This window comes from Streptomyces fumanus (assembly GCF_014655295.1).
Taxonomy (GTDB): domain Bacteria; phylum Actinomycetota; class Actinomycetes; order Streptomycetales; family Streptomycetaceae; genus Streptomyces; species Streptomyces fumanus.
The window spans coordinates 283,613-341,283 of sequence record NZ_BNBI01000003.1; the positions used below are offsets into that span (position 1 = coordinate 283,613).

44 protein-coding genes and 1 pseudogene (1 of these 45 cut by a window edge) are annotated in these 57,671 nt (G+C 69.1%); 17 read left to right on the forward strand and 28 right to left on the reverse strand.

Annotation, left to right across the window (positions count from 1 at the left end; genetic code table 11):
- Positions 1-111: 111 nt before the first annotated feature.
- Together IE316_RS08415 and IE316_RS08420 are read left to right on the forward strand one after the other, a co-directional pair.
- Entirely contained in the window at positions 112-318 is a 207-nt protein-coding gene (locus IE316_RS08415; protein ID WP_190203524.1) for an MbtH family protein, read from the forward strand.
- The gene (locus tag IE316_RS08420; RefSeq protein ID WP_190203525.1) at positions 318-485 is read left to right on the forward strand and encodes a hypothetical protein; all 168 of its coding nucleotides are present in this window, start codon (positions 318-320) and stop codon (positions 483-485) included. Before IE316_RS08415 ends, IE316_RS08420 begins: the two co-directional genes overlap by 1 nt.
- Positions 486-788: 303 nt before the next feature.
- On the opposite strand, the gene IE316_RS08425 is transcribed toward IE316_RS08420, so the two are convergent.
- The 16 genes and pseudogenes from IE316_RS08425 to IE316_RS08495 form a co-directional block, all read right to left on the reverse strand.
- On the reverse strand, positions 789-1,709 hold the full coding sequence (locus IE316_RS08425) for a response regulator transcription factor (RefSeq protein ID WP_190203526.1): 921 nt from the start codon (positions 1,707-1,709) through the stop codon (positions 789-791).
- Positions 1,696-2,448, reverse strand: coding sequence for a phytanoyl-CoA dioxygenase family protein (locus tag IE316_RS08430; protein ID WP_190203527.1), 753 nt, complete (start codon positions 2,446-2,448; stop codon positions 1,696-1,698). Before IE316_RS08430 ends, IE316_RS08425 begins: the two co-directional genes overlap by 14 nt.
- A 156-nt stretch (positions 2,449-2,604) precedes the next feature.
- On the reverse strand, positions 2,605-4,578 hold the full coding sequence (locus IE316_RS08435) for an ABC transporter ATP-binding protein (protein WP_190203528.1): 1,974 nt from the start codon (positions 4,576-4,578) through the stop codon (positions 2,605-2,607).
- A gap of 54 nt (positions 4,579-4,632) precedes the next feature.
- The gene (locus IE316_RS08440) at positions 4,633-5,646 is read right to left on the reverse strand and encodes an MvdC/MvdD family ATP grasp protein (protein WP_190203529.1); all 1,014 of its coding nucleotides are present in this window, start codon (positions 5,644-5,646) and stop codon (positions 4,633-4,635) included.
- A 169-nt stretch (positions 5,647-5,815) separates the two neighbouring features.
- Positions 5,816-6,088, reverse strand: a complete 273-nt coding sequence (locus tag IE316_RS08445; protein WP_190203530.1) for a hypothetical protein — start codon at positions 6,086-6,088, stop codon at positions 5,816-5,818.
- 83 nt (positions 6,089-6,171) lie between these two features.
- Positions 6,172-6,459 (reverse strand): ubiquitin family protein, encoded by a 288-nt coding sequence (locus IE316_RS08450; RefSeq protein WP_190203531.1) that lies wholly within the window; start codon positions 6,457-6,459, stop codon positions 6,172-6,174.
- A gap of 42 nt (positions 6,460-6,501) precedes the next feature.
- Complete coding sequence (locus IE316_RS08455; RefSeq protein ID WP_190203532.1) at positions 6,502-7,620, reverse strand: YcaO-like family protein; 1,119 nt, start codon at positions 7,618-7,620, stop codon at positions 6,502-6,504.
- Positions 7,621-7,655: 35 nt separating this feature from the next.
- On the reverse strand, positions 7,656-8,975 hold the full coding sequence (locus tag IE316_RS08460; protein WP_229910276.1) for a TfuA-like protein: 1,320 nt from the start codon (positions 8,973-8,975) through the stop codon (positions 7,656-7,658).
- Between the two features lie 560 nt (positions 8,976-9,535).
- Positions 9,536-9,653 (reverse strand): annotated as a pseudogene (locus IE316_RS36380) (IS701 family transposase); the annotation flags it as partial.
- Between the two features lie 113 nt (positions 9,654-9,766).
- Complete coding sequence (locus IE316_RS08465) at positions 9,767-10,408, reverse strand: HAD family hydrolase (protein ID WP_190203534.1); 642 nt, start codon at positions 10,406-10,408, stop codon at positions 9,767-9,769.
- Complete coding sequence (locus IE316_RS08470) at positions 10,405-11,889, reverse strand: amidase (protein WP_190203535.1); 1,485 nt, start codon at positions 11,887-11,889, stop codon at positions 10,405-10,407. Before IE316_RS08470 ends, IE316_RS08465 begins: the two co-directional genes overlap by 4 nt.
- 10 nt (positions 11,890-11,899) lie before the next feature.
- Positions 11,900-13,177: an MFS transporter gene (locus IE316_RS08475; RefSeq protein ID WP_351055524.1), complete on the reverse strand. Its 1,278-nt coding sequence runs from the start codon at positions 13,175-13,177 to the stop codon at positions 11,900-11,902.
- Positions 13,178-13,492: 315 nt separating this feature from the next.
- Positions 13,493-15,670: an ATP-binding protein gene (locus IE316_RS08480; protein WP_229910293.1), complete on the reverse strand. Its 2,178-nt coding sequence runs from the start codon at positions 15,668-15,670 to the stop codon at positions 13,493-13,495.
- 270 nt (positions 15,671-15,940) lie between these two features.
- The gene (locus IE316_RS08485) at positions 15,941-17,326 is read right to left on the reverse strand and encodes a condensation domain-containing protein (RefSeq protein WP_190203538.1); all 1,386 of its coding nucleotides are present in this window, start codon (positions 17,324-17,326) and stop codon (positions 15,941-15,943) included.
- A gap of 152 nt (positions 17,327-17,478) precedes the next feature.
- Positions 17,479-19,305 carry a non-ribosomal peptide synthetase gene (locus tag IE316_RS08490; protein WP_190203539.1) on the reverse strand — a complete coding sequence of 609 codons (1,827 nt, stop codon included), beginning with the start codon at positions 19,303-19,305 and terminating at the stop codon, positions 17,479-17,481.
- A 1-nt stretch (position 19,306) separates the two neighbouring features.
- The gene (locus tag IE316_RS08495; protein WP_190203540.1) at positions 19,307-20,140 is read right to left on the reverse strand and encodes a thioesterase II family protein; all 834 of its coding nucleotides are present in this window, start codon (positions 20,138-20,140) and stop codon (positions 19,307-19,309) included.
- A gap of 221 nt (positions 20,141-20,361) precedes the next feature.
- Here IE316_RS08495 and IE316_RS08500 point away from each other — a divergent pair, with 221 nt between their 5' ends.
- The 6 genes from IE316_RS08500 (at position 20,362) to IE316_RS08525 (ending at position 32,228) form a co-directional block, all read left to right on the forward strand.
- Positions 20,362-22,398, forward strand: coding sequence for an AMP-binding protein (locus IE316_RS08500; protein ID WP_190203541.1), 2,037 nt, complete (start codon positions 20,362-20,364; stop codon positions 22,396-22,398).
- An 11-nt stretch (positions 22,399-22,409) separates the two neighbouring features.
- Positions 22,410-28,427: a type I polyketide synthase gene (locus tag IE316_RS08505; protein WP_268257634.1), complete on the forward strand. Its 6,018-nt coding sequence runs from the start codon at positions 22,410-22,412 to the stop codon at positions 28,425-28,427.
- Positions 28,428-30,206 carry a non-ribosomal peptide synthetase gene (locus tag IE316_RS08510; protein WP_190203543.1) on the forward strand — a complete coding sequence of 593 codons (1,779 nt, stop codon included), beginning with the start codon at positions 28,428-28,430 and terminating at the stop codon, positions 30,204-30,206.
- 117 nt (positions 30,207-30,323) lie between these two features.
- Complete coding sequence (locus IE316_RS08515; protein ID WP_190203544.1) at positions 30,324-31,307, forward strand: beta-ketoacyl-ACP synthase 3; 984 nt, start codon at positions 30,324-30,326, stop codon at positions 31,305-31,307.
- A gap of 16 nt (positions 31,308-31,323) precedes the next feature.
- Positions 31,324-31,560: an acyl carrier protein gene (locus IE316_RS08520; RefSeq protein WP_190203545.1), complete on the forward strand. Its 237-nt coding sequence runs from the start codon at positions 31,324-31,326 to the stop codon at positions 31,558-31,560.
- Positions 31,561-32,069: 509 nt separating this feature from the next.
- Positions 32,070-32,228: a hypothetical protein gene (locus IE316_RS08525; protein ID WP_190203546.1), complete on the forward strand. Its 159-nt coding sequence runs from the start codon at positions 32,070-32,072 to the stop codon at positions 32,226-32,228.
- Positions 32,229-32,407: 179 nt separating this feature from the next.
- Here IE316_RS08525 and IE316_RS35390 read toward each other — a convergent pair whose 3' ends face one another.
- From IE316_RS35390 to IE316_RS08545, 4 genes are all read right to left on the reverse strand, one after another.
- The gene (locus IE316_RS35390; RefSeq protein WP_229910277.1) at positions 32,408-33,271 is read right to left on the reverse strand and encodes a lasso peptide biosynthesis B2 protein; all 864 of its coding nucleotides are present in this window, start codon (positions 33,269-33,271) and stop codon (positions 32,408-32,410) included.
- On the reverse strand, positions 33,268-35,163 hold the full coding sequence (locus tag IE316_RS08535; RefSeq protein ID WP_190203547.1) for an albusnodin/ikarugamycin family macrolactam cyclase: 1,896 nt from the start codon (positions 35,161-35,163) through the stop codon (positions 33,268-33,270). The genes IE316_RS35390 and IE316_RS08535 overlap by 4 nt, the downstream gene beginning before the upstream one ends.
- 8 nt (positions 35,164-35,171) lie before the next feature.
- The gene (locus tag IE316_RS08540; protein ID WP_190203548.1) at positions 35,172-35,372 is read right to left on the reverse strand and encodes a lasso RiPP family leader peptide-containing protein; all 201 of its coding nucleotides are present in this window, start codon (positions 35,370-35,372) and stop codon (positions 35,172-35,174) included.
- 371 nt (positions 35,373-35,743) lie between these two features.
- Positions 35,744-36,946, reverse strand: coding sequence for an ROK family transcriptional regulator (locus IE316_RS08545; protein WP_190203549.1), 1,203 nt, complete (start codon positions 36,944-36,946; stop codon positions 35,744-35,746).
- A 373-nt stretch (positions 36,947-37,319) separates the two neighbouring features.
- On the opposite strand from IE316_RS08545, the gene IE316_RS08550 reads away from it, so the two are divergent.
- Complete coding sequence (locus IE316_RS08550) at positions 37,320-39,308, forward strand: ABC transporter ATP-binding protein (protein ID WP_190203550.1); 1,989 nt, start codon at positions 37,320-37,322, stop codon at positions 39,306-39,308.
- Positions 39,309-39,349: 41 nt separating this feature from the next.
- Here the strand turns inward: IE316_RS08550 and IE316_RS08555 are convergent, their stop codons facing one another.
- The gene (locus tag IE316_RS08555) at positions 39,350-40,321 is read right to left on the reverse strand and encodes a pirin family protein (protein ID WP_190203551.1); all 972 of its coding nucleotides are present in this window, start codon (positions 40,319-40,321) and stop codon (positions 39,350-39,352) included.
- 93 nt (positions 40,322-40,414) lie between these two features.
- Here IE316_RS08555 and IE316_RS08560 point away from each other — a divergent pair, with 93 nt between their 5' ends.
- Both IE316_RS08560 and IE316_RS08565 read left to right on the forward strand, forming a co-directional pair.
- Positions 40,415-40,912 carry a carboxymuconolactone decarboxylase family protein gene (locus IE316_RS08560; RefSeq protein WP_190203552.1) on the forward strand — a complete coding sequence of 166 codons (498 nt, stop codon included), beginning with the start codon at positions 40,415-40,417 and terminating at the stop codon, positions 40,910-40,912.
- A 60-nt stretch (positions 40,913-40,972) separates the two neighbouring features.
- Positions 40,973-42,223, forward strand: a complete 1,251-nt coding sequence (locus IE316_RS08565; RefSeq protein ID WP_190203553.1) for an acyltransferase family protein — start codon at positions 40,973-40,975, stop codon at positions 42,221-42,223.
- 36 nt (positions 42,224-42,259) lie between these two features.
- Here IE316_RS08565 and IE316_RS08570 read toward each other — a convergent pair whose 3' ends face one another.
- The 4 genes from IE316_RS08570 to rox all read right to left on the reverse strand — a co-directional run bounded on the left by IE316_RS08570 (position 42,260) and on the right by rox (position 46,471).
- Positions 42,260-43,297, reverse strand: coding sequence for an NADPH:quinone reductase (locus tag IE316_RS08570; RefSeq protein WP_308438904.1), 1,038 nt, complete (start codon positions 43,295-43,297; stop codon positions 42,260-42,262).
- Between the two features lie 115 nt (positions 43,298-43,412).
- Positions 43,413-44,306, reverse strand: coding sequence for an aldo/keto reductase (locus tag IE316_RS08575; RefSeq protein ID WP_190203554.1), 894 nt, complete (start codon positions 44,304-44,306; stop codon positions 43,413-43,415).
- Entirely contained in the window at positions 44,303-44,923 is a 621-nt protein-coding gene (locus tag IE316_RS08580; RefSeq protein ID WP_190203555.1) for a TetR/AcrR family transcriptional regulator, read from the reverse strand. The genes IE316_RS08575 and IE316_RS08580 overlap by 4 nt, the downstream gene beginning before the upstream one ends.
- A gap of 99 nt (positions 44,924-45,022) precedes the next feature.
- A complete protein-coding gene (gene rox, locus IE316_RS08585; protein ID WP_190203556.1) occupies positions 45,023-46,471 on the reverse strand; it encodes a rifampin monooxygenase in 1,449 nt (482 codons plus the stop codon).
- Positions 46,472-46,701: 230 nt separating this feature from the next.
- On the opposite strand from rox, the gene IE316_RS08590 reads away from it, so the two are divergent.
- The 4 genes from IE316_RS08590 (at position 46,702) to IE316_RS08605 (ending at position 51,670) form a co-directional block, all read left to right on the forward strand.
- Positions 46,702-47,499, forward strand: a complete 798-nt coding sequence (locus IE316_RS08590; protein ID WP_190203557.1) for a VOC family protein — start codon at positions 46,702-46,704, stop codon at positions 47,497-47,499.
- A gap of 192 nt (positions 47,500-47,691) precedes the next feature.
- A complete protein-coding gene (locus IE316_RS08595) occupies positions 47,692-48,204 on the forward strand; it encodes an SRPBCC family protein (protein WP_190203558.1) in 513 nt (170 codons plus the stop codon).
- 92 nt (positions 48,205-48,296) lie between these two features.
- A complete protein-coding gene (locus IE316_RS08600; protein ID WP_190203559.1) occupies positions 48,297-50,612 on the forward strand; it encodes an FdhF/YdeP family oxidoreductase in 2,316 nt (771 codons plus the stop codon).
- A 182-nt stretch (positions 50,613-50,794) separates the two neighbouring features.
- Entirely contained in the window at positions 50,795-51,670 is an 876-nt protein-coding gene (locus tag IE316_RS08605) for an endo alpha-1,4 polygalactosaminidase (protein ID WP_190203560.1), read from the forward strand.
- A gap of 104 nt (positions 51,671-51,774) precedes the next feature.
- On the opposite strand, the gene IE316_RS08610 is transcribed toward IE316_RS08605, so the two are convergent.
- Both IE316_RS08610 and IE316_RS08615 read right to left on the reverse strand, forming a co-directional pair.
- Entirely contained in the window at positions 51,775-52,740 is a 966-nt protein-coding gene (locus IE316_RS08610; protein WP_190203561.1) for a hypothetical protein, read from the reverse strand.
- A 93-nt stretch (positions 52,741-52,833) separates the two neighbouring features.
- Positions 52,834-53,994, reverse strand: a complete 1,161-nt coding sequence (locus IE316_RS08615; RefSeq protein ID WP_190203562.1) for a serine hydrolase domain-containing protein — start codon at positions 53,992-53,994, stop codon at positions 52,834-52,836.
- An 882-nt stretch (positions 53,995-54,876) separates the two neighbouring features.
- Between IE316_RS08615 and IE316_RS08620 the strand changes: the two genes are divergently transcribed.
- On the forward strand, positions 54,877-56,145 hold the full coding sequence (locus tag IE316_RS08620; RefSeq protein WP_190203563.1) for a cation:proton antiporter domain-containing protein: 1,269 nt from the start codon (positions 54,877-54,879) through the stop codon (positions 56,143-56,145).
- A gap of 103 nt (positions 56,146-56,248) precedes the next feature.
- Here the strand turns inward: IE316_RS08620 and IE316_RS08625 are convergent, their stop codons facing one another.
- Entirely contained in the window at positions 56,249-56,845 is a 597-nt protein-coding gene (locus IE316_RS08625; RefSeq protein ID WP_190203564.1) for an NADPH-dependent FMN reductase, read from the reverse strand.
- Between the two features lie 110 nt (positions 56,846-56,955).
- On the opposite strand from IE316_RS08625, the gene IE316_RS08630 reads away from it, so the two are divergent.
- Positions 56,956-57,671, forward strand: partial view of a helix-turn-helix domain-containing protein gene (locus IE316_RS08630; RefSeq protein WP_190203565.1) — the 5' portion only. Its footprint extends 121 nt past the window's final position; 716 of the gene's 837 nt are visible here — the first part of the coding sequence; it begins with the start codon at positions 56,956-56,958; its stop codon lies beyond the right edge, outside the window.

Below are 57,671 nucleotides of genomic sequence, written 5' to 3' on the forward strand. Positions count from 1 at the left end.
CGAGCGCGCGCCCCGATGTCCCGTAACGGCGGAGAACCCAGAGGAACCGGCATCGGGGCTGCGGCATGCTGATCACGGAATGGCCGACGCGGCGAGGCTGAGGAGACACACGTGAACCCTTTCGACGATCCGGACGGGGAGTTCCTCGTACTGGTCAATGACGAAGGCCAGCACTCCCTCTGGCCTTCCTTCGCCGACGTCCCGGACGGCTGGACGGTGGCGCACGACCGCGACACCCGGGACGCCTGCTTGGCCTACGTCGAACGGAACTGGACCGACATGCGCCCCAAGAGCCTGATCGAGGCGATGGAGGGCTGATGCCTGCGGCTGCCGGGCTGTCGCTGGTCTGTGTGCCGTTCGCGGGCAGCGGGGCCTCCCTGCCGCGAGCCGACATGGCGATACACGGCAACTGCGGCCCCACGTCCCGCCCGCCGCTGGACGTGATGGTCACCGCGCTGCGCGACGGCGAGGGTACACACTCCTGACAGCCGATCAGCGCGGGCTGTCGGACGTACACCGCGGGGCGTTCCGCTAGGCCGATCTGCCGAGCGCCCACCTGTAATGGCGCTTATCCGATGCGCTGGCTGGCCGGGGGGCCAGCACCCAATGAGCGAAGCATCTTTGGCGACGCACAGCCGCCGCTCAGGCATCACTCACCCTGCGACAGCTCGACCCGAAAACCCGGATGCCTGCCTGACGCTCCAGGGCCTGCCGAGGCGGGGGGCCTGCACCTGCAGGTTGGTTCAGGGCGACACGACCCTCACCCACACGCATCCGGCTCAACTGGCTCAGCCGAAATTCTTTCCGCGGTCTCCGTTACTCGCTTTTTCTGTTCGCAGGGAGTCTCTGACGCTGCGCGATTCACGCTCCGGGCTCGATATGAAGCCGAGGCGGTAGGCAAACAACGCCACCTCCACTCTGTTCCTCAAGCCGAGTTTGGTCATGATACGGGAAACGTAGGATTTTACCGTATTCTCGGACATGTCGAGTTTTCGGGAGATTTCTCGGTTCGAGAGACCGCTGCCGATATATGCGGTCACCTGCAACTCGCGCTCATTCAGCTCCGCGAGTTCTTCCGGCGGCGACGTGGGGTCATGGACGGGCAGAAAAGTGTACCTCTCGAAGAGCTGCCGTAAGAGCGCCGGGTCCAGGAAGGCATCGCCCTCAGCCGCAGCGGTAACGGCTGTCCTGAGCACCCATGCCTGTGAGTTCTTGAACACGCACCCCCGAGCGCCGGCCCGCATCGACTGGACGGCTGCATCTTCGGAGAATCCGTCCACCATGACGATCACTGCGCCGTGCTGTCCCCGTCCCGTGCGTGTCCGGCTGAGTGAAAGCAAGTCGCGCGTCAGGCTGCCGTAGTCGACGAGTGCAACATGCGGTTTCTCTTCCGTAACGGCATCCAGCAGTTCCTCACCGGTCTGAGCTTCAGCCACGATGCTGATGTGGTCCTCGCGCTCCAGGAGGGCCCTTATCCCGATCCGCGCGAATTCATGCGGATCGGCGATGACAACACGAATCGGACTGAGTGAATTCCATTCCATTGATCGCCGCTCAAGCATGTATAGAGGCAACTTTCTGGCGGTCGATGTCTCCATTGCTTTTTGTAACGGCAGCTCTTGATGGGCCACCGGAACTGGCCCACACAACGCGAGACGATCGCGTGCCGAGCCCTGACGCCGCGTGACAGTAATGTCAGGTGAACTCATGCAGCGGGTTTTTCAGTACGATGTCCGGATCCTTCTCGAGTGATTCGGTTACCACTCGGTAGTACATCGTCTTCCGCCAAGCCGTCTCTGGCGTTGCCGGAATGGCGCGCCCGGAAGTGTGAGCAAGAAGGTAGTGGGAGAACACTACGCTGCCTGCGGCTCCTCTTACCTCAACAGGCTCCCCCAGGGGCACATCCCGCGGATACGGTGCACTTCCAGCAGGATAGTTGTACACAGCCCGCACCCCATGCACTGCCAGGTGATCGCCGAGGATCAGATGGGATCCGGGCCACACGACCAGGTTGCCCATACCCGTACCTCTGAAGTCGGTCAACCAAATACCGACCTGAATTGAAAAGGGTACAGGCTTCGCCTCCCGATTAGGGTCGAGCCCGTCAATGTGCGGATAATGAGCAGGGACGTCCAAAGTGTGCGGTACGGTCGTAATGAGCTGTGGCGGCGGTGGAAAAAGGGAAAAGAACTCGGGGCCGAGGAGCTGATCCACCAGGCTCTTGATGCCCACAGCCCGATAGAACTCGATAAAGGCATCCCCCCGCCGCCCGCAGGGCGGATTGAAGCTGTGGCTTCCTATATAGGATTCCGGGACGGGATTCTCCCTCAGTTCGTCATCGAACAGTTCAATACCCCGCCGCAGATGTTCACCGGTTACGACATCAGGAACTACAACGAACCCGTTTGCCAGGAATGACTTCCTCATACTGTCGGTAATGTGCACCATGCGAAGGCTCTCCTGTTCCCGACCTGGACAGTACGTTTCGTTTCACGCTCAACAGTTCCGGCAGCCGATCCTTGCGAGTGGCGCCCATGGTGGGCCCCGCTGCACTTCCCTGCATCGTCAAGTCCGCCGCGGCTCGCGGCTGAAGGGCAGGTCACGTCAGTGACCGCGGGCTTCGAGCGGATCTGTGTCCGTCCTTCGCGTAGCGCCGGCCGCCCGGTCGAACTGGGCGGCCTGGATCTCGTACAGGCCCCGGAAGTACCCCTGAGGCCGACCCAGCAGCTCCCCTGGCGTGCCGGATTCGACCAGGCGGCCCTGGTCGAGCACGTGTACATGATCTGCGTGGCGCACTGACGCCATTCGATGAGTGATCAGGATGACGGTCTGTCCTCCCGCTGCCAGTTCTCGGATCTGGTCGAACACCCGTTGTTCTTCACGGGCGTCAAGGGCGGCGGTAGGTTCGTCGACGATGAGGACCGGTGCGTCCCGGTAGTGGGCTCGGGCGATGCCCAGGCGCTGCCACTGGCCGCCGCTCAGTTGGTGGCCTCCCTGATACCCGCGGGCCAGCAGAGTTTCCCAACCCTTGGGGAGACCCGCGATCACAGGGCTTGCCCCCGCCCGGTCGGCGGCAGCGTTGAGCCGGCTCTCGCCGCCGGAGACGCTTGCGTCGCCGATGACTACGTTGACGCGAGCGGTGAAGGGCCAGCGCTTGAAGTCCTGGGCCACCATCGCGATCCGGCTGAACACCTGCTGCCGATCGGCCCGGCAGGTGGGCACACTGTCCCAGAAGACGCTGCCTGTGTCCGGCAGGTAAAGCCCGGCAATCAGTTTCACCAGGGTGGACTTGCCTGAACCGTTCTCACCGACCAGGGCGGTGATCCGCCCTGTCGGGATAGTGAGGGACACGTCGTCAAGAGCCGGGCGTGCCTGCGGATCGGTCCCGGGATAGCGGAAGGTCACCTGGTCGAATCTGATGTGACGGGGGTGTTTCGGCACATCCAGGCCGCCGACCGGTATCGCCCAGTCGGCGGCGTGAACACGCAGGCGTTCGAGGTCGCCGACGAACAGGCTCTCGTCGTAGAGACTGTTGATCGACTGCACCATACGGCCGAGGCCGGCTGTGGTGGTGCGTAGGGCGAGCACGGCGGTGCCCACCACCGACAGTGCCATAGCGCCGAACCAAGCAAGGGCACCCAAGGTGACATAGGCGGTGGCGGAGGCCAGCCCGGTCAAAGCCGCCGCCCACAACCCGGTGCGCGCGTCCAGAGTGGCCAACCGGGTCTGTTCGGCCTCGGAGCTGGCGGACATGTTACGGAAGTGCTTGAGCAGGAAAGGCCCCACCTGGTGGACGCGAATCTCCGGCGCGGCTTCCACGGCAGTGAGTTCGGTGCTGAGAAGACGGCCGGCGCGCGTGTGCTGCACCCAGGTACGGAAGCTCTCGTACCGCCGGCGGGCGGTGATCAGCGTCCCCCACATGCGTGGCACGGCCATCAGAGCCAGCAACGGCAGCAGGACCGGGTGCAGCACAGTCAGTACGCTCGCGGCGGCGACCATGGAGAGCAGCGTGGTGATTGCACTCGTGCAGTGGCTCACCATCCGACGGGCGGCGTTCGCCCCGTACTGGGCGGTGTCGAGAAGCCGCCGGAACCCGTCGTCTTCGAGCGCGGCCAATTCCACCTGAGCGGCACACGCCAGATACTGCTCGGTGGCGACCCGTTCCACCTTGGGTTCGAGTCGCCCTGAGCCGTAGGTCGAGGCCGCGGCAAGCACAGCGCCCAGTACGGCGGTGACGGCGACCAGAATGAGTGGCGGAAGGGCCTGACGGAGGCGGTCGGTCACGTCGGCCTCGGCCAGTACAGATGCGAGAGAAGCGTTGACCGCGATCAGGCCGATGGCCTGCACGAGCCCGCGTCCGATCTCCGCTCCGGCGACTACCCGCACCGCTGCCCGGTCAGCTTCTCGCGCGAACCGGATGGTGGTGCGGACGATCGGAGGCAGGGATCGCACCACCGACCACAGGCCGAGCCGGGCGAAGGCGCCGCCGTGAGTGCTCGAACCGTCGACGTAGAGCAGAGGGCCGCCGAATAGAAAATACTCGGAAGAGGAAGTTCCGGGCTTTTTGTGGATCCGCACGGCTACCTCGTTGCGTCAGGTGGAGAGGTGAGTGAAGCAGCTAGGGGACCTCCATCAGGAGTTCCGCGCCATGATGTCGACGAAGCTCTGCATCAGGCGTAGTTGCGGCACCCATTCCTGGACGAACAACCACTGACCATTCGGGTTCACTTCGAGAAAAATGTGCTCGTCGTCGGGTGTGACGATGAAGTCGAATGCCCCGAAGCGCAGGCCGAAGTCATCCAGCATCTTGAGACACGCGTTCGCTATGGAATCGGGGAGTTCGCCCACGGTCGCGTGCGGCAACGAGTCCTGCCGGCGCCAGTCGAAGCGGGTGAGATCACTTTTCTGGGACTCGATTTTGCAGGTAAAAATCTGGTCCTCGAACACGGTGACTCGCAACTCGTGCTTCTTCTCTACGAACTCCTGGAACATGCAGGCACTCTCCCGCACGCTGTCGACGTGCTTCATGTCCTCGTCGGTGAACGGCCGGACGAGAGGCAGTCCGGGTACAAAAGTCTCGGGCGTGTACTCGTCCTCCACCTCGCCGGGCAGCAGGAATGGCCCAGTCATCGACTTGAATACGATCTTCTGGGAGCACTCGTCATAGAAGTTCCGCACGTCGTCGGGGTTGTTGGTGATGATGGTCTTCGGCGAAGTGAGCCCGAGATCGGCGCCCTTGACCATCTGCACCATCTTGTTGGCGGCTCGACGAATGTTGTGCGGGTTACTCATCCAATAGATGTCGGGATTACTGAGAAGCAACTCCCACATTCCCCGCATGGCGTACTCACTCTCCCGCCTGGCGTACGGGTACTGAACCCGGGAAAGTGACTTGGACGGGCGGGAGGTGTAGGGTTTCCGCCACCAAACGGCCTTGATGTCTTCGAGGTCGATCGTTCCGCCCTCGGTGTGCAGCCTGGTGGACCACTTTCCCTTACGGAACACCGACTCGATCTGCGCGCGCTGTGGAATGTCCTCAGGATAGAAGAAAACCGACTCCCGGCCCTTCCTGCGAAGGATTTCCGCCGCAGCGTAGGCTGTCGTGTCCCATCGGGCCGTGACGATCAGGATCGTTGCGTTTCCCATAGAATTTTCCTTATCTCTTCGTCGACATACATGGCTGCCGGAATGCGAATCGGGGCGAGCCGCCGGACGCTACGGAGACCCGCCCCGATTCAGTAGACCTCTAAATGCCGCACACGGCGGAATCACCGGGTGCACGAGGTCGCGTCAGGATGTGTCCCGGACGCCTACATCACTCGTCGTCCCACTGCCACTCGGTGTCGCTGTCCGTGTCAGGAATCGTGTTGGTGCTCGAAGGGCCCGTGCTCGTCCCCGTGTTGGTCTGGGTGGACATGCCGACCGTTACGAAGCTCTCCTTCGGCTCCGGGTCCACGAGGTACTCGATGAGCTGGTCGAGCTGGCGCCGCGCGTCCGGGTCTGCGAGGACGTCCATGGTGCCGTTGATCGGCTCTACTTCACTCAGCAGATGGCCGGCCATGACCTGCGGTGTGGTTGCGGTTGTCATGAGTCTCCTTCTTCGCTTCTATGCTCTTGGATTCGGGCACATGCATTCTGGCTGATCTCGTTAGGCAGTCCCTTCGTCGCACTTCAGCCACCAGCTACGGCGGCCAGGATCATTACCGTGCTACCGGGCGCAACAGCGGAGTCCACTCGACTCGGGCTGCATATGTCTTCGCCGCTGACGTAGACACGGACGAAAGGTAAGGGCTGAAACTTCTCATCGACGATGCGCCCAATGAGGAGGGGAAACATGTCGTGCATGTTTTCCAGCACCTGCCGTATCGTTCCTGCAGGTACCGAGAAATACCGTGCACCCCCAGTGAACTGCGCCAAAGACGAGGGTAGGGAGACATGGATTTCATCCACGTTGATCACCTCGTATATGTACGTGATGGACGTCGCGTGAACGTCGCCCGCTCAGGCTGAGACCTCGGAGGGAATCAATCTTGGAATACTGTTCCCATATTTGTAATCGAGACCGGGGCAAACCACCCTGACCACTGAGAAGACATCAGGCTCAGTGGACATGTCGGCCACGATCGGCGGCATTCCTGTGAGCCTCTCGACCCGTCCGGCGACCTCTTGCAGTTCTGTGTCGAGGTCGTCGTGGAATGCGCCGTACCCCTCGGTCACCTCGGAGAAGGGCAGCCCTGTGACCGCAGACAGTGCGGGGTCAAGAAGATGAGGCGGTTGGTAGTCGGACGGCAGATTGTCCCGAGTGGTGGCGATTCTGGTGAGACGCGTCTGGGCCGCCTCGGTAATCGCACGGCTCATCGCGACCGTGACGTCCATATGAGCACCGGAACCCGCCGCGACAAGCGGGTAGAGAGGGGACCAGATGAACGCTACAAAGACGGGAATCGACAGATCATTGCGGATCATGGCAACCTCGCACTGGGTGCCTGCACCCGCCAACTTGTCAAGCAGTGACACAAGGTGCGCATCGTGAACCGTGGACAGATCGATCGGTACCCGGGAGTCCACTCCGGTGGGGTTGAGGCCGGCTAACGCATGGCGTTCGACCACCTCGTAGATGCCGTGAAGGCACGCCTCCACGAAGGTGTTACCTGACGCGAGGCCGTTGGACGTTATCCTGAATATACGAGGTTCCCAGAAGCTGCTGCCAACGAACGACATGCGGAGCAACTGGACCGGAAGCGGCACTGGATCACCCCCCGTCACCGTTCGGCCGTGAGTCCAGCCGAGCCGCACGTGGTCGAGTGGCTGCTTGAAGGCCGGCACACTCAGGGCCCGCATGGGGTAGGGCAATGCGAGGTCGCGTGCAGTCGCTTCGAACTGAACAAAGTCAAAGTTCTCCGCATGCCATAGTTCAATCGATTCCATTGCTGCGGATATTCGGGCCAGGAGCGGGGTGGTTCCCTTTCCTTGGGAGGTGCCGTAAGTCTCCGACAGGGGACGAACCGCGACCATCACAGGAATACCGATATGATCCAAATGTGTCACGTCCGCGACACGGGTGATACCGAACCCCTTCAAAAGTGGTTCGATACGCGACCAGGTCTCTTCGGCCGTCATGGCGCGATGCGTACCACTGAGAACGATTTTCCTGGTCATACCGATTCCACTCGCAGATGCGTCTGCTCCTTGATGGCACCGATGACGAACGGCTGAAGGATCCGAACCGCCGTCGCAATGTTTGGAATACCACGACTCCGGTACTCGCGCGACAACGCGTCGGGCGGTATACCCCATATACTGCACAGTAGGATCTTACTGGCCTCTTTGGAGAGCACGCTCGGGTCCTTCTGGCGCACACTCCCCTGGCTCCTGCCGCTGAATTCGTTCATCTGGCGCAGGTGCCAGGCAACGGTCTCGATATCCGAAGATTTCTCCGAGCTCAGCAGTAACTCTACTTCGAACGGATCGCTCAGATCGGGCATCGGGCAAATGAAGTCGTACAGCCAGCTTTTTCCCTCACTTGCCCCCGAATCTGGGAATCCAGTCACACCGATTCGCTTGGCCAGGCAGTCCGAGAAACTGTGCGTAAGCATCTCGCTCGAACCCCCATGGTCACGTCGGTAGGTCTCCTCCAGGTACCGCTCCCAGACCCGCGCGTAGTGGGGATTGAAGATCTGCTGGTACGCGAGACGCTGACTCAGCGGCGGGTCCCCGGTCATTCCGACGAAGTGGTTGCTCCAGGAGCGAAGGAACAACGTCTTCCAGCCAGAGCCCCGCGCTCCCGTCACCCGTCCGACGGCTCCGGTGGCTTCGGCGGTGACCAGGCGATGCGCTAGCTCCACGGCAGCAAGACAGTCCCTGCGCTTCTGATCGAAAACGTGCGGATCTTCAGCCGTGCGTCGCTCGTACCATTCCGCCAGCTCGGGCCAGCCGGCCCGCAAGAGCTCAAGGACACGAGCCTGCGTTCGAGAAGCGTAGTACTCGGAACGAAGGACCGAGATGATGTCGCCGATGTCCGTCTCCCGCACGACTCCAGTTGTGCTGGCGACCTGTACCGCGGTGTACAGGTTCACGAGAGGAACGCTCAGGCTCGAGTACGGCGCTTCTTCTTCGTGGGCCACTGCCACCGCATCGTCGCCGTCGAACACACCGGAAAGATAGAGATCGTAGACGGCTCCGATGCCTCGCATCCCGAAGGCGCTCAGTTCCAAAGCTCGTAGAGCACCGATACTCGCCGCGCCGATCACGGTCACGCCTCGGTCCAGTGCGTATAAGTATTCTTTGTGTCGTAGGCCCAACTTGTGGTGGTAGAACCCGTCGACGACAACCGCCACATCTCCGGATTCGATGCTTGCCGAGAAAAAGTCTCCGTGGGCAACGGGTGGGTGTATCACCACGTCTGGACAGTGTCGAAGTATCTCGTCTCTCGGACACGTAGGGCCAACGTAGACATGAATCTTGCCGTCTGCCATCGGTCATCACTCTTTCAGCGTTACGCCGAGGCACCAGCCCTTATTGCTGACTGCTACCGTGAGAAAGGGCGAGGCTTACGGTAGAGAGTTTAACGAAAGCGGAACGAGAGAGTCTGCTCAAGATTGCGCGGTCCGTGCCCGATGTTGCGGTGCACCCCACGGCATCGGGGACAGCGCCTTCCCCCTACGGGCAGGAATCGCACTTCCGACGCTTCCTGCCGAGCCTCCTACGTGTCGCCGTCCCCGAGTCACAGCAGGTCAGGCCCCATCCGAGGTATGGCAGCGTCTGCCGGCGAGTCCGGGAGTCAGAGGCGAACGTTTCTGTGACTGGGCCCACCGCGGCATCAACAGGCCCGACGAGATCGCCTTTTGCCTTGCCTGCGCTCCACTGGGGTGCGGCCTGGACCAGTACGGGTCCGCCGCTGCGTGGGCTGTTTCCTCGCGGTGATCCCCGTGCAGAAGACATCCCCGCCCCCAGGCCATGGGGGCGGGGAGGCCGAGACGCACCGGACCATGTCGCGGACCAGTTCGCCCTCGGCGGCGAAGAGATGTGCTCATGCGGGGATACGGGTCGCTCGGCAGCGTTTCCGGTCCACGGTCCAGGACTCGGGGGTGAGGCTTGCGGTCGACCAGGGCGTGGCCGCGAGTGGCGGCCCGGGCGGCGAGGACGCCGATCTGGGGGCCGCCGGGATGTCACCCGGACGAAGCGGGCTCCGGTCCGCGGGAACAGTCCTCCCAGTACTGTCCAAGCCCCGCTACACTCCTCACCGCCCAGGACTCCGGCTGGACCATTACGCGGGGAACATCAGCGGCCAACTCACCTCGGTGAGGTCTGTCACCGTGTAATCGGCATGCAGCAGGGCCTGGGGCGGTTGAGAGGTAGCCACGCCGATGCAGCGTGCGCCGGCAGCTTTGGCCGCGGTAACTCCGGCCGGCGAGTCCTCGAATACGACCGCCTGGCTGGGTGGAACGTCCAACCGCCGACTGGCGGAGAGGTAGCCTTCCGGGTGCGGTTTGCCATGCCGCACATCCTCCGCTGCCACGATGAGTTCGAACATGTCGTGCATCGCCAGTTGGTGCAGGGTCGGCTCGATGTCCCGGCGACGCCCAGAAGAGACGACGGCCATCCGAACTCCTTCGCTGTGCAGGAGTCGGACCAGTTCCACGGCGCCTGGAACTGGGGCGATCGGTGGAAGGGCCGGGGAGGAGTAGTAACTCACGGCCTCGGCATACAGTTCCTCCACTGTCCCGCCCGGGAACAGGTGGAGATGTTCACCCAGGACCTCCTGACCTCTCCTACCGGAAAAGGTGAGGAGCAGCGACTCGTCGTAAGGGACGCCATGCGCCTCGAACAGCAGGGTCCAGGCTGCGCGGCTACGTGCCTCGGTGTCCACCAAGGTTCCGTCCATGTCAAACAGGGCCGCGTGCGTCATGACTGCGCCTCCTCGCCCCGGAGGCCGTCGAGAGCGAGATATTCATCGTGCCACGGGCGCTGCCGCTCAAAGGCCGCGCAAGCGGCGATGACGTCCACATCATGAAATCTCGGACCGACGATCTGCAGGCCGACCGGTACGCCGTTCCCGGAACGTCCGGCCGGGACGCTGGCGGCAGGGCTTCCTATCAGGTTGAACGGAACCGTGAGTGACCAGCCAACCACAGGGTCGACGGGCTGCCCGGCAACCTCTCGTGGCCCAACAGTAGTCCGGTTGCTCGCATTGGGTATTCCTGTCACGCCGTTCACCGGGCTGACGACGAGGTCGTAACTCTCGAACAAGTCTGTGAAGGCATCGAGGACTTGAGTGCGCATAATCTCTGTCATGCGGAGATCGAGGGCGGACAGTTTTCCTCCCGCCATCACACTCTCAATGTATCCGTCGTCCACCACCCCACGAAAGTCATCAACCATGTTCGTGCCCTGGCGGCGGGAGAACTCCGCGGACTCCGCATGACACACGGACAGGAACCTGCGCCACATCGCTGTGATCTCTCCGTGCGGGACCGGGAGCTGAAAGTCCGCCTCGACGACCTTGGCCCCTGCTTCGGCCAGCGCCGGAAGGGCGGCCCTGGCGACGCGCTCCACTTCGGGCTCGACGGGATACCCGCCCAGGTCGGGCACGTAGGCAATGCGCTTGCCGCTCAACGAGCGTGTCAACCCGCCGGTGAGTTCGTCCTGAGGCGTGAAGGAGTACGGGTCGCGTGGGTCGCCGCCTGACATGGCGTCCAGTGCCACGGCGCAGTCCGCCACGGAACGGCTCAGGACTCCGTGGCACACCTGAGGGCTGTACCTGCGGAAGGCGTTGGGCCGCGCCGGCACCGCGACCCTTCCGAACGTCGTCATCATGGTGAACACACCACAGAAGGCCGCGGGGATGCGAAGTGAACCACCTCCGTCCGAACCGTGGGCGAGCGGTACGAGCCCCTCGGCGACGGCAGCCGCGCTGCCTCCCGACGAACCGCCCGCGTTCATCGCCAGGTTGAAAGGCGTGGATGTCGGTCCGAACAACGTGTTGTCAGTGACGGCCTTGTAGCCGAACTCAGAGGTATTCGTCTTGCCGACCACGATCGCCCCGGCCCGCTGAAGCCGGGCGACACTCAGAACGGTGTCCTTCGCGATCCGGTCAGCGAAGACGCGGGAGCCGCGGGTGACCGGGATGCCGGCTACCGCATCGAGGTCCTTGACCCCGATGGGCACACCGTGGAGCGGGCCCGTGGTCTCACCGGCGAGAACAGCGCGTTCTGCCCGCTCAGCCGCCTCCAGCGCCTGGCCGGCGCAGACGGTCACGAAAGCGTTGACCGATTTGTTGCGCTGCTCGATGCGATCAAGTGAGTCACGGACCAACTCGACAGGAGAGAGTTCGCGAGCGCGGACCAGGCGGGCCATCTCTATCGCTGACAAGTTAGCGATCTCTTGCATGCTCTTCCTTTCACGGATGAGGACTGAGGAGGCTGGCCGCTTGGCTGGTGCGCCGGATGGCGAGGGCCGCGCCGAAGCAGGCGGCGCACAGCGATGCCAGAGTGAGAGCGATTGTCGCTGGTTGCCCTGGCTGCACGGCCACTCCAACGACGGCCGGAACTGCCGTATTTCCTGCCGTACAGGCAAGCATGAAGACGGAATTGGCGCGTTGCGGTACCGTGGTGATTCGAGTCAGCCAGGCGATTACTGTCGGAAATACGGGCCCAATGACCAGACCCGTGAGCGCATATGGCAAGAATCCTAGGCTCGGGACCGCTGCCATGGCAAGGAATACGAGGGCAGCTCCAAGATAGCACGGGAGTGTGTTCTGCGGAGCGCATCTGCGCGTCAGACTTGGCAGCACGAAGCGCCCGACGGTCATACCTGCCCAGAAACCCGAAGCGCCCAAAGCTGCATCCGATGGGCTCCAGCCCGACCAGTTCAACTGCGTCGTTACCCAGGCTCCGATGCTGGTCTCCAACCCGGCGTAGAGAAAACCTAGGAACAGGAATGTGGCGATGAGCGGGAATCCGAGGCCCAGACGTTTCTTCGCTCCTCCGTCAACCGCATGAGAGCGTGAAGTCGGCATCTCCAAAGCAGTGGCACAACGCAGCACTGATATGCAGGGCAGCGTCAGTAGCGCGGCGGACAGTGGAAGGGCTTGGATGTTCCACCTGCCGATTCCTCCGGCGATCAGCGGTCCACAGATCGTTCCCACTCCGAACACGGCGTTGAGGCGGCTCACCGCCACGACGCTTTCTGATCCGAACCCGCGGGCGAACGCGGTATTCAGCGACAAGGCCAAGCCGCCGTACCCGCATCCCGTGACGGCGGCGAAAGCGGAGAACGTCTCCCAAGAGGAGCTGAGAGCCATACCCGCTGCTCCACAGACGAAGCACAGCAACATCGCCGCAATGGCTCTGCGCGGGGCGAGTCTCCTTCCTGTCGCACCCAGGAACATGGTTGCCGCTAGGGCGCCGCCGTTGTACCAGGTGACGATGCGGCTCCCGTTGCCCTGGAGGTGAAAGCGCTCCTGCAGGAAAGGAAGAGAAGCTCCGAAGGACGCAGTCATGACCCCTAGGACGAGACACAGTGCGTATGCACCAAGAGCAGCACCCGGCGCAATGTGCGGATGGGCCACGGCTTCCGTCGACAGGCTGTCGCCCTGGTCATCTGCCGTGAACTCACGGCAATCCTTCGGCATGACCCCTAGGACCGATCTAAGGGCAACGGCCGTCGCCGCAGCCATGACGGCCGTGCGGCGTCAGCACAATAGGAATGCTCTGATCTGTACCTGGCAGGGCGTATGTCCTCTGTGAATAGGTCCCCATACATGGCTCTCCCCGTCCTCGCACCCGGATCACGCCTGACCCCTTGCTTCGGCCTCCGCAAGGCAACGGTAGGGCTGGGCCTGATGGCACAGTTGACCAAGGTTGCCGAGCACGAGCCGATTATTGCTTCCGCGTCCTCGATGTCACTCAAGGAAGCGGCGGGGTCGATAGCGCTGCTTTACGGTTCTGCGGTTCGGCGTCGTGTAATGCGGACTGCCCAGGTGCGGGCCGCGTCAGGCGATCGACGCCGTGGCGATCTGTCGTTCGGCGGCCCACGCGGCGATATGGGCGCGGGAGCGCAGACCGAGCGCGATCCGGATGTGGCGGAGATGCGTTTCCACCGTGCGTTCCGACACATACATCCGAGCCGCTACCTGGCGGTTGCTCAGCCCCTGAGCCACCAAGGTGACCACGTCCTGCTCCCGCCGGCTCAGCGGGGTGTCCAGCGCAGTCTCGGTGGCCGCACCGCTGCTTTCAGATCCCATCGCGATCGACAGGACGTGCCGGTGCCGCATCATCTTTCCCTCGGTGATCGCCGCGTCGACCCGACTGGTCGTCAGCGCCTTCAGCGCCGCGGCACGGGCAGTCCGAATGCGATCCCGCCACCAGTTCCCGCCCCACGTGGTGCCGCCGCCGATCGTCGTGGCAGCCTCGATGAGCTGAAGCGCCTTCTCGAACTCGTGGGCACGTGCGGCGGTGACCCCCAACCCCTCAATGGCCACGACGGCCTCGCGCGGCTGGTCGGCGCAACTGCGCAACGACTCGACGAAATACGCTTCCGCCGCTGACAGGTCACCCTGTTCCAGAGCAAGCATGCCGGCCGTCTCCAGGGCCATCCGCAGTTGCCGTGGCGGTATCCGGGTTCGCAGCAGCGGCAGTACCCCGGTGATCGCCTTCTCGGCGGACCTCAGATCGCCGTCCTGGAGCTGGTACCGGGCGAGTCCGCTCCGGCACAGGGCGGTCAGCGTCCCATCGTGCAGGTGGTGACTGATTTCGAGGCACTCCGTCAAATCCGCCACCGCGTCGTCCCGCTCGCTCACCATCGCGCGCAGGGCGCTCCGCTGGAGCAGCAGCCGTCCGAGGACCGGCGGACGGTCGTACCCGCGCTCCACCTCCACCGCCCGCCCGGCGTGGCGGAGGGCCGTGCCGAGGTCGCCTCTCCACGCCGCGAAAGCCGCCATTGCCTCCAGCGCGATGCTGCTGTACCGGGACACTTCCGGCGTTCGGTTCACCACGCTCGACACCAGTTGTACGGCGTTCTCCGACGGCCCGCGGCTCAGTTCGACCGCGGCGAGCGCGCCGGCCAGGAGCTGTCGCCGTTCGTCGGTGTCGTCGTCCGGCTGACGAAGCAGGTGCTCGAGATTGCCGCGCTCCTCGGTCAGTCGCCGCAGCTTGGAAGGGTGCACGACGGCCTGCTCCTGCAAGGGGGCGGATAGCGTTGTCAGCCAGGCCGTCATTCGTTCGTACGCCTCGGTGTCCTCCTTCTCGGCGATCAGCCGCTCGTGCCCGTGGTGCCGTAAGCACTCCAACAACCGGAAGCGGGCGGGGCCGTTCTGTTCCGGGCACGGGACGATGAGGGACTTCGTGCTGAGAGCGACCAGCAGATCGGGCACGTCCGATACCTCGTCGGCGCGGTCGACCAGCGCGGCGGCTCCGTCCGCTCCGAACCCGCCGGGCAGCACCGACAGTTTGCGGAACAGGGACTGCTCGGGTGGGCTCAGCAGGTCGTAACCCCAATCGAGTGCTGCCCTGAGGCTCTGGTGCCGGTCATCGGCCAGGCGCCACCCGCTCGTCAGCAGCGACAGGGGGTCGTCCAGCCTCGCCACGATCTCGGAGAGCGGCAAGGCCCCTGTGAGCCGTGCGGCCATCTCTATGGGGAGCGGGAGGCCGTCCAGCCGCCGGCAGATCTCGCCGATCTGGGCCGCGTTGGCTTCCGTCAGTTGGAAGCCCGGTGCCACGGCGCGCGCCCGGTCCAGGAAGAGGCGGACCGCGTCCGAGCGCAGGCACCTTGCCAGTGCCGCGTGGTCGTCGTCCTGGGGTGTGGCCAGTGCGGTCACCGAGAAGACGGCCTCGCCCGGGAGGCGCAATGGCTCACGACTGGTGACGAGGACTTTGAGGTGGCCGAGGCGGGGCAGCAGATGGCCCAGGAGCAGACCGCACTCGTCGAGGATGTGCTCGCAGTCGTCGAGGACCAGCAGGTGGCTCGAGCTGCCCCGGCCCGAGCCGTGCTGTGCCGTGGCGGAGGTCAGGCCGTCGAGAGCTCTCATGACGCGTTGCCGAAGCTCGATGGCGTCGGTGACCTGCCCAAGCCGCACCACGGCGGCCTCGTACCGTCGGCCGCGTCGTGCCCGACCCGCGATCTCCAGCGCCAGCCGGGACTTTCCCACTCCGGCCGGCCCGGTCAGGGTCACCAACAGCGCGTGGTGCAGCAGTCGGCCTACCTCGACCGTCTCGTCCGCGCGGCCCAGAAAACTGCTCAGTTGTATCAGCGGCGCTCCCCCGTCCGGGGCGTTCAGTCCGCTGGACTTCCGTCTCTGCCGGTAAGAGCGCTGTCGACATGCGTTGGAGCAGTACCGGATGCGAGAACGAGGCGCTTTCGGGGTTCTGCTCTCTCGAAGGGGAGCACTGCACATCTCACACGTGTTCACGCTATGAGGAGCCACTTCGACTGCCTTCCGGGATCAGCACGTCAAGGCCGGTGACTCCTCCGACGGCAGTTGCGCATCGTCGAGCACGATGAACGGGTCCCGCACGACCGCCCGGACGACCGCTTGGAACTCCTCGATCAGCGCGCGCATCGTGCCCTCCTCGAACACCTCCGGTGAGTAGACCAGCACCCCGTCGAACTGGCCCGGCCCGGTGACGACGATCTGCATCTCCAGGTCGAACCTGACCCTGATGTCGGGGATGAGGTACGCGGACGTGGCCAACCCCTCGAAGGCCGGCAGGTCGTCATCGGTGAGGCCGAGGAAGGCACCCATGTGGGCGTTGGTGTTGTTCTGGACCTCGAAGAGGATCCCGAGGTCCGCGGGTCTCCCCTCCGGGTTCTCCGCCCGCAGACGGCCGAGCGCGTCGCTCAGCGTCGCCTCCTGATGCGCGAACGCACCCAGCACGGCGGTGCGGACTTCGCCCAGCAGGTCGACGAACCGGGGTTTCCCCGGTAGCCGTGATCGAATGGCGAGCAGGTTCACCAGGTTGATGATCAGCCGCTCCCGTTCGGGCGAGGTGCGTCCGGAGACGACGGTGCCCACGGTGATGTCCTCGCGCCCGGTGCGGCGGCGGAGCACGGCGTGGAAGACCGCGACGGCGGTCATGAAGCCGGTGGCCCCGTACTCGCGTCCGACCTCCACCAGACGCTTCCCGAGCGAGTGCGGTACGGAGAAGTGCAGCCGGACGCCCAGTCCGCTCGGCACGGCAGGCCGCAGCCGGTCGAGGGGCAGTTCGCAGGGCAGGGCGCCGGCGAGCTGGTCCGCCCAGTACGCGGTCTGCTTCTCGATGATCTTGTTGTCGATGGCTGCCTGCTCCTCGGCGGCGAGTTCGGCATAGCCGAACTCCAGTGGCGGGAGCAACCGGTCAGGGTCGCTGCCGTGGCATGCGGCCGCGTAGCCGATCTCCAGCTCCCGGAAGAACAAGGACACCGACCAGTCGTCGAAGACGACGTGATGGCCGACGACCAGCAGCACGTGATCGTCCTCGGCCACCTTGACCAGTGCGATCCGCAGGACCTCGCTCGCCAGATCGAACCGCCGCCGCGAGAACTCGACCGAGAACTCGGACAACCGGGCCGATGCCTCGTCGGTGCCGGTCAGGTCGACCGCCTCCACGGCGAACGAGTCCGGCTCCCGCACCTCACAGGACAACTGCCCGTCGTCGTCGAGACGCAATGCACAGCGGAGCGACTCGTGCCGGGAGACCGTTCCACGGATCGCCTTGAGCAGGGCTTGTTCGTCCAGCTCTCCCCGCATGCGCAGCCCGGTCGACACATGGTAAGCACTCGCGGCGGCCATCTCCTCGGCGATCCAGAGGCGCTGCTGTCCCTGGACGGGAGTCGTCCACACTGGCGACACGACATCACTCCTATCCGGCTTCTTGATGTGGCCGACCGGCTTTTCGACATGGCCGACGGCTGGAACCAACCGAACGAACGCGCCGACCGGCGGGCGCACCGGGAGCGGTCGATCACGTTCGAGTCACCGTTCCGGGCCCCGGCCGGATTCGTTCAGTTGCCAGGTGAACCCACCGTGGTCTGCTGCATCAGCGCGTCGACTCGGGCCGCCAACTGGTGGAGTTGCGGACACTCGTAGAAGGAGTTCAGGGGGACGTCGACGCCGAAGGTGGCCTTCACGGCTTCCCGTACCTGAGGAACGGTCAGGGAGTCACCGCCGAGCGCGAAGAAGTCCGCGTCGTGGCCCTGCGGCTGCGCGTCGAGGATCCGCCACCAGATGATGGCCAGTTCCCTCTCGGTCGTACTGCGGGCGGCGGCATCGCGCCCGCCGGATTCCCGGGCATCGGAGGCCAGGGCGGGCAGCCGCTTCCGATCGATCTTCCCGGACGTGGTCAGAGGCATCTCGTCGAGAACGACGAACCGCGCCGGCACCATGTTCCGCGGCAGCCGTTGCGCGAGTGCCGCCTTGAGCTGGTCCGGTGACACGTCGGCACCGTCGCTGAGTTGGACGTAGGCCACCAGTTGGGATCGTTCCTCGTCGACCTCCCTGACGACGACCCCGGCATGCACGATGCCCGGCACGTCCAGCAGGGCGGCCTCGATCTCACTCAGTTCCACCCGCACACCGCGGATCTTGACCTGGTGGTCCACCCGCCGGTGGAAGACCAGCTCGCCGTCGGCCGTCCTGCGGGCCAGATCGCCCGTCCGGTAGATCTGGACCCCGGGTTCGCCGTGCGGATCGGGGAAGAAGGCCGCGGCGGTCAGCTCCGGGTTGTTGAGGTAGCCAGGTGACAGGAAGCGACTGCGAACCCACACCTCGCCGAGCTCGCCATCGGCCACCTCGTCGCCGTCGGCGGTGCGCAACATCACCTCCCGCCCTGGCAGCGCACGGCCGACCGGCACCACCGACTCCAGCTCGTCGGCCGGGGTGACCAGGTGGAAGGTGGCCAGGATGTTCTCGGTCTGGCCGTACATGTTGTAGATGTCGGCCCGCGGGAAGGCGGCGCGTATCTTCGACACGAGTGCCGGCCGTAGTTCCTCCCCCGTGATGGTGACCACCCGCACCTCGTCGAGCGCAGCCGCGCCGGCGCTGTCCACGGCGTCGATGAGCGCGCGGTAGAGGCTGGGCGCGGTCTCCAGGTGCGTCACCGCGTGGCGGCGGATCCACTGCGCGACCGTGCGCATGTCCGACCTGGCCTCAGGATGGGGCATCACCAGGGTCGCGCGGCTGCGGATCGCGGAGAAGATCTCTATGTAGGCCGCATCGTAGGTGAGGTGTGCCCACTGGAACTGCCTGGCGCCCGGGCCGAGGCCGACCCGGTCGGCGAACCACTCGGTGAGCTGGTCGATGTTGCCCCGCGTCAGGACGATCCCCTTGGGCGTTCCTGTCGAGCCGGAGGTGTAGACGACCGTGGCTGTGTCCGCCGGCAGCGTCGCCGCACCGCGGTCACGGCTCATCCGCTCGATGAAGGCCGCCGAGGAGTCACCGATCCGCAACAGGCCCAGGTTCAGCTCGGCCAGCTCTGCGACCAGCCGCTTGCCCCCCTGGCTGCTGTCGGTCAAAAGGTACCTGGCTCCGCAGTCGCGGACCACGATGCGGTTCCTCGCGGCCGGCTGACTGCTGTCCAGCCACACGAAGGCGGCACCGACCTCCAGCGCGGCGAACATCGCGGCGACCGCGTCCGGTCCGTGCTCGACGCTCATCGCCACGGCTTCATCGGGACGCAGGCCGATGTGGGCCAGCACGTCGGAGTACTGGGTGACACGGCGGCGCAGGTCACCATAGGTGCACACGCCATCGTCCGTGATGATCGCCGGGCGTTCGTCGTCCTCACGGATTCCACTCAGGTGGGCCAGGACCTTGGTGGTGTTCGGTTGCACGCTATCGCCCTTCAGTCTGATGGACCGGATGGTTGTTCCAGCACGTCGCCAAGTCCGCTCGAAGCAGTTCGGTGACGATGTCGCTCAGTTCGGCGGCGTGCGCCGAGGCGATGAGGTGCGGCGCCGGCAGTTCGTTCATGGTGAAGACCGACTCCGTGTACTGCTGCCACTGCGCCATCTCCGCTGTGCCGATCTCGCTGTCGTGGGTACCGGCGATCGCGTGTACCGGGCACCTGAGCGTGGGCCGCTCCACCACCGGCACCTGGCGCAGCAGCTCGAGGTCGGTCCAGACCCTGTTCAGCACGACATCGCGGAATTCGGCGGAGTCGAGGATCTCCTGCGCGCCGCCGTCGGTGCGGAGCAGCAAGTCGGGCACCTCCTCGCGGGTGATCGCGGGAATCGAGGTGAGCAGGTGCGGTGGGGAGGCGGACAGCACCGCCAGGGCCAGTACGGGCAGGCCGGGTTCGAGTTGCCTGGCGACCTCGGCCGCGAGCAGACCACCGAAACTCTGTCCCAGCAACGCCATCGGCACCTCTGGGTCGGCGGCTGACCGGAGCACGTCGGTCATCTGGGCGACCAGTTCCGGCAGGCTGGTCGGGGGCGGCTCTCGGTGGCGGACGAACCGGCCGGGCAGTTGAGCAGCCCACAACTCCGTGTCGGGTGGAAGGGCGGTGCTCAGGGCGGAGAAATGGGTCGCCGCACCGCCGGCGTGCGCGAAACACACCAGCCGGAACTTTGGCGCCCGCCTTGGATGAGGTATCCAGAACCACGAACTTCTCGCGTCGGGATGCATGAATAAACGCATCTCCCGGAATAGGTTGACAACACCGCCCATCGGACCCGATGGCAACGGAAAACCGGCCTCAGATTACGATCGGCCCGCGTTACGGTCAAGCGAACGTGCAGATCGCACCGAGGACGGCGTCTTTCGTGTACTCCTACGGACACGAAAGTTGGTCCCTGCTGGTCTTTGGTCGCATGTTGTTGACGATCAGCGACCTCTGTTCATAGCTTGGTTTTGCTTGGGTACTGCCGAGTGAGGAGAAGTTCCCTAGTATGAATGATTCAGGCGAATCCGAGATGCCTGCGGGAACGCTGGTAGAAGTCCTGAGAAAACGTTCAGCCGATTCCCCGGACGACATGTTCTGCGCGTTCCTGTCCGGCAGTGTGGAGGCCGCGGAGCAGGCGAGCTGCGCGGAACTCGACCGCGCGGCCCGGGCGCGTGCCGTGCTGCTTCAGCAACGCGGTATCGCCGGCGGCAACGTCGTGCTCGCCCACCCGTACGGTCTCGAATTCGTCAACGCCTTCGCCGGGTGCCTGTATGCGGGGGTCACCGCCGCACCGGTGAAGATGCCGCGAGGCCAACGCGACATCGACCGGCTCCGCCGCGTCGCCGACGCGGCCGGGACGCGGATCGTGCTGACCACCGGGCAAGCACTCCGGGAAATACGATCCCGTTTCTCCCACGCACCCGAATTGCAGGACCTGGTCCTGATGGAAACGGACGGTGTCCCGGATGAGCTGGCCGACGCATGGGTCCCGCCGGACATCGACCGGCAGCACATCGCGATGCTGCAGTTCACTTCCGGTTCGACCGGGCGGCCAAAGGGCGTGATGGTCTCCCATCGCAACTTGATCGCAGACGCCGAACTCATCGATCAGACCTGGCACATGCGGGACGGCGGGGTGGTGGCCTCCTGGGTCCCGTTCCACCACGACCTCGGTCTGGTGTACAGCATCGTCGCTCCCTGGGTCCTCGGTGTTCCGGCTTATCTGATGTCACCGGCGTTGTTCGTCAGGCGCCCTCGACGGTTGTTGGAGGCCGTTTCCCGGTTCAAGGCCACGCACATCAGCGGTCCCAACTTCAGCTTCGAACTGTGTCTGCGCGACGCGCCGGCCGACCTGGGCGAGTTGGACCTGTCGAGTCTGCGGGTGGTGGTCAATGGCGCCGAAGTGGTGCGCGAGCGCACCGTGCGGCGATTCGCCGAGACGTTCAAGCCCGCCGGGTTCGATCCGAGGGCGATGTGCGCGAGCTACGGAATGGCGGAGTCGACCCTTGTGGTCTGCGGCTCGCGGGCCGACGAACACCCCAAGGTCCGGTGGTTGTCCGCGTCGGCGCTGCACAACGGCCAGGTCTCCGCGGTCGCTCAGGACGATCCCGCCGCCGTACCCGTCGTGAGCTGCGGACCACCGATGCCGGGCGTCGACATCCGCATCGTCGATCCGCACACCCTGCGCGAGCTGGCCGATGAGGAGATCGGCGAGTTGTGGGTGCGGGGTCCCTGCGTCGCGCAGGGCTACTGGAACCGGCCGGACGCCACCCGGGAGACCTTCCAGGAGCACATCGCCGGACAGGAGCACGACGGCGCATTCCTGCGCACCGGCGACCTGGCGTTCCGGTACGACGGAGAACTGTACATCTCCGGCCGGCTGAAAGACCTGATCATCGTGGATGGGCAGAACTACCATCCGGAGGACATCGAATCCGTCGTCGAGGATTGCGATCCCTCGCTGGCGACCGTCTCGTGCGCCGCCTTCCCCGTCGAACGGGACGGCGCGGAGCAGGCGGCGGTGGTCGTCGAGATCACCGCGCGCACCCTGGCCGACACCACGGCCGACCAGTTCGCCGAACGGGTCAGGGACGTGATCTGGAACCGGTGCCAGCTACCGGTCGCCGAGGTGGCCGTGGTCCGCAGGGGAACCCTGGCCAAGACCTCTAGCGGCAAGATCCAGCGCTCCGAGAACCGGCGGCTGCTGGAAAGCGGTGGCTTCGACGGGCAGATCGTGGCTCGCCTGCGCGCCGGACGGAGCGAGCCGGCGCACAGCACACGTGCCGCGCCGCCGGCCACTCCCCTGAGTCTGGTCCGACCGATGGTGCGGCTGGCGCTGTCCCGGATAGCCGGCGTCCCCGCGGAACAGATCGCCGACGACCGGCCGTTCGCGCACTACGGACTGACCTCCGTAGGCGCGCAGCAACTCGCCGTGGCGGTCGAGGCGGTCATCGGTCGGTCGATCGACGTCACCATGGTGCTCAATCACCCCACCGTTGAGGAGTTCACCGAGGCGCTGGGCCGTTCGGAAGAGGTGGTGTAGGAATGGATCCGATGGCGGCTGATCACGGTGATCGCGACATCGCAATCATTGGTATGGCATGTCGTTTCCCCGGTGAGGCGAGGACGGCCGAAGACCTCCTGCGGCTTTCGCTCGATGGTGTCGACGCGATCACAGAAGTGCCGGAATTCCGGCAACTCGGTGATCTGTACTCGCCCGATCCGGGCGAGCCGGGACGGACCAACACCCGGTGGATCGGCGCTGTCGACGGGATCGACCGGTTCGACGCCGAGTTCTTCGGCATCACGCCGCGGGAAGCCGAACAGATGGATCCCCAGCAGCGGATCCTGCTGGAGACGGCGTACGAGGCGTTGGAACTGGCAGGGGTTCCGCCGACGAGCCCGCAACTGGCCGCCGGGGGCGTGTTCTGCGGCATCAGCGACAGCGACTACGGCCGGCTGCTCGGCCGGCAACTGACCGACCTCGGTGGGCACTTCGTCACCGGTCATGCCGGTGCCATCGCAGCCAACCGGCTGTCGTACGTGCTGGACATGCACGGCCCCAGCATGGCCGTGGACACCGCCTGCTCGTCCTCCCTGGTGGCCGTGCACCTCGCGGTGCGTGCGCTGCGCGAGGGAGACTGCCCGCTGGCCCTGGCCGCCGGGGTGAACCTGATACTCGCGGCCGACGACTGGGTGTCCTTCTCCCACGCCGGCATGATGTCCCCGACCGGACGGTGCCATTCCTTCGGTGCGGACGCGGACGGTTTCGTCCGCGCGGACGGCTGCGGCGTACTGGTGCTCAAGACGTTGGCCCAGGCTCAGCGGGACGGCGACGAGATCCACGCGGTGATCCGCGGCAGCGCGATCAACCAGGATGGGGCCAGCAACGGCCTCACCGCCCCCAACGGCCCGGCGCAGGAGGCGGTCTACCGTGCCGCGTTGGCGGATGCCGGAGCGCGTCCTGAAGAGGTCGGCTATGTGGAAGCGCACGGGTCCGGTACCCCACTGGGCGATCCGATCGAGTTCGGCGCCCTCGCCGCGACGTACGGGAAGGCACCCGCGGGAAGCCCTCCGTGTTACGTGGGGTCGGTGAAGTCCAACATCGGACACACCGAGGTGGCCGCGGGATTGGCCGGCATCATGCGACTGGTGGCCTGCTTGCGGTCCGGGCGCATCCCGGGTCTCCTGCACAACGAGGAACTGAACCCTCGCGTGGCGGAGAACAGGGGGCGGCTCGATGTCGCCCGACAGAACATGCGCTGGCCCGACGGACCCGGTCGTCGGATGGGCGCGGTCAGCGCGTTCGGCTTCGGCGGCACGAACGCGCATGTCATCGTCCAGCAGGCGGAACCGGTGCCCCACGTCCCGTCGGCACCCGCACCGCCGACACTGGTGCTGCCGCTGTCGGCCAAGGGCAAGCAGCCGCTGCGGGAGCTGGCGCAGCGCTACCTGTCCCGGCTGTCCGAGGACGGTGGCGCGGCGGCAGCGGACCTGTGCTACAGCGCCTCCGCGCGGCGCGCCCACCACCCGGAGCGCATCGCGTTCAGTGGACGGAACGGCGCCGAGCTGCGTCAGGCAGTGGAGTCGTATCTGGCGGGCGGAGCGGCGCCGGACACCGCGGACGGACCGGTCTGGCGGGACAGCGTCTTCGTCTTCCCGGGACTGGGACCGCAGACGAGCGGGCTCGGTGCGGCGCTCCTTTCGGAGCCGACGCTGGTCGAGCACGTTCGCCGCTGTTCGGACGCCTTCGCCCCGTTGCTGGACGTGTCCCTGTTCGCGTTGCTGAGCGAGGGCGGCCCTGAGGTCAACGAGGTAGCGCTGGCCCGGACGGACATCGCGCAGGCTCTGCACTTCACCGTGCAGAGCGGGCTGGCCGAGCTGTGGTCGTCGTTCGGCCTGCGGCCGGCGGCTGTGATCGGGCACAGCGCGGGGGAAGCAGCCGCCGCGTATGTGTCCGGCATGCTGGACTTCGACGCCGCGGTGGCGCTGGTCGTCGCACGCGGGACGGTCATGCAGCACGCTGCCTGCGATCTGCGCATGGTGGCGATCGCCGCCCCACCGGAGAAGATCCGCGACCTGCTCGCGCGCTGCCCGGAGGGCGTCGTCCTGGCCGTCGACAACGGGCCGAGCAACGTCACGCTGTCCGGCCCGGCCGAGCCGGTCGAGGAACTGGCCGCACAGTTGAAGGCAGACGGCTACCGGTGCCGGTTGCTGTCGATACGATTCGGTTCCCATCACCCCGATCTCGCACCCGTCGGCGAGGAACTCGCCCGCCGCGGCGCCGGCGCCGCGACCGGCCCAGCGTCCGTCCCGCTGTTCTCCTCGATCACCGGCGCTCTGCTCGACAGCACGCAGATGGATGCCGCGTACTGGGGTCGGGGCATCGTCAACACCGTGCAGTTCCGCTCCGCCGTGCAACAGGCCGCCAACATGGGGTTCACCAGTTTCCTCGAGATGAGCCCCCGGCAGGTACTGCTCGGCCCGGTGCACACCAGTGCGGCCGCCGTAGGCGTCCGGGCGAGCGTGCTGCACGCGCTCGGTGAGGACGAGGAGGGCACCGTGTCCGCGCGGGCCGTGCTGCCCGAGCTGTACGTCCGCCGCGCTGACCTCGACTGGTCGGCGGTGTACCCGGGCGGGCGTTTCCTGCCCGGCACTCCGTCGTATCCCTGGCAGCGCATCCGCCACTGGGCACTGGACAGCCGGACGCCCACCGGCACCGAACCGCCACAGGAATCAGTCAGGAGGAGCAAGGTGCCCGCAACACAGGAGCAGGCCCTCACAGAGGTGGCAGACGCGGTCTCCGTGGTCTTGAAGTACCCGAGGGAAAAGGTCACGCAGGAGTCGTTCTTCCTCGAACTGGGCGCGGACAGCATCCTGCTGCTCCAACTGGTCACCACGTTGAACAAACGTCACGGCACGTCCTTCAAAGCAACCGACCTCTTCGAGAAGTACCAGTCCGTCGGTGCTCTCGCGACCGCGCTCGCCGAGTCCGGTACCTTCCGTGCGGACACCCCCAGCGAGCCCGAAGCCCCCGCCGTACCGGTTCAGCAGGTTCCCGCACCGGCCGCGCCAGGCGGCCTCGCCGTACCCGTCCAGCAGATCACCGCGCCGCCCGTCGCCCAGGGCTCCGTCGTACCGGTCCAGCCGTTCACGGCGCTTCCTACGGCCACCGGCCTCGACGCGGTGGTGCACGACCAGCTCGCGCTCATGCGGCAGCAGTTGGCCCTGCTCGGCGGCGCGCCGGCCGTCCAGGTCCAGGAGGCCGCGCCCGCCGAGGAGCCGGCCCCGCAGCGCACCGCACCCGCCAGTCCCGCTCCACCCGCGACCACCGCGCCCGCGACACCCGCGACCACCGCGCCCGCCGGACCCGTGACCATCCCCATCCCCGTACCGGCGGCCGGAGCCAGGTCCACGGGCTCGACCGGCAACCGGCTCACCGGCAAGCAGCGGGCCTACGTGGACTCCCTGGTGCAGCGCATGGAGGAGCGCAGCCCGCAGTCGAAGAAGCTCGTCGCCGCACACCGCGCCCGCATGGCGGAAAGCCGCCCGTGGGGCAACTTCCGGCCCGAGCTCAAGGAGCTCAACTTCCCCATCCTGATCGACCGGGGCCGGGGAGCCCGCTTCTGGGACCCCGACGGCGCCGAGTACATCGACTACTGCGTCGGCTTCGGCGTCCACTTCTTCGGCCACAACCCCCAGTTCATCCAGGACGCGATCGCGGAGCAACTGCCGCGCTCGTTCATGCTCGGCCCCCAGGTGGAGACCACCTACCGGGCCGCCGAGACGTTCTGCCGGATCACCGGGCACGACCGGGTCTCCTTCTGCAACACCGGGTCGGAGGCGGTGATGGGCGCGGTACGCCTCGCCCGGCTCGCGACCGGCCGGCGGAAGGTGGCGTACTTCGAGAAGTCCTACCACGGCATCACCGACGGGGTGCTCGGACGGAGCGGTGAGGAGATCGGCAGCGTCAGCCCGATGGTGGACGGGGTGTCGCCCGGAGCACTGCTGGACACGGTCATCCTGCCGTACGACGACCGGACGGCCTTGGACTACATCGCCGCCAACAGCCACGAGATCGCCGCGGTCGTCTGCGAACCGATCCAGGCGCGCAACCCCGTGGGGAACCCGGCCCCCTTCTTACGTGAACTGCGTCGGCTGACCGAGAAGACCGGCACGGTGCTGATCTTCGACGAGATGATCACCGGGTTCCGCATGCACATCCGTGGTGCCCAGGGGCTGTTCGACATCATGCCGGACCTCGCGACGTACGGAAAGGTGCTCGGTGGGGGCCTTCCGGTGGCCGCGATCGCAGGCAAGCGGGCCCTCCTGGACGGGCTCGACGGCGGCAGTTGGAACTACGGCGACGACAGCGCTCCGGACGCGGAGACCACGTTCTTCGGGGGCACGTTCCAGAAGCACCCGCTGGCGATGGCGGCAGCCAACGCCGCCCTGGAGTACCTGGAGGAGCACCAGGACACTGTCTACCCGGAGATCAACGACCGGACCGCCCGGCTGGTCGATGCGATGGACGATCTGTTCGTCCAGCACGAGGTGCCGTACTCGCTGGCGGCCAGCGGCTCGCTCTTCCGCTTCCAGTACCGCGGAATGTCCAACCTGTACCACCCGCTGCCGCTGGAGATGCTCTACCACAGCATGCTGGCGGACGGCATCTACATGTGGGAGGGCAGGACGTTCTTCATGTCCACCGCCCACACCGACAGCGATGCCGAGCGCCTGATCGACGCGGTGGACCGCGGCCTGCACGACCTGCGGAAGGCGGAGTTCCTGGACGCCGTCGCCACCCCGCCCCCGGTGCGGACGGCGGACCGCTGGCGGATGTCCGCCCAGCAGCACGAGGTGTGGGAGGTCAGCCAGAAGCTCGGACCCGAGTCGGTCTGGTACAACGAAACCCTGGTGCTGAAGCTCACCGGCGAGCTGAACCTGCCGGCACTGGACGCCGCGCTGAACGCGGTACGGCAACGGCACCCGGCACTGCGCGCGGTCTGCTCCTCCGACGGGCACGACCTGGTCCTGGCCGGCGGCGCCGAAAGCGCGACACCCGTCCACGAGGTGGCCGAGACAAGCGATCTTCAGGCCGTGATCGACGAGTACGCCAACACGCCGTTCGACCTCGTGGAGGGACCGCTGTTCCGTCCCACCGTGCTGCGGCATTCCGACAGCCACTACCTACTGGTCTCGGCCCACCACCTGGTCTTCGACGGCACCTCCATGGTCGCCGTGTTCGACGACCTCGCCGACGGCTACACACGTGCCACACGAGGGCTGGCTCCGGTGACGATGCGGGGCGCACGGTCGCAGCCGACGCCCCAGGAACCGTCGGTCGAGGAACGGCGTGCGGCGCTCAGCTACTGGCGGCAGCGCCTGGACGCACCTCCCGCGGCGGCGTGGGACGCCCCGGACCGCCCGGCGAGCGCGCCGGGGACCCGGCAGGAGCTGGAGTTCGGCCCGGAGCTGTGGACGGCGCTGGTGAAACGGTGCAAGCAATTGCGTTGCACACCGTTCATGGCGGTCTTCAGCGCGTTCACCGCGGCGCTGCACGAGGTGACCGGCCGCGACGACCTGGTGGTCAGCACCCCGCTCGACCAGTGCCGAGGCGAGTCGGAACAGGACTTCGTGGGGCACTACGTCAGCTACGTTCCGGTGCGCAGCCGGCTCACCGACACCGACTTCCCGGCGCACCTTCGGCGCTTCAGCAGAATGCTCGGCGAGGACCTGGCCAACGGGATCCTGCCGCTGGAGGACGTTCTGGTCGATCTCGCCGACCGGGGGAAGCTCGTCGACCCCTGGACCGGCCGCCAGCAGTTCACCTCCGTGGTGTTCAACCTCAACCGCCCGATGCCGACACCGACGATGGGCGACCTGGATGTCCAGGTGAGCATGCCGTCCACCATGGAGGCGATGTTCGATCTGCTCTTCGACATCATCCCGATGGAGGACAAGGTGTACGTGGAGATCGTGCACCGCGACCAGATACCCGCGGACGACGTCGCCCGGCTCTGGACGCGCTGGCTGGAGCTGGTGCGCGAGACCGCGGACGGAGCGTCCTGAATGCCCCGGCACGACACCGAGTCCATCGCCGGCCTGCTGCGGTCGGCGGGGGACCGGAACCCCCAAGCGGTGGCGGTCCGCACGCTGGACCGGGAACTCACTTACCGTGAACTGCTCGGCAAAGCCGATGCGATCGCCCGGCGACTGGACGCCTTGGGGGTACCGGTCGACGAACCCGTCGGCCTGTTGCTGCGGCGCACACCCGAACTGATCGCGGCACTGCTCGGCGTGTTGCTGTCCGGCCGGACCTACCTGCCCTTGGACGCCGCCCATCCCGCGGACCGGATCGCCTTCCTGCTGGCGGATTCGGGGGCGCGGCGGGTGCTGGTCGACCAGGACTGCGCCGGTTCGGTGCCACCAGGGCCGTGGACGCTGATCGACGCCGACGCGTGCATGGCCGACGACCACGAAGGTGCACTGCCGTTCCGTACGACGATTCCGGGGTCGACCGCACTGGTCATCTACACCTCGGGCACCACCGGCAAGCCGAAGGGGTGCTGGATCACCCACCGGAGCCTGGACAACTTCGTCCGTTGGACCGTCCAGCACTGTCCTCGTGACACATTCGAGTGCAGCGTCGCGGCGACCTCGCTCTGCTTCGACTTCTCGGTCGCCGAGATCCTGCCGGCACTGGTCGTCGGCGGTTCGGTGCTGGTGCTGAACAACCACATGGAGCTGGCGGACCTGCCGGCGCACGTGCAGCCGACGCAGATCAACGGTGTGCCCAGCGTGCTGAGTGACCTGGTACGCGACCGGCCGCTGCCGAGCAGCGTGCGGCTGGTCACCCTCGGCGGCGAAGCCGTGCCGCCCAGTCTGGTCGCCAGGCTGCTCGACAGCGGCGTTCCCCTGGTGCGCAACGTGTACGGGCCGACCGAGACCACCGTGGTCGCCACATCGACGTATCTCACCCGTGCCGACACCGATCGGACATGCTCGCTCGGCGATCCCGTCGACGGGGTGGAGATCTACCTGGTCGACGACACCTTCCGACCGGTTCCCGACGGGACCGTCGGCGAACTGGTGATCGGCGGCATCGGCGTCAGCAACGGTTATCCCCGGCTGGCGGCCCTGACCGCCAGCAGGTTCGTCGCCGACCCCTTCTCCAAAAACCCCGGCCGTCGCGTGTACCGGACCGGGGACCATGCGCGGCGCACCGAAGACGGCCGGCTGGTGTTCGTCGGCAGGCGTGACCACCAGGTCAAGATCCGCGGTGTGCGGATCGAGCTCAGTGAGATCGAGCAGGTGCTGATGAGCCACCCCTCGGTGTCGACGGCCGCGGTGGCGGTCGCCGGTACCGGACCGGGGCAGTTCCTGCTGGCCTACATATGGCCCGCCGACCACGGTGACCCGCCGACGGTCGCCGAGCTGAGCGCGCACGTCAAGGCCGAGCTGCCGACGGCGCTGTGGCCGGCCCACTATGCGTTGCTCGACGAGCTTCCCCGTACCACGAACGGGAAGGTCGACCGCTCACGGCTGCCACGTGAACCGCAGTTCCTGTCCGACGGTGTTCCGGGGGCACCTGGCGTCGCGAACGAGGAAGTCGCGCTGCTGGAGCGGCGTCTGGGCGAGATCTGGGCGAGCGCGTTGAAGGTTCCGGCGGTGCGGCGCGACGACAACATCTACACCCTGGGCGGCAGTTCCCTGACCCTGATCAGGGTCAGGGCCTCGATCGCCGCCGAGTTGGGGATGGAGGTGCCGATGTCGGTCCTCATCGACTGCCCGACCGTGGCCGAGCTGGCCACCGAGCTGCTCGACGAGTTTCTGCTGACCCTGACATGACGCGGCGAGGTGTGGTGCCGAGCGGACTGTTGTCAACTGCATGGCCGACATTGAGGAGAGCTGGAGAGACATGCGTGCCGAGAGCCTCATCGGGTCGACGTCGCGAAGGGCGGATCGATGACCATCGAAAACCAGACGGCTGTGCTGGCCGGGCTCGGTACCTGCCTTCCCGTGCGGGAAGTGGACAACGCGGAGCTGGTGGAGCGCCTGGGCGCCAGCGATGCCTGGATACGCGACAGGACGGGCATCGCCGCACGGCGGATCGCCCCCGCCGACCTGTCACTGGCCGACCTGGCCGTCGCGGCGGGCGGGAACGCGCTGAAGTCGGCCGGTGTCGCCAAGGCCGACGCGGTGGTGGTGGCGACGTCGACCCCTGAGCGTCTGCTCCCCGCTGTGGGACCGCAGATCGCCAGCACGCTCGGCCTCGGTCACGCGGCCGCGTTCGACGTATCCGCGGGGTGCTGCGGTTTCGTCTACGCGCTGACGGTGTCGGCCGGTCTCATCGCGACCGGCCTTGCCGAAACCGTCCTCGTGGTGGCCCCGGAGAAATTCTCGACGGTTGTCGATCCGACCGACCGCACCACGGCGGTGCTGTTCGGCGACGGTGCCGGAGCGGCCGTGCTCAGGAGCGGCCGGCGCGACGAGCCGGGGGCGCTGCTCGCTGTGGACTGGGGAAGCGATGGCACCGCCCGCGACCTGATCCGGGTGCCTGATCGGCGGGACGGCTATCTCTCGATGACCGGCAAACGGGTCTACCTCAAGGCGATCGAGCACATGACGAGTTCGACGCTGCGAGTACTCGACCGGTGCGGCTGGGCGACCAGCGAGGTCGACACCATCGTCCCGCACCAGGCGAACATGCGGATCATCCGGGCCGTGGCCCAGCGGCTCTCGGTGCCCGAGAGCAGGACGCTGTGCACGTTGGAGCGAACCGGGAACACCGGGGCCGCGGCGGTTCCGCTCGCCTTGACGCGGGGGCAGGCGGACGGGGTGGTAGGCGCGGGCGACCGCATGGTGCTCACGACCTTCGGCGCCGGGCTCGCCTGGGCATCGGCCGCACTGGTGTGGCCGGAGATCACCGCGGTCGAATCAGAACTGTGAGAGAGGAAACCTCATCATGATCTATGACTACCTGCGCACCCTGCTCCAGGAGACCTTCCGGGTCGACGGCGAGATCACGCCGGACAAGAGCCTCGGGGACCTCGACCTCGACTCGCTGAACACGGCGGAGATCTGTGCCGCCCTGGAGGACGACCTCAAGGTGTCCATCGACGACGAGGAAGTCACCCAGGCAACCACCCTGAGTGAGCTGGCCGATCTGTTGCAGAGCAAGGGCGTCGTCCTCGCCGGATGACCCCGCGGGCACCAGCGGCGGAGTGGCGCTGCGGCACATCTCCCGGTACCGCAGCGCCTGTAAATGTGATGGACATCACACGGGGTGGGGTGGAGGCCACTCAATTGGGTTCGACGGGGGCCGGCCGGACTGGGCGGCTCTGTTTTTGGGCTCCGAGAGGGTGAGCAGGGACCCTTCGGTCTTCGATTCGGTGCCTGTGGTGGGTCCGGGTCCGCCGTGCGTGGTGTCGCCGCGGCGGGGTGTGTCGTGCCGGTGTCCCGCCGGCCCTCTCCGCGGTAGTTCGAGGCGGGGAACGCGCTGCGGGCCGTCTTGTCATTCGTTTCTCTGTTTCCGGCGGGAGTCGCGCCGGGCGTCGCTCCGATTTGAATTACCGGTATCGATAACCTGCGGGCGTAAGGCCCCGGTAAGCATGTCAGTGCCACAGGAAAGGCGATTGATTTCAACCGGGTTGCAGAGAACACTGGATTACGTAAAGGGGGCGGTGATCCACGGAAGGGAGGTGGCGAATCATGGGTGTCAAGATGACGATGACCACCCGATGCTCGGTTTCCCTGCAGCGGGAGCAGCTACGGATGGTCATCATCGTCGTCGTCCTCGTGCTCTGGCTTGTGCTGGCGCAGGTGCACGGGGCTGCGACGCCGGTTGACGCGCTGTTGATGCGCATCTGAGGAACCTGTCCGTTCCTCGCGAAGGGCGGTTGCCAACGGGGCGGCCGCCCTTTCGCCTTGCCAGATTAGCGCGGAAAGGGCGAGGGGTGAAGTCCTTTCCCGCGCCGACTCGGCCCCGACGCTTGAAACTGCCCGGTAATGTCTTCGCTCATGGCCCGAAAGGGCGGGATTCGAAGACATCACGTCGTCAGAATGCGCCGAAAGGCATCGATGCCCTGCTCGTCGGTGGCCATGACCGGGCCGGCCTCGGTTTCGATCCAGGCGTGGAACCGGTACGGGTCGGCGGCCGTGCCGATGCACCACGTCGTCCGGCGTCTGCGCAGGGCCAGCAGCGTGAGCGCGGCCAAGGAGGTTTCGAGGCAGGCCGCGCGTCCGGGACAGCGTGCGGCAGCCTGTCGTACCGCTGCCAGAGCCGCCGCGGCCTGGGTCCCGGTGGCGTCGAGCCGGCACCAGTGGTGTGAGGTCCAGCGCACCACCCGCAGGAGCACAGGGAAGGGCAGCCGGATCAGTACCAGGGCGATCAGCAGGCAGAGCAGTCCCAGCGGAGAAGTGCGGGGGCTGGGCAGGCGGCCCGGGCGGGGCGCCTGCGCCCCGGGATCGGCCGCCATGGTCACCTCCGCTGTGTCGGCTGCGCTGCGTGCGTCGTCGGCGAGGGGATGCGCGCGACGTGCCGGGACGGCAGCGGTTCCGGGCGCGCCCGGGCCGTCGCCCGGCCCGTTCCCGGTGGCCGCTACGGGTTCCTCGCCGGGGGGCGGGTCCCCCTGCCCGTCCGCGGGACAGGCGGTGAGCAGACCGCGTTCGAGGAGGGCGTCGGCCAGTCGCCGCGCGTCGTGACGGATCAGGTCCCCGCTCAGCGCCGGGAAGTGGTGCGCCGTCACGCGGACGCCCGTCTCGAAGTCCCGGCTGCGACGCCACTCCCGCCACAGTAGTCCCGCCACGGGGTTCATGGCGAAGCAGTGCCCCGAGCGGGTGTCCAGCAGTACGGCCTCTCCGTGGTCGCCCGGGCTCTCCTGCACGAAGTCGGGTACGTGCAGCCGGTTCACGGCGCCTCCCCGGCCGTACCGAGACCGTCCAGCCAGACGTCCACCCCCACCAAGCGGTTGAGCGCGGAGAAAGGGGCGGCAAAGCCGTGTACGGCGGCGTCCAGGTCGGCGATGACGCGTGCGGGCTCGATGACGCCCAGGTCGGCGAGCGGCGAGCGGGCCAGCCGCGCACGCAGATCTGCCGCGGCGCGGCGAACACCCCGGTAGTCCTCGGCCGCGTAGGCGCCCTTGGTGCGCCGGTCCAGCACGGCGTCGGGCACCGCACCGGCCAGCGCGGCCCTCAGGAGCGGTTTGACGGTGAAGGGGTCCGCCTTCGCCGGCGTCGGCAGGCTCATCGCCGCCCGGACGACGGCCCCGTCCAGGAAAGGTGCTTGCGGCCACACCCCGAACGGCCGGGCCACGTCGACCAGGTGACTGTGCAGGCCCGCCGAGGTGTGCAGTTCGGCGAGGGCTGCGCGCGTGCCGGGACCCGGCCCCGGCCCTTCGCGCCGTATCCGCCCGGCCCGCTCGACGGCCAGTTCGGCCAGGTCACGGCGGGCTCGTGGGGTCAGCCACGCAGCCTCGGGGCCGGGCGGCGGCCACCAGGCGATGGCGTCCAGCCACTGCGGCGGATGCGTCGGCGACTGCTCCAGCCGTGCGGCCAGGTCGTGCAGCGCCCGGTGGATCGGGGTACGGGCCAGCCGCACGGCCCGACGGGCGATGGCGGCGGGGGCCACGCGGCGCAGCCTGCCCAAGGCGAGGGCGTCGTGTGCGAGACGGCCCACCGCCCGGCCCGCGGCCACCTCGCCGAGGTGTGCGGGCGGGGCGGTCAGCAGGGCGTCGCCGCCCTCACCCGTCATATGGACGCCGCCCCCTCGGCTCGCGATGTGACTCAGGCGGCAGCGGAGCCGGGCGACGATCGCGGTGGACGGATCTGGCTGGTCCGGCCGTCCCCGCGCGCTCAGAGCGGCGTACGGCAGTGACGTATCGCCGCCCACGGTCTGGTGCAGCCGGACGGCGGCCGATGCGCGGGCGTGCCGCACGGCGTGTTCCAGGTCGCCCGCCGGGGCTCCCGGATGGTGATAGACGAAGGCGTCCGGTGGTTCTTCCGCCGCCTGCGCGGCGAGGAAGGCCAGCGAGGTGGAGTCCAGGCCGCCGCTGAAGTCGCAGGTGACTCGGGGGGCGCCGTGCACGCGGAGGGTGACGGCCTGCCGCAGGGAGTCGCGCAGCCGGGCCGCGGCGTCCTCCATGCAGGCGTCGGCGTCGGGGCCGGGTGCGGCGTAGGACCGGGTGACGGCGGTCGTGGCGCGGTCGACGTGCAGGGCCTCACCGGGGCCCAGCCGGTGCACGCCGGTGAGGGCGGTCCGTGTTCCGACGAGTTCCGGCACCGCGGGGCAGGCGATGTGCGCCGCGAGCGCCAGGTCGTCCGGGGCCGGCTCCCGTCCCGTCAGGGCGGCCACGGCGGTGGCGCGGGTGGAGACGACGGTACGACCGTCGCGGTGTGCGTAATAGAGCGGGAACTGACCTGCCGGGTCGGTGTAGGCGGTGAAGCGGCCGCGGTGTTCCAGCACCAGCAGCAGGTAGGCCCCCGGCCACCGGGTCAGTGCCTCCCAGTCGCCGTCGTGTGCGGAACGCCTCAGGTCGTCCTCCATCCGTGCGGGGCCGGCCAGGCACTGGCCCACGGCGACGACTCCGGCCCGCTCCGTCGCCGCGGTGCGCACCTCTCCGGCGTGCCAGTCACCCCATGACCACAGCCGGGGGTCGGCGGCCCAAACCTGTGCGGCCGGCGCCGGTGGACGGGGCCCCGGCGGCAGGATCGCCGCGACGACCGGTCCGGCCGGCAGGCGGACGCCGAGGTCACCGGTGTCCGGGCCGGTGCCGGTGATGCCGGTCGTGCCGGGGTAGACGGCCACGGCGACTCCTACCAGTAGTACTGGGCGTTGGCGTCGGCGTTGCCGTTCGGGGAACTGCCCAACGTCAGGTCACGGACGTGTCCGAGAGCGACGAGGGAGGGGGACACATAGGCGGCGTCCTGGTCCGGGGGCGGCCCGTCCGGGAGCGTTCCGCTTCCGCCGTCGGCAGCGCAGCCGGACAATTGCTCGAACAATCTCTCATAGGACATGGGGCCGCCTCGGGTCACGGGCACGGTTTACCTCACCAGGAAGGACAAGGCACAAGGGAGTGGCCTTTCCGGCCACCGGTCCACATGAGCGCAGTATGCCACGGGATCTTTAGGCGCAGCCGGGATTCAGCAAGCCGTGCACGCAGCGTCTGACCAGCGGGTATTCCCTCGTCTTTCGGACCGGTGAACGGCACGGGCACCAGCCCGTTCCTGGTGTGCGGCACGCCCTCCGTGCAGTTCGATATCGGCGGCGTCGGCAATTGAAGCCGATATCGCGGCCGGCTTGGCGCGCGTCCATCATTTCGAAGGGCCAAGCACGGCAGAGGCACCTCACGGAATTCGATCGCCGCGGCACAGCGCCCGCGACCGGGTCACACCGTGCTCTTCGGGCTCTCCTGACCGCGCAGCCCGAGGACGAGGGCCCCCTGGGCCTCGGCCCGCGTCCCCAACTCACTCAGTTCCAGGATGGAGCCGGAATCCTCGGCGACCGCGCCGGGGAGGGCGAAGCGGTGCAGCGACTCCTTGCAGCCCTCCAGGAGCAGGTGGCACTCCGTGAGCTGGCCGCCCACGACCACGACATCGGGGTTGAGGAGATTGCACAGTTGGGCGAGGAGGGATCCCAGGGTGCGTCCCGCGTCCTTGATCACGCGCATACAGACGGGATCCTGCTCCCGGGCGGCCCGGATCACGTCCTCCAGGTGCTCGAAGTCCGCGGCGCCCGTCCTGGTGCGGGCCTGGCGCACCCGCTGCACCAGTGCTTCCGCGCCGATCACGGTCTCCAGGCAACCGCGGCCCCCGCACTGGCACATCACACCGTCCGGCTCCAGGGTCAGGTGGCCGATCTCCCCGGCCATTCCGCCGCGTCCGCGGAGCAGGTTGTTGTGGATGATGATCCCGGCTCCGGCGCCGGTGGAGACCTTGACGTAGATGAGGGTCTCCGCGTGTTCCCGCCGGCTGTACGTCTGCTCGGCCAGCGCACCGAGGTTCGCGTCGTTGTCGATGACCGCGTGCACGCCGAGCCACTCCCCCAGGTCCCGCGCCGGGTGGTCGCCGTTCCGCCAGGGGTGGAGGACGGGCCGCGTGAACTCGTTCGTGCGCGGATCGATCATCCGCGGCACGGCGATGCCGAGCGAGAAGACATCGGACAGGGTGCAGCCGGTGTCCCTGACCGCCTCCCCGATCAGGTCCTGGACGTCGGGGCGGGCGCGGTTCCAGCCCCGGCTCACCCCTTCCGCGTTGGCGCGGACGGACACGGTCTCGTAATCCTTGTCCAGCCTGCGCGCGACCACCGTGACGTGGTTGAAGCCGACGTGCACCCCCACGCCGACCAAGTCGGTGGGTACCAGGCACACCTGGCCGGCTCGCCCCCCGTCCGTCCGGGCGCCGGTCACCAAGCCTTCCCCTTCCAGTTCCCGGACCGCGGTGGACACCGTCGCCTGGGAAAGCACGGTGCGCCGGGCGATACCGACCTGGGAATCCGCCTTGATCGCGATGGCCAGCAGTACCTTCCTGCGGTTCTCATTGCGTTTCGGTGATCCGGCTAACCCGTTGAAGAAGTCGCGAATGCCAGCCATGACGCCCCCCTTGCCTGCCCCCGCAGGCAGGTCGCTTCCCCCTCGACCGTAGCAGGTGGATCTTCGAATTGAAGGAGGGGTGACTTCGATTGACATGGCGATCACCGCGGCCACCCGAAGTCCACAATCCGAGCACGTCCGGCAACCATGATGGGAATTGACCGAAAATGACATTCGGAGGCCGGGCGGTTCATATGAATGTCCGATCATGCATACGGTTGTGCGTACGCCGTTCGGGGGGGTGAGGAAGGCCGTTTTGGCCGTTACCAACACGACCGAAATACATGTGTTCGAAATCCCGACCGGCTCGTTGAGCCACAGGAGCACGGCCCGGAGTGAGGACTCCGAGCCGGCTCGGGTCAGGAGGCGTGCTGTGAAGAGGTTCCTGGGACGGGTGCGGATGGCGGAGCCGGAGGTCTCCGACGCCGAGGAGGAACTCTTCGGCGGTCCCTTGCGCTACGACCTGGGCTGGTCGGAACACGAGCGCGCCAGGCTGGACTTGACGATGCTGTCGGCGCTGCGCTCCATGCCCAGGCTGGTCGGGGCGACGTTGCGGATGGCATGGCAGGCGGACCGGCGCGCGCTGCTCACGGTCGCGATCAGCGAGATCGGACAGGGTCTCGCCGCGGCCATCGGGCTGCTCGCGGTCAACGCCGTCATGCACGCGCTGCTCGGCTCCGGCACCCCCGGGCAGCGGCTGCACGCGGTTCTGCCCGGGCTGCTCGCCGCCGCCGGAGCCGCGGTGGTCAACTCGGGCCTGGCCGGATGGTCCACCTCGCGGGCGGGCCGGCTGGAGCCGCTGGTCGAGCGGATCGCCACGACCCAGTACCTGGCCGCCGCCGCGTCGGTCGAGCTGGAGGCCATCGAGGACCCGGAGTTCCGGCGGTTGATCGATGTCGCCCAGTACGGCGCCGGATCCGCCCGCCGCATGATCAGTGCCTGCGTCGCCGCGCTGAACGGGACCATCTCCCTGATCTCCACGGCCGGCGTGCTCACCATCCTCCACCCGGTCCTGCTGCCGATGCTGATCCTGATCGCGGCGCCGCGCGGCTGGGGCGCGATGCGGGTGGCGCAGGAACGGTATGTGTCGGTGATGAGCTGGGTCGAGCACGTACGGGCCAGCCGCCTCATCGGTAACCTGCTCACCGAGCGCACCGCCGCACAGGAGGTGCGCATCCACGCCGTCGGGCCGTTCCTGCTCAGCCGCTACGAGCGGATGGCCGAGAGCGCCGAGGCCGAGCAGGAGCGGCTGGCCGCCGGCAAAGCCGTCACCGAGTGGGCGGCCGCCGCGTTGTCCGGCCTCGCCATGGCGGCGACGTACGCGACCATGTTCTGGCTGATCATGAGCGGGCACATGAGTCTGGCCGTGGCCGGGACCGCGGTCATCGCCGTCCGGTCCGGCTCGGCGAGCCTGGGCGCGCTGGTGATGAATGTGAACCAACTCCACGAGGAGTCGCTCTACGTCCGCGACCACGCCCGGTTCCTGGACGAGGCGGCACGGCGCACCATCCCCAGCGGGGGCGGCCCCGTCCCGGCACAGGTGAGGCAGGTCGTCCTGGAGAGTGTGAGCTACCGCTACCCCGACCGGGAAGTCCCGGCCCTGGACGAGGTCTCCCTCACGCTGCCCATGGGCTCGGTCACCGCCGTGGTCGGCGAGAACGGCTCCGGCAAGAGCACGCTGATGAAGGTGTTGTCGGGCCTGTTGCTGCCGCAGACCGGGACGGTGCTGTGGGGTGAGGCCGACATCGCCTCCCTGGACCGCTCCGAGGTCTTCGACCGTGTCTCCCTGCTCACCCAGGACTTCCAACGCTGGCCCGTGACAGCGGCGTTGAACATCCGCATCGGCCGACCCGCCCGGCCGGCCGACCCCGAGGACCTGCGGCCTTCCGTGGACTACGCGGGTGCCGGCCCGGTCGTCGCCAAGCTTCCCGAGGGGCTGCGCACCCTGCTGGCCCGGATGTTCCGCGGCGCGAGCGAGCTGTCGGGCGGCGAGTGGCAGAAGATCGGCCTCGCCCGCACCCACTGGCGCAGCGCCACCTCGGATGCCGACGGCGTGCTCATCGTGGACGAGCCCACCTCCGCCCTCGACCCGGAAGCGGAGATCGCCGCCTTCGACCGCATCCGCCGGCTCGCCGCACCGAACCGGGCCGTCGTGCTGGTCACCCACCGCATGTCCGGCGTTCGCCATGCCGACCGCATCTACGTTCTGCACCACGGACGGCTCGTCGAGCACGGCAGCCACGACGAACTCATGGCCACCCGAGGTCGCTACGCCTCGATGTTCGACGCGCAAGCCGCCCAGTACGCCCCGGCGGGGACCATCCCCCGCCCCGGCTCCCCCACCGTCGCGGATCCCGCATGACCTCCTCGCCCCGCTGCGCCGCATCCCGGTACTTCAGCAGGTCAGTGAGGATTCCTCCGCGGTTTCAACGGGACCGTGGGCAGCTCGGGGGCAGGAAGCGGGTCGCCGTCGTAGCCCTCGACCGAGCCGAAACGGTCCCCCGACACCCACGCATCGCGTGCCCGCGAGATCTCTTCGGAAGACCGGCCGATGAAGTTCCACCACATGACGATCTCCTCGCCGAAGGGCGGACCGCCCAGGAGGACGAGGCGGGCGGTGTCGGGGCCGGTGTTCGTGAGGGTGAGGCGGGGGCGGCCGGGGGCGGCGTAGCCGAGTTCGGCGGGGTCGAGGGGGGTGTCGTCCAGGCGGACGGTGCCGGTGTCGACGAGGAGGCCGTGTTCGAAGCCGGGGTCCACGTCGAGGGTGAGGGCGGCGCCGGGGTCGAGGGTGAGTTCGGCGCCGAGGAGGGGGGTGAAGGTGGGGACCGGCGAGGTGTCGCCGGCGAGGGTGCCGAGGAAGACGCGGGCGCTGCCGCCGTCCAGGGGCACGGGGACGGGGACGTAGTGCTGGAAGTCGGGGGCGGTGTCGCGGTGGGCGTCGGGCAGGGCGACCCACAACTGGACGCCGTGCAGGACCGTCGTGCGCGGGGTGGACACCTCGGAGTGGCTGATGCCGCGGCCGCCGGTCATGAGGTTGAGTTCGCCGGGCCGGACGTAGGCGTGGCTGCCGAGGCTGTCGCGGTGTTCGATCTCGCCGCTGAACAGCCAGCTCACCGTCTGCAGACCGGTGTGCGGGTGCGGGGCGACGTCCATGCCGCCGGTCGCGGACACGTCGTCGGGCCCGTAGTGGTCGGCGAAGCACCAGGCGCCGATGAGGGTGCGGGCGCGCTGCGGCAGGGTGCGGCGGACCGGCATCGCGCGGGGGCCGCCGAGCGGCACCTGCCGGGCGGTGAGGACCTCGATCGCGGCCGTGCCGTCGCCGCCGGACCCCGCCGCACAGCGCAGCTCGGCCGGCTGCGTCTCGGTGTTACTCACAGGTGCTGCCCTCCCCAAGAAACGTTCGACTTTCAACATCCACCCGACGATGATAGGTCCAGCACCGAGTGATCACCCGATGAAGGGAAGCACATGACGGAGACGGCCAAGGTGAGATCGGGCGACCGGGTCTTCATCGACAAGCAGCATCCGGCCGCCTATCGCGCGCTGGTCGCGGCCGCGGAGGCCGTGCGGGGCGCGGCGGACGCCGCCGGGCTGGACCGGAGCCTCGTCGAACTGATCAATCTGCGGGTCTCCCAGCTCAACGCCTGCGCCTACTGCCTGGACCTGCACACCCGCGCGGCACTGCGGGCCGGTGAGACCACCCAGAGGCTGGGTGTCCTGGCGGCCTGGCGTGACACCGAACTGTTCGACGCCCGGGAGCGCGCGGCCCTCGCCCTCGCGGAGGCCACCACCCACCCCGCCGACGCCGCCGCGGGGGCCACCGCGTACGCCGAGGCGCGGGCCGCGCTGACCGACGACGAGATCTCCGCGGTGATCTGGGCCGCCGTCACCATGAACGCCTTCAACCGGATCTCGGTGATGAGCAAGCACCCCGTACGGAAGAGTCCGGTGACCCCCGCGCGGTGATGGCGCTCGGCGCCCGGTCCGCCAACACTGGGGGCAGGCGGGCGACGGGGAGGGACCGGCATGACGGCACGGGCGGAGGCGGAGGGGCGGGCGGCACCGCCCGAACGGCGGCCGGAGCTGGACGCGTTGCGGCTGCTGGTCGTCCTCGGGCTGGTCTTCTTCCACTCGGCGCTGGTCTTCGCCGCCGACAACGACTTCTACGTCAAGAACGCCGAGACTTCCCAAGCCGTGCTGATCGTGGCCGGGTTCGGGGTGGTCTGGGCGATGCCGCTGCTGTTCCTCATCTCCGGGTTCGGCGCCCGGCACTCGCTGCGGCGCCGCGGCACGGGCGGCTTCGCCAAGGAGCGGCTGCTGCGGCTGGGGGTGCCGCTGGTCTTCGCGACCGTCGTGCTCAATCCGCTGCCGCAGTGGCTGCGGCAGCGCGCGGCCGGCGTCGGCTACGACGAGTCGTACCTCGGTTTCCTGCCGCACTTCTTCGACGTACGGCTGGAACTCGACGAGGCGCCGTTCGTCGTGCAGGGCGAGCACTTCGAGACCGGGCACCTGTGGTTCGTGGTCCTGCTGCTGGCCTTCTCCCTGCTGCTGGTGCCACTGCACCGGTGGCTGCCGCGCGAGCGGGTGCGCCGGGCCGGTGAACGGGTGGCGCGGGCGGCCGGGCGCCGGCCGGGCGTCGTGCTGCTGCCCGCGCCGGTGTTCTCGGTGTTCTGCGCGTTCGCGCGGATGGAGGAGGACTACGCGGGCTGGCACCGCTGGTCGTACCTGCTGTTCTTCCTCGCCGGCTGCGCGCTCGCCGGCGAGGACCGCTTCCGTACCGCGATGCGGCGCGCCGCCGTGCCCGCGGCCTGGATCGGTGCGCTGCTGTTCGTGGCGTCCGGTCCGGGCTTCGCCGTGATCGAGGAGCCGTTCACGGAGATGACCGTCCCGGCCGTCGTCACCCGGGCGCTGTTCGGGGCGGCGGGGTGGTGCCTGGTCGTCGCCATCCTGGGTCTTGTCGACCGCCACCGGCTGCGACGGCTGACCGGCCCGCCCGGCCCGCGGGGCCCATCGGGTCCACCCGGCCCGGTGCGGAGCGGAGAGGCGGCGGGACGGCGGCGGCGCGTGTACGGCTATCTCGCCGCCGCCGTACTGCCGTTGTACGTGCTTCACCAGCCCGTCGTCGTCGCCGTCGCCTACTTCGTGGTCGGCTGGTCCGCGCCGATCCCGGTCAAGTACGCCGCGCTGGTGGCGATCGCCTTCGCGCTGACCCTCGCCGGGTACGAACTGGTGGTGCGGCGTACCCGGGTGACCCGTTTCCTGTTCGGGATGCGCTGACGGGCCGCCGGGCGGGCGTCGTGACGGTCCGCTCCGTTACGTCGTGAGGTCCACCAGGACCTTGCCGACCGTGTGCCCCTCCACCGCGCGGTGGGCGTCGGCGGTGCGGGCGAGGGGGAAGCGGACCAGGGGGAGGCCGTGCTCCTCGCCGACCGGCAGCGCGCCGTCCTGGAGCGCGGCGGTGACGTCCTCGACGGCCGCGGTACGCGCGTCCTGGCCGGCCGTGTAGAGGATCAGGAACTGGAGGCGGGTGTTCAGCACCATGTGCGGCAGGACGTCGAGTTCGACGGGCTTGCCGCCCTCGTTGGCGTAGACCGCTATGGTGCCCCGGGTGCGCAGCACGGCCAGGTCCAGGGCGAGGTTCGCGCCGAGCGCCACCTCGGTGACGATGTCTATGCCGTCCGGGGCGGCCTTGCGGATCTCGGCGGCCGGGTCGCCCTCGCGGTAGTCGACGACGTGGTGGGCTCCGGCGGCGGTGGCGAGGCGGGCCTTCTCGGGGCCGCTGACCGTGCTGACCACGGTGGCACCGGCCCAGCGGGCCAACTGGATCACCGCGTGCCCGACCGCCCCGGCGCCGCCCGCCGCGAGCACCACCCTGCCGTCGAGCGCCCCGGGCGCCAGCCGGCGCGGCCCGTCCTCGGCGACGGTGAGCGCCCGGTGCGCGGTGAGCGCCGGGACGCCGAGCGAGGCGCCGACGTCGAAACCGGCGTCGTCGGGGAGGGGTACGGCCCGGTCGGCGGGTACGACGGTGTACTCGGCGGCGGTGCCGGTGGGCCGTCCGGCGGCGGCCATGAACACCCAGACCCGCTGCCCCGTCCGGCCGGGGTCGACGCCCTCGCCGACGGCGTCGACGGTGCCGGCGCCGTCGAGGTGCGGGGTGACCTCGGGGAACCGCTTGGGGTGGCCGGGACCCGAACGGGCCTGCCAGTCGGTCGGGTTGACCCCCGACACGGCGACCCGGACACGCACCTCGCCGGGACCGGGCTCGGGCAGGTCGCGGTCGACGAGGCGGAGTACGTCGGGGCCGCCGTTGTCGCGGTAGACGATGGCCTTCATGGTCCGTCGTGTGGGCATGGTGGTCCTCGGAAGGTGTGCGGTGGCGCGGGGTGGTTGGTTTCGGTCGGGGCCGCGGTGTCCGGTAGGGGGTGATACCGGGATGGGGGCCCGGCGACAGGACGGGCGGTCCCGGTCAGCCGAGGAGGATCCGGCTGGAGCGGGAGCGCACGGCGTCGAGGGTGGCGAGGGCGGCGGCGTCGAAGGTGATGCCGCCGGCGGCCACGTTGGCCTCCAGGTGGGCCGGGTCGGCGGTGCCGGGGATGAGCAGGACGTTCGGGGCGTGGTGCAGCAGCCAGGCGAGGCCGACCTGGGAGGGCGTGACACCGAGGGACTCGGCCACCGCGCGGACCGCCGGTTCCTCGGTGACCTTGGGCAGGCCCGGCATCGCCCCGCCGAGCGGGAAGAACGGCACCCAGGCGATGCCCTCGGCCGTACACAGCCGCAGCATGTCCTCGTCGTCGCGGGAGACGAGGCTGTACGCGTTCTGTACGCAGACGATGCCGGCCGGCAGGGCGCGGCGCAGCCCGTCGAGGGTGACGCAGCTCAGGCCGATCGCGCCGATCTTGCCCTCGTCGCGCAGGGCGGTCAGGACGGCGAGCTGGTCGTCGAGATCGACGATCTGATCACCCTCGGCGCGCACCCCGGGGCCGGTGTCCAGACGGCGCAGGTTGACCACCGCGAGCCGGTCGGTGCCCAGGCTCCGCAGGTTGTCCTCGACGGCGGCGCGCAGTTCCGCCGGGCGCTGGGCGAGCCGCAGCGGCATGGGCCCGCCCGGGTCGGGGGCGGCACCGACCTTGGTGACGACCATGACGTCGTCCTCGGGGCGCAGTGTCTCGCGGAGTACGTCGTTGGCGAAGCCGAAGCCGTAGAACTCGGCGGTGTCCACGTGGTCGACGCCCAGTTCGACGGCGCGGCGCACCAGCGCGACGGCGTCCTCGCGGCGGTCGCGCAGCCGCTCCAGTTGTAACGCGCCGTAGCCCACCCGGAAGACGGTGCGGCCGGCGAACGGTGCGGTCGGGTCGGTCATGAGGGGGTCTCCTCGGTCGATTCGGTTGATTCGGCTGCTTGATCGGGTTCGGTCGGTCCGGTCGGTTCGGTCGATCCGGTCGGTGAACGCAGGGCGGCGTAGAGCAGTTCGGCCTGGTAGAGCGCCATGACCCGGTGGGCGATGGGGGCGGCGTGCTCCCGGGCGCCGGCCGGGTCGTGGTGTTCGACCTCGATGAGCCAGGCCGTGACGCAGTCGTGCAGCATGGCCCGCATCCGGTCGGTCATGTCGGTGACGACATCGCGGACGACCGGGTCGGTGGTCGCCTCGCTCCAGGTCTGGACGCCGACCCGGGCCGCGGCCGGGTCGATCGCGGCGACCAGGCGGTCGAGCAACTCGTCGGGGCCGGGCGGGGGCTGCTCCGCGGCGTACTCGCCGAGGGCGTCGGCGCGCCGGGCGAGCACCTCGCGGGCGGTGGCCCGGACCAGGTCGGCCTTGTCGCGGTAGTGCGCGTAGATGGAGCCGGCCGAGAGGCCGGACTCGGCGATGATGTCGGCGATCGAGGTCCGCGCCAGGCCGTTGCGGGCGAAGCAGCGCAGGGCGGCCTCGGCGATCTGAGTACGCCGGAGTTCCTTGCGCGCATCGGTGAGTCGCGGCACCACAGCCCCCACAAAAAGAATACGTGTTTTCCTTGCGGAGCAGCCTAACAGAATGGCTGTTCCTTTTGCGAGGGCTACGGTCTGCGGGGCGGCGCGGCCTCAGCCGGTGCAGGCGTCGGTGGCGGGGCCGGGTGCCCCGAACCACCGCGGGAGGTGCTGGAGCAGATCCCGTCGGGAGTCGCCGACCCAGGCCACGTGGCCGTCCGGGCGGAGCAGTACGGCGGGGGCGTCCAGTTCCTCGGCGGTGTCGGTCACGTGGTCGACCCGGTCGGCCCAGCCCGTCACCGAGAGCCCGCCGGTCCGGTCGAGGAGCAGGCCGCGGCCGTGCCGCATCCGCGCGTAGAGGCGGCCGTGTCCGAGGGTCAGGTCGCGGAGCCGGCGGCCCAGGAGTGCGTGGCCCGCGCCGAAGTCGTAGCGGACGGCGATGCCGGTGATCTTCTCGATCAGGTGGCGGTTGACGTTCTCGTACTCGGCCAGTTCCGCCATCAGGCGGCGCAGGGCGCGGGGACCCGGCTCGGTGGACATCAGCTCCATCTGCGCGCGGGTGGTGGTGAGCACGTCGGCGGCCACCGGGTGCCGTTCGGTGTGGTACGTGTCCAGCAGACCGTCCGGTGCCCGACCCGCCACCTGCGCGGCCAGCTTCCAGCCCAGGTTGAAGGCGTCCTGGAGGCCGAGGTTGAGGCCCTGCCCGCCGGCCGGCGGGTGGACGTGGGCGGCGTCGCCGGCGAGCAGCACCCGGCCGACCCGGTACCGCTCGGCCAGCCGGGTCGCGTCGCCGAACCGGGCGAGCCGGCGCGGCGAGTGCGCGCCGAAGTCGGTGCCGGCGAACGCCCGCAGCCGGCGCCTGACCTCGTCCAGGGTCGGCGGGGTCGTCCGGTCCTCGGCCACTCCGTCGGCGGGCACCACGACGCGGTACAGTCCGTCGCCCTCGGGGATGACGCCGAACAGCAACTGGGTCTTGCGGACCTCGGCGACCACGGCGGCCACCGTCTCCCGGTCCGCGGTCAGCTCCACGTCCGCCAGCAGCGTCTCGACCTTGCTGGGCTCGCCGGGGAAGCCGACGCCGAGCAAGGTGCGGACCGTGCTGCGGCCGCCGTCGCAGCCGACCAGGTAGCGGGAGCGCAGCCGTGTGCCGTCGGCCAGGGCGACGCTCACCCCGTGGTCGTCCTGCTCCAGTCCCACCACCTCGTGGCCGCGCCGGATCTCGGCGCCGAGTGCGGTCGCGTGCTCGGTGAGCAGCCGCTCGGTGACCGGTTGCGGGACGGCGAGGACGTACGCGTGGGCGCTGTCCAGGTCGGACGGCCAGGAGCCGCTGAGACCGGCGAAGTAACCGCCGGCCGTGAACCGCCGGCCATGTGCCAGGAACCGGTCCAGCAGGCCGCGCTGGTCCAGTATCTCGATGCTGCGGATGTGCAGGCCGCGCGCCCGGGGTGCCTCGGACGGCTCGGTCTCCTTGTCCAGTACGAGCACCCGTACGCCGTGCAGACGGAGTTCGCCGGCCAGCATCAGGCCGGTCGGTCCGGCACCGGCAACGATCACGTCGATCATGGATACGCCCCTCCGCGGGTTCTGACCGGGGCGGTGATTGTGCGGCACGACGGGGGCCTTGCCGCAAGGTCCCCCGTGGGCTATACGTTGAGAGTGGCAAGGAGTGGGTGTCGGCCCTCCTTGCCTTTTCTCTTTCCCGCGTCTCTCTTCCCCGCGGTGGTCCACGGGCGATTGTCAGTGCCCGGTGGGAGTGTGGACAGCAACAGGATCCGTGGAAGGGAAACCACGCCATGATCACCACAGACTTCGCCCCCGGCTCGCCCTGTTGGCTCGACCTGGGCGCGCCCGATGTCCCGGCCGCCGCCGCGTTCTACGGCGCGGTGCTGGGCTGGGAGTTCGAGTCCATGGGCGGCAGCGAGGAAGCGGAAGGCGGGATGTTCCGCAAGGACGGCAAGATCGTCGCCGGGCTCGGCAAGCTCACCGAGGAGGGTGCCCGCCCCGCCTGGATGATCTACTACAGCGTCACCGACGCCGACGCCACCACCCGGGCCGTGGAGCAGGCGGGCGGCACGGTCCGGGTCGCGCCGACGGATCTGGACGGATGGGGCCGGATGGCACAGTTCAGCGATCCGCTGGGCGGTCAGTTCGCCGTGTGGCAGCCGGAGGCCAGCCGGGGCGTGGAGCTGGTCGACGCGCCCGGCTCGCTGAGCTGGACCGAGCTGTACACCAGCGACGCGGCGGCCGCGAAGGAGTTCTACGGCGGGGTGCTCGGCTGGCGGTTCTCCAACACGGAGCTGCCCGGCGGCGGGGGCACATACTCCCTGATCACGCCCGCCGGACTGGCCGAGGAGCGGATGCACGGGGGCGTCATGGAGGTCCCGAAGGAGGGCCTCGACCTGGCCGGCGGCCGTCCGTACTGGCATCCGGTCTTCGCCGTGCCCGACTGCGACGCCGCCCTCGCCCAGGTCACCGAGCATGGCGGCCGTGTGCAGATGGGTCCGGAGGACGCGGAGGGCGTCGGCCGCCTCGCCGTCTGCCTCGACCCGGCGGGCGCCGACTTCGTCCTTCTGACCCCGGCCGGGAGCTGACCCCTGGGCGGTCCGCTGCCGGCCGGACCGCCACCCCGCCCGGAACCGGACCCCGCCGGGTCCGCCCGGGGCAGGACTACTCCGGCGGCGCGGCGGTACCCGTGCGGTCGGCCCCGCGGCGGGACCACGACAGGTGGCAGCCCGGCGGGGCGGCCGGGACACTGAGGGGACGAGCTTGCAGACGGGCGGGTCATGAGCACCATCGAAGAGACGACCGAGATCGCGGTGCCGGTGCGCACCGCCTACAACCAGTGGACGCAGTTCGAGGTCTTCCCGCGGTTCATGTCCGCGGTGCGCAGCGTCGAGCAGGTCAGACCCGCCGTGACGCACTGGGTCGTCGGGGCCGGTCCGCTGCGCCACGAGTTCCGGACGGAGATCGTGGAGCAGCGGCCGGACGCGTACGTGGCCTGGCGGAGCCTGGACGGGCGGCACCGGGGCGAGGTGACGTTCCACGCCACGGCACCGGAGCGGACCTCGGTGACCGTGCGGATACGGACGGAGCGGCCCGGGCCCGTGAACCTGCTCGTCGGCGCGACGGGGCTCCCCGGGCGCCTCGTGCGGTCCGAGCTCGCGCACTTCAAGGAGTACATCGAGGGCCAGGGGGAAGAGAGCGGGGCCTGGCGGGGCAGGATCCGGGGCGGTCATGTCCAGCCGCCGCACCCGCACCCGCCCAAGCGCCGGGTTCCGCACTGGCCCGTCGGCTGACCCGCCGGGCCACGCACCCGACCCCCTGACCGGCTCAGGGGCTGCGCGACCCCGGCTGATCCACCTCCCGGAGAGCGAGAGAGACCCGTCTGATGCAGAAGCCACCGAGCGAAGAGGCCCCGGACCAGCTCACCGTGACCCCGCCCAAGAAGTGGGCGACGGGCGTGCCCGCGGTCGCGCACGCGCTGGAGTACTCGCTGGAGGAGACCTCGCCGCAGCGCGCCGGGGTGACGCTGCTGACCATGAACCAGGTCGACGGCATCGACTGCCCCGGCTGCGCCTGGGCCGACCCCGCCCCCGGCCACCGGCACCGCAACGAGTACTGCGAGAACGGCGCCAAGCACATCAACGACGAGGCGACCACCCGTCGTATCACCGCCGACTTCTTCCGCACCCACTCCGTGACGGACCTCGCGCAGCGGTCCGACCAGTGGCTGAACCAGCAGGGCCGGCTGACCGAGCCCATGGTCAAGCGGCCCGGCTCGGACCACTACGAGCCGATCTCCTGGCACGACGCCCTCGGACTGTTCGCCACGGAGCTGCGCGGACTGGACTCGCCCGACGAGGCGGTCTTCTACACCTCGGGCCGGGTCAGCAACGAGGCCGCGTTCATCCTCCAGTTGTTCGCGCGGGCGTTCGGCACCAACAACCTGCCCGACTGCAGCAACCTGTGCCACGAGTCCAGCGGCTTCGCCCTGCACGAGACCCTCGGCACCGGCAAGGGCACGGTGAGCCTGGAGGACCTGCACCACGCCGACCTGATCTTCGTGGTGGGGCAGAACCCGGGGTCGAACCACCCGCGCCAGCTCTCCGCGCTGGAGCAGGCCAAGCGCAACGGCGCCCGGATCATCGCGGTCAACCCGCTGCCCGAGGCGGGGCTGCTGCGGTTCAAGAACCCGCAGAAGCCGCGGGGGGTGATCGGACGCGGCGTACAGATCGCCGACCGGTTCCTGCACATCAAGATCGGCGGTGACCTGGCCCTGTTCCAGGGGCTGAACCGGCTGCTGCTGGAAGCGGAGGACGCCCGTCCGGGCACCGTCCTCGACCAGGACTTCATCCGGTCCAGCACCGCCGGTTTCGAGGAGTTCGCCCAGTACGCGCGGTCGGTCGCGTGGGAGGACATCGTCAGCGCCACCGGACTGACCCGCGAGAAGATCGAGTCGATCCGGGACGAGGTGCTGCGCAGCGACCGGGTGATCGTCTGCTGGGCCATGGGCGTGACCCAGCACAAGCACGGCGTGCCCACCGTCAGGGAGATCGTCAACTTCCTGCTGCTGCGCGGCAACGTCGGCCGGGCCGGCACCGGCGCCTGCCCGGTGCGCGGGCACAGCAATGTGCAGGGCGACCGCACCATGGGCATCTGGGAGCAGATGCCCGACACCTTCCTGGACGCGCTGAAGGAGGAGTTCGGCTTCGACCCGCCCCGCGCGCACGGGCTGGACTCGGTGAACTCGATCCGCGCCATGCGCGAGGGCCGGATCAAGGTCTTCCTCGGTGTCGCGGGCAACTTCGTGCGGGCCGCCCCCGACAGCGACGTCACCGAGGAGGCCATGCGGCGCTGCCGGCTCACCGCGCACATCTCCACCAAGCTCAACAGGTCGCACACCGTCTGCGGGGAGACGGCCCTGATCCTGCCGACGCTGGGCCGGACCGAGGTGGACATCCAGGCCACCGGTGAGCAGTTCGTCACCGTGGAGGACTCGATGAGCGAGGTGCACCTCTCGCGCGGCCGACTGAAGCCCGCCTCCCGGCTGCTGCTCAGCGAGGTGGCCATCCTGTGCAGGCTGGCCGACCGCACCCTGCAGGGGCGGCCCGCGATCCCCTGGGACCAGTTCGAGGCCGACTACGGGGCGATCCGGGACCGGATCTCCCGGATCGTGGTGGGACTGCACGACTTCAACCGGCGGGTGGTCCGTCCCGGCGGCATCCGGCTGCCGAACCCGGTCAACGAGGGCGCCTTCCACACGGCCGCGGGCAAGGCCCTGTTCACCCGGAACGACTGGCAGGCGCCGCGGGCGCCCGAGGGGCACCTGCTGCTCCAGACGCTGCGCTCGCACGACCAGTGGAACACCGTGCCGTACACCACGAACGACCGCTACCGGGGCATCCACGGAAGCCGCCGGGTGGTCCTGGTCAACCCGGACGACATCACGGACCTCGGACTGGCCGAGCGGCAGCGGGTGGACCTGGTGAGCGTGTGGTCGGACGGCACGGAGCGCCGCGCGCCGGGCTTCGAGGTGGTGCCGTACCCCAGTGCGCGCGGCTGCGCGGCGGCCTACTACCCGGAGACGAACGTGCTGGTGCCGCTGGACAGCGTGGCCGACATAAGCAACCAGCCGACGTCGAAGGGGCTGGTGGTCCGGCTGGAACCGGCGGGCACGGCGGCGGGCGACGGGGCACGGCCCTGACCCACCCGGATTGACGTGCGATTTTCGGGTCGACTAGGTTCTTCCGTGGCCGGGAGCAGGTGCCGGCCCGGAGACATGCCCAGCCGGTAGGCCGGCGCCCCGCGCCGCAAGCCCGGACCGAGTCGCCAGGACCGCTGCCGCGTCCGAGGCGGGGACATGTCCTTAACGGGAGCCCGTACGTCATGCGTCGCCATCGTGCCCTTCACGGTCCGTTCTCCGCCCTGCTCGGCGTCACCGCCCTGCTGCTGACAGCCTGTTCGGGGACCGCCCCGGACGACTCCCGGGACACCCGCGCGGTGACGCCGCCGCCGGTGGGCGCCGGGTTCGACTACCAGCTCGGCGGGCCCTACGCCCCGCCCGCCGGGGTGGAGGTCGTCGTCCGCGACCACACCGCGTCCCCCGCCCGGGGGCTCTACAACATCTGCTACGTCAACGCCTTCCAGGCCCAGCCGGACGCGGAGCGGGAGTGGGACACCGACCTGCTGCTCCGCGACGGCGACGGCGACGGCGACGGCGACGGCGACGGCAGTGGTGAAGGCGGCGGCGAGGTCGTCATGGACGAGGACTGGGGCGAGGCGCTGCTGGACATCGGCACCGCCGAGAAGCGGAAGCGGATCGCGGCCAGGGTGAACGGCTGGATCGACGACTGCGCCGCCAAGGGCTTCGACGCCGTCGAGCCCGACAACTACGACAGCTTCACCCGCGCCCCCGAGGGGCTGCTGAGCGCGGACGACGCCGAGGCGTTCCTCACGCTGCTCGCGGCGCACGCGCACGCCAGGGGCCTCGCCATCGGCCAGAAGAACACCGCGGAGCTCGCCCCGGACCGCGAGGAGGTCGGCCTCGACTTCGCCGTGGTGGAGGAGTGCGGCCGGTACCGGGAGTGCGGCGACTACACCGACGCGTTCGGCGACCACGTCCTGGTGATCGAGTACGACCGGCGGGGCCTGGAGCGGGCGTGCGAGGGCTGGGGCGACGACATCAGCGTCGTCCGCCGCGATTTGGACGTCCTGCCCGCCAGACGCCCCGGCCATGTGCGCGAGACCTGCGCCGACGTGTGAGGACCCGTCGTTCCGGCGCCGCGTGGTCCGTTCCGCCCCGATGACGTCACCGACGCGCTGTCACCGCGTCGACCACCTCGGGGTGTGGCGCGGGTGACGCCAGGTCACTTCCGGCGCAGGCGGTGCAGGGCGTACTGGGTGGGATCGAAGGCGGTGAGCTGGCGGCGCCAGGTGTCCCAGTCGGGGCCGACGGTGCCGCGGGCGGCGGCGACGATGCGGACCAGCGGCAGGTTGCGCTGTTCGCCGCCGTGGTCGGCGAGGCCGCGCGTCCCGGCGTCGGCGGCGTCGTCCCAGCGCTCCAGCGCGATGTGGGCGACCAGTTCGGCCTCGCAGCCGTCCTCGAAGAGGGCCTCGGCGAAGTGCCGGTCGGCGGGCAGGCCCCGGAAGCCGTAGAACGCGCGGCGGGCGGCCTCCACCTCCTCCAACGCCTCCTCGTACCGGCGGAGCGCGATCAGCAGCCAGGCGCGGTGGACGTGCGGTGCCCAGGCCCGCTCACCGGTCCGGTCGGTGACGGCCGCCAGCTCCGCGCGCAGCGCGTCCTCGTCGACCGGCAGCCGGCCGCGTCCCCGCGCGTAGAAGGGTTCGACCGGCTCCTCGGCGGGCTGGGGGCCGGCCGGTGCCTGCGGGCCGGACCCGAGCCGGGCCAGGTTCTCCCGGCCGTAGGCGACCGGGTCGAACGCGGCGAGTTCCTTCTCCGGGTCCGTCACCTCCTGCCAGACCATCACCGGTCCGAGGGTGCCGCGCCCCCAGCGGGCCAGCTCCCGCAGCCGTACGGTCTCCGGGTCCCGGCCGAGCAGGTCGATGCAGCGGTCGGCCGCCGTGTCCGCCGCCACCCACTCCCGCCGGGCGATACGGGCGGCACAGGTCACCAGCGTGGCCTCGCGCAGGATGCCGCGGAGCGCGCCGAGCGGGACGGTCCGGCCGGCCGCCTCCAGCCTCGCGGCCTCGGCGGCCGCCACGGCGGCGGCGAACCGGCCCATGGCCAGCAGCGACCAGGCTTCCCGTATCCGCAGCTCGCCGATGCGCCTGCGCACCGCGTCCAGTTCCCGTCGCAGTTCCTGGTCTTCCATCCCGCCTCCGCAGCCCGGGTCCGACAAGTCGCCCGCCGCGCCGGCGCGGCGGGGCCGCCGTCCGATCATGCCCGATCCGCCGCCGCGGCACCTCTACTTCAGGGCGGCGCCGATGATCCGGTCGGTGACCGGGTTGGACCCGGTGCCCTTGGCGTCGGTCGTGTTGACCGAGTACACCAGCGTGCGGCTGAGGTCGCGGGTCGCGGCGACGAGGGTGCTGTAGCCGTAGCGGGCACCCGACTTGCCCCAGAACACCTTCCCGCCGGTCTCGAGGCGCTGGAGGCCGGCGCTGTAGGTGGCGCCGTCGAGGCCCGGCGGGGTGGTGAACATCTCCTCCAACTGCGGTCCGGGCACGATCCGTCCCCGGAACAGGGCGGTGATCAGCCGCTCCAAGTCGGCGGTGGTGGAGATCATGTCGCCGGCCGCCCAGCGGTCCGCCTGGTTCCACTCGGTGACGTCGACCAGCTCGGTGGAGCCGTCGGGCCGTTGCACCGCCTGGTAGCCCCGGTTGTGCGGGCCGTGGATCCGGGGGTCGGTGCCCGGGAAGTACGTGTGGTCCATGCCGGCCGGGCGCAGCACGAGGCGGGTGGCGGTGGCGGCGTACGAGCGGCCGGTCACCTTCTCGATCAGCAGGCCGAGGATCGTGTAGTTGATGTTCAGGTAGTGCTGGTCCTCCCCCGGGCCGAACTCGGGGGTCTTCGCGAGCGCCGAGGCCACCACCTGGCGCGGGGAGAGGGTGTCGAAGCGGTGGGCGTACACCTCCTCGAAGGTGGTGCCGAGCCCGTCGCCGGGCTTGATGCCGCTGGTGTGGTCGAGCAACTGCCGTACGGTGATCGGCTTGTTCCAGGCGGGGGTGAACAGGTCGGGGAGGTAGCCCTGGATCGGCGCGTCCAGGTCGACGCGGCCCTGGGCGGCCAGCCGCAGCACGGTGGCGGCCGTGACGACCTTCGTGGTGGAGCCGGCCCGGAAGCGGGCGTTCGGGTCCGCCGCCCTGCCGTCGCGCAGATCGCGCACCCCCGCGCTGCCGCGCCAGGTGCCGTCGGTGCCGCCGACCCGGACCAGGGCGGCGGTGGCATCGGCGTTCGGCAGCCCGGCGAGGGCGGCACCCAGCGCGACCGGGTCGGGCCGGGCCGCGCGGTCCGGGGCGGCGGAGACGGCCGCGGCGGACGGTGCGGCGAGTGCCGGGGCGGCCAGGGGGCCGGCGGCGAGGGCCAGGACGAGGGAGGCGGCGAGGACAGGGGTACGGGCGCGCATCTGTTGCTCCAGGGTGTGGCGCGACGGGTGGTGTGATCATCCTCGGTGGGCCTCCCGGCCCGGGGGATCGTCGGCGGGGAGGAGCCGGACCCTGGGCGGCTCCCACGCGACATCCGGGTGAGCCACGGGAGTTGTCCGGGTTCTCCCCTACGGAGACCCGGTCGGCGCGGCGGGCCGGTCCCGGACCGGCGACGGCCGCCGTCCCTGGGTCGGCGTCGGACGGCGGCCGTCGGCGCGAGACCCGCGGAGCTCCCCTGTCCGTGGTGCCTCGCGCTGGACCGTCCTCGCGGCGCGTGGAGCGCGCGGGACCGCGCCCCCGTCTCCAGCGCCGCCGCGAGGACGAGGCCGGGGCCGGTGGATCGTTCGCGTGACACGGGCTCCGGCCGGCCTGGGCGGGCGGGTGCCGTGGCGAGGTCTGGGCCTCCGGCATGCCGTACGTAGTCGTCCCGCCCTACGGGACGAGTAGCCGATCTGACGGTGTGAAACCTCCGAATATGGCGACGGCATGACGAGCGCGGGACGGCGGTAGGCGGAACACGACGCGCCACACGGGACGGCCCGCGACACCCACGACGCTCGCGACGCCCACGACCGCCCGCGACGCCCACGACCGCCCGCGACGCCCGCGACCGCCCGCGACCGCCCGCGACCGCCCGCGACCGCCCACGACCGCCCGACGCGGTGATACGCGCGACCCGTCGCGCTTCCCCGCGTCGGGCCGGAGCGTGCCGCCGGGTTCATGCGCCCCCGTGAGCCCCGGTTGCTTCCCGGGCCCGGCTCCCCCGGGTTCACTCTCCGGACGGAGTGGCAAGGCTCGTCTCAGGCCGCAGGCGTGACCCGCGGTGCCGCCGCGACCGCGCCGTGAAGGACGGAGACGGACCCATGACCGCTCACCAGACCGCGTCGCTCCTCGTCGGCCTCGCCGTCATCGTGCTGCTGGCCCGATCGCTCGGCGCGCTGGCCCGGAGACTGGGCCAGCCCGCGGTGATAGGCGAAGTGCTCGCCGGGGTCGCGCTGGGCCCCACCCTGTTCGACGGCGTGGTCTCCGAGACGCTCTTTCCGGACACCGTGCGCCCGCTGCTCAGCGCGCTGGCCGCGGTCGGGGTCGCGGTGTTCATGTTCATCGTGGGCCTGGAGTGGGACGCCACTCTGGTGAGGGGCAGCGGGAACCTGGCCGCGACCGTCTCGCTCAGCTCGGTGCTGCTGCCCTTCGGGCTCGGCGCGACCCTGGCGCTCTATCTGATGGAGCGTCACGAGGCGGACGATCAACTGGCGTTCATGCTGTTCATGGGGATCGCCATGTCGATCACGGCCTTCCCGGTGCTGGCTCGGATCCTCACCGACCGGGGCATGGCCCGGACGCCGCTCGGCGTGGTCGCGCTGGCCTGTGCCTCCATCGACGACGTGCTCGCCTGGTCGCTGCTGGCCGCCGTGGTCGCCATCAGCGGCGCGGCCGGTCCCGAGCAGTGGCGCATCCTGCTCGCCCTCCCTTATCTGCTGGGGATGCTGTTCGTCCTGCGTCCCCTGCTGCGGCGGTTCGTCGCGCGCCGGGCCGGACTGCGGCTGACACCGACCGTGTTCGCCTGTGTGCTGGCGGGGCTGCTGCTCTCGGCCGCCGCCACCGAGTGGGTCGGCCTGCACTACATCTTCGGTGCCTTCCTCTTCGGCGTCGTCCTGCCGCGCGGCGGCACCGAGCCGCTCCGGGGCGAGGTGCACAACCGCCTCGGGCAGATGAGCGCCACCCTGCTCCTGCCGGTGTTCTTCCTGGTCACCGGCCTCCAGGTGGACCTCTCCGGGCTCGGTGCGGCCGGACTCGGCGATCTCGCGCTGATCCTGTTGGTGGCGGTCGGCGGCAAGTTCGCCGGCGCGTTCGCCGCCGCCCGGCTGCACCGGATGCCCGGCCGGCAGGCCGCCGCGCTCGCCACCTTGATGAACACCCGCGGCCTGACCGAACTCGTCGTACTGAACGTCGGACTCCAACTGCACATCCTGGGCGAGGAGTTGTATTCGCTCATGGTCGTCATGGCGGTGGTGACGACCGCGATGGCGGGCCCGCTGCTCACCTGGATCCTGGGCCGCCCGTCCGACACCGACACCGACACCACCGTGACCGGCCAGGCCCCCGAACCAGCGGTGGACCGGGCCGTGTGACTCAAGTGAACCGACCGGAATCGGCCGGGGTCGATCGGGGTCGATCGGGGTCAGTCGGCCCGCGGGCACCCGCCTCACCCCGGTGCCCCGTCGGGCAACCGCCTCACGCCGGATAGGGTTCGGTCTCGCGCGCCGTGCGAAGTGCCCGTGCCCACCAGGCGAGTTGCTCCAGCAGGGTCTTGGCGCGGGCCGGGGCCTCGGGGTCGAGGGGCCGGCCGTCCTGCCAGGCGGTGAAGTAGTTGGGGAAGGCCAGTCCGTCGCGGACGGTCACCGCGTGCAGTTCGGTGAGCACATTCTCCAGGTGCAGCACCGCGTGCCGGCCGCCGGCCGCGCCGCCGTAGCTGACGAAGGCGACGGGCTTGGCCGTCCACTGGGTGAAGTGCCAGTCGATGGCGGCCTTCAGCGAGGCGGGGTAACTGTGGTTGTACTCCGGGGTGACGACCACGAACGCGTCGGCGCCGTCGAGCGCCGAGGTCAGTGCCGCCATCCCGGCGGGGCGCGGGTAGTCGTCGCCGGCCGCCTTGGGCGACAGGGCGGGCAGGGTCAGCGGAATGTCGATGTCGGCCAGGTCGACGACCTCGACGTCGAAGCCGCCGTGCAGACGGGCCTGTTCGGCGACCCAGGAGGCCACCACCGGGCCGAACCGTCCCTCCCGGACGCTCCCCACCAGGATCACCAGCTTGTGCGTGTTCTTGTTCATGCCCCCACCCTGCGCTTCCGTCCCGGCGGCAACCAGACCGGCGTCAGGCTGGCCCCCGCAGGGCCAGGCTGGGCCCGGCGGACGGTGATCGGGCGGCGTAGAATGCCGGTATGGGGACGCCGTTGGGGGACTTCGTCCGAGCCAGACGTGACAGCACCCGGCCGGAGGTGCTGGGGCTGCCGGAGTACAGCCGCCGCAGGGCACCGGGGCTGCGGCGGTCGGATCTCGCGGCGCGGGCCGGGATCAGCGTGGAGTATCTGACGCGGATCGAGCAGGGCCGGGACCGCAACCCCTCGGCAGCGGTGGTGAACGCGCTGGCCGACGCCCTCGGCCTGGACGCAGCGGAACGCGACCACCTGCGCTACCTCGCGAAGATCACTGGCGGTGCCTGCCCGTCCCACACCCGGCCCGTGCCCGCGCCCCGCGACGTCCGCCCCGATGTCCGGCGGACCCTGCGGCTGCTGGAACCCGGCATCGCCGTGCTGACCAACCGGCTCGGCGACCTGCTCGCCCACACCAGCACGTTCGCCGCGCTGGTGGACGGGACCGGGCTGCTCGACGCGGACGCCCCGAACCTCACCCGGTACGTGTTCACGGACGCCCGCGCCCGGACGTTCTTCACCGACTGGGCGGACGTGGCCGACGAGGTGGCCTTCGACCTGTGGCGGGGCCCCTCCGTCGAGCACGCCGAGTGGCTCACCGCCGACCTCGCCACCCACGCCGGGCCCGACTTCACCCGGCGGCTGCACCGGCACGTGCTGCCCCGCCGTGGTGTCCTGCGCCTGAACCACCCGTCCGGGACGGGCCTGCGGCTGCACCGCGAGAT

Bases quoted from the DNA above. Each gene is read 5' to 3' on its own strand.
- IE316_RS08420 (WP_190203525.1), top strand. From the start codon at position 318: ATGCCTGCGGCTGCCGGGCTGTCGCTGGTCTGTGTGCCGTTCGCGGGC.
- IE316_RS08425 (WP_190203526.1), bottom strand. From the start codon at position 1,709: ATGAGTTCACCTGACATTACTGTCACGCGGCGTCAGGGCTCGGCACGC.
- IE316_RS08430 (WP_190203527.1), bottom strand. From the start codon at position 2,448: ATGGTGCACATTACCGACAGTATGAGGAAGTCATTCCTGGCAAACGGG.
- IE316_RS08440 (WP_190203529.1), bottom strand. From the start codon at position 5,646: ATGGGAAACGCAACGATCCTGATCGTCACGGCCCGATGGGACACGACA.
- IE316_RS08445 (WP_190203530.1), bottom strand. From the start codon at position 6,088: ATGACAACCGCAACCACACCGCAGGTCATGGCCGGCCATCTGCTGAGT.
- IE316_RS08455 (WP_190203532.1), bottom strand. From the start codon at position 7,620: ATGACGGCCGAAGAGACCTGGTCGCGTATCGAACCACTTTTGAAGGGG.
- IE316_RS08460 (WP_229910276.1), bottom strand. From the start codon at position 8,975: ATGGCAGACGGCAAGATTCATGTCTACGTTGGCCCTACGTGTCCGAGA.
- IE316_RS08465 (WP_190203534.1), bottom strand. From the start codon at position 10,408: ATGACGCACGCGGCCCTGTTTGACATGGACGGAACCTTGGTGGACACC.
- IE316_RS08470 (WP_190203535.1), bottom strand. From the start codon at position 11,889: ATGCAAGAGATCGCTAACTTGTCAGCGATAGAGATGGCCCGCCTGGTC.
- IE316_RS08475 (WP_351055524.1), bottom strand. From the start codon at position 13,177: ATGGCTGCGGCGACGGCCGTTGCCCTTAGATCGGTCCTAGGGGTCATG.
- IE316_RS08495 (WP_190203540.1), bottom strand. From the start codon at position 20,140: ATGGGCGGTGTTGTCAACCTATTCCGGGAGATGCGTTTATTCATGCAT.
- IE316_RS08500 (WP_190203541.1), top strand. From the start codon at position 20,362: ATGAATGATTCAGGCGAATCCGAGATGCCTGCGGGAACGCTGGTAGAA.
- IE316_RS08505 (WP_268257634.1), top strand. From the start codon at position 22,410: ATGGCGGCTGATCACGGTGATCGCGACATCGCAATCATTGGTATGGCA.
- IE316_RS08510 (WP_190203543.1), top strand. From the start codon at position 28,428: ATGCCCCGGCACGACACCGAGTCCATCGCCGGCCTGCTGCGGTCGGCG.
- IE316_RS08515 (WP_190203544.1), top strand. From the start codon at position 30,324: ATGACCATCGAAAACCAGACGGCTGTGCTGGCCGGGCTCGGTACCTGC.
- IE316_RS08520 (WP_190203545.1), top strand. From the start codon at position 31,324: ATGATCTATGACTACCTGCGCACCCTGCTCCAGGAGACCTTCCGGGTC.
- IE316_RS08525 (WP_190203546.1), top strand. From the start codon at position 32,070: ATGGGTGTCAAGATGACGATGACCACCCGATGCTCGGTTTCCCTGCAG.
- IE316_RS08540 (WP_190203548.1), bottom strand. From the start codon at position 35,372: ATGTCCTATGAGAGATTGTTCGAGCAATTGTCCGGCTGCGCTGCCGAC.
- IE316_RS08545 (WP_190203549.1), bottom strand. From the start codon at position 36,946: ATGGCTGGCATTCGCGACTTCTTCAACGGGTTAGCCGGATCACCGAAA.
- IE316_RS08560 (WP_190203552.1), top strand. From the start codon at position 40,415: ATGACGGAGACGGCCAAGGTGAGATCGGGCGACCGGGTCTTCATCGAC.
- IE316_RS08565 (WP_190203553.1), top strand. From the start codon at position 40,973: ATGACGGCACGGGCGGAGGCGGAGGGGCGGGCGGCACCGCCCGAACGG.
- IE316_RS08570 (WP_308438904.1), bottom strand. From the start codon at position 43,297: ATGCCCACACGACGGACCATGAAGGCCATCGTCTACCGCGACAACGGC.
- IE316_RS08575 (WP_190203554.1), bottom strand. From the start codon at position 44,306: ATGACCGACCCGACCGCACCGTTCGCCGGCCGCACCGTCTTCCGGGTG.
- rox (WP_190203556.1), bottom strand. From the start codon at position 46,471: ATGATCGACGTGATCGTTGCCGGTGCCGGACCGACCGGCCTGATGCTG.
- IE316_RS08590 (WP_190203557.1), top strand. From the start codon at position 46,702: ATGATCACCACAGACTTCGCCCCCGGCTCGCCCTGTTGGCTCGACCTG.
- IE316_RS08595 (WP_190203558.1), top strand. From the start codon at position 47,692: ATGAGCACCATCGAAGAGACGACCGAGATCGCGGTGCCGGTGCGCACC.
- IE316_RS08600 (WP_190203559.1), top strand. From the start codon at position 48,297: ATGCAGAAGCCACCGAGCGAAGAGGCCCCGGACCAGCTCACCGTGACC.
- IE316_RS08605 (WP_190203560.1), top strand. From the start codon at position 50,795: ATGCGTCGCCATCGTGCCCTTCACGGTCCGTTCTCCGCCCTGCTCGGC.
- IE316_RS08610 (WP_190203561.1), bottom strand. From the start codon at position 52,740: ATGGAAGACCAGGAACTGCGACGGGAACTGGACGCGGTGCGCAGGCGC.
- IE316_RS08615 (WP_190203562.1), bottom strand. From the start codon at position 53,994: ATGCGCGCCCGTACCCCTGTCCTCGCCGCCTCCCTCGTCCTGGCCCTC.
- IE316_RS08620 (WP_190203563.1), top strand. From the start codon at position 54,877: ATGACCGCTCACCAGACCGCGTCGCTCCTCGTCGGCCTCGCCGTCATC.
- IE316_RS08625 (WP_190203564.1), bottom strand. From the start codon at position 56,845: ATGAACAAGAACACGCACAAGCTGGTGATCCTGGTGGGGAGCGTCCGG.